At 71.2% G+C, this 57,531-nt stretch carries 53 protein-coding genes (2 of these 53 running past the window's edge); 21 read left to right on the top strand and 32 right to left on the bottom strand.

All coding sequences use genetic code 11. The annotated features are described in order from the left end of the window. From H5965_RS01425 to H5965_RS01395, 7 genes are all read right to left on the bottom strand, one after another. Positions 1-790, bottom strand: partial view of a trypsin-like peptidase domain-containing protein gene (locus tag H5965_RS01425; RefSeq protein ID WP_310967319.1) — the 5' portion only. The gene continues 551 nt to the left of window position 1, outside the view; 790 of the gene's 1,341 nt are visible here — the first part of the coding sequence; its start codon is at positions 788-790; its stop codon lies beyond the left edge, outside the window. A gap of 143 nt (positions 791-933) precedes the next feature. Continuing rightward, positions 934-3,360: an FAD-dependent oxidoreductase gene (locus H5965_RS01420; RefSeq protein WP_310967317.1), complete on the bottom strand. Its 2,427-nt coding sequence runs from the start codon at positions 3,358-3,360 to the stop codon at positions 934-936. Between the two features lie 13 nt (positions 3,361-3,373). After that, positions 3,374-4,216: a formyltetrahydrofolate deformylase gene (gene purU, locus H5965_RS01415; RefSeq protein WP_310967316.1), complete on the bottom strand. Its 843-nt coding sequence runs from the start codon at positions 4,214-4,216 to the stop codon at positions 3,374-3,376. Beyond that, entirely contained in the window at positions 4,213-4,680 is a 468-nt protein-coding gene (locus H5965_RS01410) for a sarcosine oxidase subunit gamma family protein (protein WP_310967315.1), read from the bottom strand. The genes purU and H5965_RS01410 overlap by 4 nt, the downstream gene beginning before the upstream one ends. Then, complete coding sequence (locus tag H5965_RS01405) at positions 4,670-7,201, bottom strand: 2Fe-2S iron-sulfur cluster-binding protein (RefSeq protein WP_310967314.1); 2,532 nt, start codon at positions 7,199-7,201, stop codon at positions 4,670-4,672. Before H5965_RS01405 ends, H5965_RS01410 begins: the two co-directional genes overlap by 11 nt. After that, positions 7,198-7,476 carry a sarcosine oxidase subunit delta gene (locus H5965_RS01400; RefSeq protein WP_310967313.1) on the bottom strand — a complete coding sequence of 93 codons (279 nt, stop codon included), beginning with the start codon at positions 7,474-7,476 and terminating at the stop codon, positions 7,198-7,200. Before H5965_RS01400 ends, H5965_RS01405 begins: the two co-directional genes overlap by 4 nt. A gap of 10 nt (positions 7,477-7,486) precedes the next feature. Continuing rightward, entirely contained in the window at positions 7,487-8,698 is a 1,212-nt protein-coding gene (locus H5965_RS01395) for a sarcosine oxidase subunit beta family protein (RefSeq protein ID WP_310967312.1), read from the bottom strand. 62 nt (positions 8,699-8,760) lie between these two features. Here H5965_RS01395 and H5965_RS01390 point away from each other — a divergent pair, with 62 nt between their 5' ends. Then, on the top strand, positions 8,761-9,408 hold the full coding sequence (locus tag H5965_RS01390) for a GntR family transcriptional regulator (protein WP_310967310.1): 648 nt from the start codon (positions 8,761-8,763) through the stop codon (positions 9,406-9,408). Here H5965_RS01390 and H5965_RS01385 read toward each other — a convergent pair. Further along, positions 9,405-10,523, bottom strand: coding sequence for an aromatic ring-hydroxylating dioxygenase subunit alpha (locus H5965_RS01385; RefSeq protein WP_310967308.1), 1,119 nt, complete (start codon positions 10,521-10,523; stop codon positions 9,405-9,407). The genes H5965_RS01390 and H5965_RS01385 overlap by 4 nt on opposite strands. A 106-nt stretch (positions 10,524-10,629) precedes the next feature. Next, complete coding sequence (locus tag H5965_RS01380) at positions 10,630-11,208, bottom strand: TetR family transcriptional regulator (protein WP_310967307.1); 579 nt, start codon at positions 11,206-11,208, stop codon at positions 10,630-10,632. Between the two features lie 40 nt (positions 11,209-11,248). Here H5965_RS01380 and H5965_RS01375 point away from each other — a divergent pair, with 40 nt between their 5' ends. The 6 genes from H5965_RS01375 to H5965_RS01350 all read left to right on the top strand — a co-directional run bounded on the left by H5965_RS01375 (position 11,249) and on the right by H5965_RS01350 (position 18,136). Then, positions 11,249-12,715 carry an aldehyde dehydrogenase family protein gene (locus H5965_RS01375; RefSeq protein ID WP_310967305.1) on the top strand — a complete coding sequence of 489 codons (1,467 nt, stop codon included), beginning with the start codon at positions 11,249-11,251 and terminating at the stop codon, positions 12,713-12,715. Positions 12,716-12,751: 36 nt separating this feature from the next. Then, a complete protein-coding gene (locus tag H5965_RS01370; RefSeq protein ID WP_310967303.1) occupies positions 12,752-14,320 on the top strand; it encodes an amino acid permease in 1,569 nt (522 codons plus the stop codon). A gap of 8 nt (positions 14,321-14,328) precedes the next feature. After that, on the top strand, positions 14,329-15,987 hold the full coding sequence (gene betA, locus H5965_RS01365) for a choline dehydrogenase (protein WP_310967301.1): 1,659 nt from the start codon (positions 14,329-14,331) through the stop codon (positions 15,985-15,987). A gap of 183 nt (positions 15,988-16,170) precedes the next feature. Beyond that, positions 16,171-16,491, top strand: coding sequence for a bifunctional 3-phenylpropionate/cinnamic acid dioxygenase ferredoxin subunit (locus H5965_RS01360; protein ID WP_310967300.1), 321 nt, complete (start codon positions 16,171-16,173; stop codon positions 16,489-16,491). Then, complete coding sequence (locus H5965_RS01355; protein WP_310967299.1) at positions 16,488-17,636, top strand: FAD-dependent oxidoreductase; 1,149 nt, start codon at positions 16,488-16,490, stop codon at positions 17,634-17,636. Before H5965_RS01360 ends, H5965_RS01355 begins: the two co-directional genes overlap by 4 nt. A gap of 11 nt (positions 17,637-17,647) precedes the next feature. Then, positions 17,648-18,136, top strand: coding sequence for a putative immunity protein (locus H5965_RS01350; RefSeq protein ID WP_310967297.1), 489 nt, complete (start codon positions 17,648-17,650; stop codon positions 18,134-18,136). A 5-nt stretch (positions 18,137-18,141) separates the two neighbouring features. Here H5965_RS01350 and H5965_RS01345 read toward each other — a convergent pair whose 3' ends face one another. From H5965_RS01345 to pdhA, 5 genes are read right to left on the bottom strand one after another with little or no spacing between them, the layout of a single operon-like run. Next, on the bottom strand, positions 18,142-19,143 hold the full coding sequence (locus H5965_RS01345; RefSeq protein ID WP_310967296.1) for a hypothetical protein: 1,002 nt from the start codon (positions 19,141-19,143) through the stop codon (positions 18,142-18,144). Then, on the bottom strand, positions 19,119-19,667 hold the full coding sequence (locus H5965_RS01340; protein ID WP_310967295.1) for a hypothetical protein: 549 nt from the start codon (positions 19,665-19,667) through the stop codon (positions 19,119-19,121). The genes H5965_RS01345 and H5965_RS01340 overlap by 25 nt, the downstream gene beginning before the upstream one ends. A 53-nt stretch (positions 19,668-19,720) precedes the next feature. Beyond that, positions 19,721-20,902, bottom strand: coding sequence for a dihydrolipoamide acetyltransferase family protein (locus tag H5965_RS01335; RefSeq protein ID WP_310967293.1), 1,182 nt, complete (start codon positions 20,900-20,902; stop codon positions 19,721-19,723). Further along, positions 20,895-21,890 (bottom strand): alpha-ketoacid dehydrogenase subunit beta, encoded by a 996-nt coding sequence (locus H5965_RS01330; protein ID WP_310967291.1) that lies wholly within the window; start codon positions 21,888-21,890, stop codon positions 20,895-20,897. Before H5965_RS01330 ends, H5965_RS01335 begins: the two co-directional genes overlap by 8 nt. After that, a complete protein-coding gene (pdhA, locus tag H5965_RS01325) occupies positions 21,890-22,966 on the bottom strand; it encodes a pyruvate dehydrogenase (acetyl-transferring) E1 component subunit alpha (RefSeq protein ID WP_310967290.1) in 1,077 nt (358 codons plus the stop codon). The genes H5965_RS01330 and pdhA overlap by 1 nt, the downstream gene beginning before the upstream one ends. Before the next feature lie 134 nt (positions 22,967-23,100). On the opposite strand from pdhA, the gene H5965_RS01320 reads away from it, so the two are divergent. The 5 genes from H5965_RS01320 to H5965_RS01300 all read left to right on the top strand — a co-directional run bounded on the left by H5965_RS01320 (position 23,101) and on the right by H5965_RS01300 (position 30,628). Further along, entirely contained in the window at positions 23,101-23,577 is a 477-nt protein-coding gene (locus H5965_RS01320) for an Lrp/AsnC family transcriptional regulator (RefSeq protein ID WP_026468482.1), read from the top strand. A 298-nt stretch (positions 23,578-23,875) separates the two neighbouring features. Further along, positions 23,876-26,467 (top strand): exo 1,3/1,4-beta-D-glucan glucohydrolase, encoded by a 2,592-nt coding sequence (locus H5965_RS01315; RefSeq protein WP_310967289.1) that lies wholly within the window; start codon positions 23,876-23,878, stop codon positions 26,465-26,467. A gap of 60 nt (positions 26,468-26,527) precedes the next feature. Continuing rightward, the gene (locus tag H5965_RS01310; RefSeq protein WP_310967287.1) at positions 26,528-28,126 is read left to right on the top strand and encodes a DUF885 domain-containing protein; all 1,599 of its coding nucleotides are present in this window, start codon (positions 26,528-26,530) and stop codon (positions 28,124-28,126) included. Between the two features lie 53 nt (positions 28,127-28,179). Continuing rightward, positions 28,180-28,875: a response regulator transcription factor gene (locus tag H5965_RS01305; protein WP_310967286.1), complete on the top strand. Its 696-nt coding sequence runs from the start codon at positions 28,180-28,182 to the stop codon at positions 28,873-28,875. Next, positions 28,865-30,628, top strand: coding sequence for a HAMP domain-containing sensor histidine kinase (locus tag H5965_RS01300; protein ID WP_310967284.1), 1,764 nt, complete (start codon positions 28,865-28,867; stop codon positions 30,626-30,628). The genes H5965_RS01305 and H5965_RS01300 overlap by 11 nt, the downstream gene beginning before the upstream one ends. Here the strand turns inward: H5965_RS01300 and H5965_RS01295 are convergent. The 4 genes from H5965_RS01295 to H5965_RS01280 all read right to left on the bottom strand — a co-directional run bounded on the left by H5965_RS01295 (position 30,607) and on the right by H5965_RS01280 (position 35,321). Then, complete coding sequence (locus tag H5965_RS01295; RefSeq protein WP_310967282.1) at positions 30,607-31,758, bottom strand: 4-hydroxybenzoate 3-monooxygenase; 1,152 nt, start codon at positions 31,756-31,758, stop codon at positions 30,607-30,609. The genes H5965_RS01300 and H5965_RS01295 overlap by 22 nt on opposite strands. A 73-nt stretch (positions 31,759-31,831) precedes the next feature. Next, positions 31,832-32,587 carry an IclR family transcriptional regulator gene (locus H5965_RS01290; RefSeq protein ID WP_310967280.1) on the bottom strand — a complete coding sequence of 252 codons (756 nt, stop codon included), beginning with the start codon at positions 32,585-32,587 and terminating at the stop codon, positions 31,832-31,834. Between the two features lie 45 nt (positions 32,588-32,632). After that, positions 32,633-34,396, bottom strand: a complete 1,764-nt coding sequence (locus H5965_RS01285; RefSeq protein ID WP_310967278.1) for a glycoside hydrolase family 18 protein — start codon at positions 34,394-34,396, stop codon at positions 32,633-32,635. 349 nt (positions 34,397-34,745) lie between these two features. Further along, the gene (locus tag H5965_RS01280; protein ID WP_310967277.1) at positions 34,746-35,321 is read right to left on the bottom strand and encodes an AAA family ATPase; all 576 of its coding nucleotides are present in this window, start codon (positions 35,319-35,321) and stop codon (positions 34,746-34,748) included. 233 nt (positions 35,322-35,554) lie between these two features. On the opposite strand from H5965_RS01280, the gene H5965_RS01275 reads away from it, so the two are divergent. Continuing rightward, the gene (locus H5965_RS01275; protein ID WP_310967276.1) at positions 35,555-35,977 is read left to right on the top strand and encodes a hypothetical protein; all 423 of its coding nucleotides are present in this window, start codon (positions 35,555-35,557) and stop codon (positions 35,975-35,977) included. Here H5965_RS01275 and H5965_RS01270 read toward each other — a convergent pair. The 3 genes from H5965_RS01270 to H5965_RS01260 all read right to left on the bottom strand — a co-directional run bounded on the left by H5965_RS01270 (position 35,955) and on the right by H5965_RS01260 (position 39,335). Next, a complete protein-coding gene (locus H5965_RS01270; protein WP_310967275.1) occupies positions 35,955-37,946 on the bottom strand; it encodes a serine/threonine-protein kinase in 1,992 nt (663 codons plus the stop codon). The two genes, H5965_RS01275 and H5965_RS01270, sit on opposite strands and share 23 nt — an antisense overlap. Next, positions 37,943-38,731 carry a hypothetical protein gene (locus tag H5965_RS01265; protein WP_310967274.1) on the bottom strand — a complete coding sequence of 263 codons (789 nt, stop codon included), beginning with the start codon at positions 38,729-38,731 and terminating at the stop codon, positions 37,943-37,945. The genes H5965_RS01270 and H5965_RS01265 overlap by 4 nt, the downstream gene beginning before the upstream one ends. A 349-nt stretch (positions 38,732-39,080) precedes the next feature. Then, positions 39,081-39,335, bottom strand: coding sequence for a hypothetical protein (locus H5965_RS01260; protein ID WP_310967273.1), 255 nt, complete (start codon positions 39,333-39,335; stop codon positions 39,081-39,083). Positions 39,336-39,357: 22 nt separating this feature from the next. On the opposite strand from H5965_RS01260, the gene H5965_RS01255 reads away from it, so the two are divergent. From H5965_RS01255 to H5965_RS01235, 5 genes are all read left to right on the top strand, one after another. Then, positions 39,358-39,678 (top strand): hypothetical protein, encoded by a 321-nt coding sequence (locus H5965_RS01255; protein WP_310967271.1) that lies wholly within the window; start codon positions 39,358-39,360, stop codon positions 39,676-39,678. Between the two features lie 78 nt (positions 39,679-39,756). Next, the gene (locus tag H5965_RS01250) at positions 39,757-40,533 is read left to right on the top strand and encodes a metalloregulator ArsR/SmtB family transcription factor (RefSeq protein WP_310967267.1); all 777 of its coding nucleotides are present in this window, start codon (positions 39,757-39,759) and stop codon (positions 40,531-40,533) included. 210 nt (positions 40,534-40,743) lie between these two features. Then, positions 40,744-41,901 (top strand): EfeM/EfeO family lipoprotein, encoded by a 1,158-nt coding sequence (locus H5965_RS01245; RefSeq protein ID WP_310968461.1) that lies wholly within the window; start codon positions 40,744-40,746, stop codon positions 41,899-41,901. Positions 41,902-42,266: 365 nt separating this feature from the next. Further along, positions 42,267-43,421 (top strand): Dyp-type peroxidase, encoded by a 1,155-nt coding sequence (locus H5965_RS01240; RefSeq protein WP_310968460.1) that lies wholly within the window; start codon positions 42,267-42,269, stop codon positions 43,419-43,421. 32 nt (positions 43,422-43,453) lie between these two features. Continuing rightward, the gene (locus H5965_RS01235) at positions 43,454-45,073 is read left to right on the top strand and encodes an alkaline phosphatase family protein (protein ID WP_310967265.1); all 1,620 of its coding nucleotides are present in this window, start codon (positions 43,454-43,456) and stop codon (positions 45,071-45,073) included. A 36-nt stretch (positions 45,074-45,109) separates the two neighbouring features. Here H5965_RS01235 and H5965_RS01230 read toward each other — a convergent pair whose 3' ends face one another. The 8 genes from H5965_RS01230 to H5965_RS01195 form a co-directional block, all read right to left on the bottom strand. Further along, complete coding sequence (locus H5965_RS01230; RefSeq protein WP_310967263.1) at positions 45,110-45,526, bottom strand: ATP-binding protein; 417 nt, start codon at positions 45,524-45,526, stop codon at positions 45,110-45,112. Continuing rightward, the gene (locus H5965_RS01225; protein WP_310967262.1) at positions 45,523-45,879 is read right to left on the bottom strand and encodes an STAS domain-containing protein; all 357 of its coding nucleotides are present in this window, start codon (positions 45,877-45,879) and stop codon (positions 45,523-45,525) included. Before H5965_RS01225 ends, H5965_RS01230 begins: the two co-directional genes overlap by 4 nt. Positions 45,880-45,913: 34 nt before the next feature. Beyond that, a complete protein-coding gene (locus H5965_RS01220; RefSeq protein WP_310967261.1) occupies positions 45,914-46,354 on the bottom strand; it encodes a response regulator in 441 nt (146 codons plus the stop codon). Further along, positions 46,351-47,916 carry an ATP-binding protein gene (locus tag H5965_RS01215; RefSeq protein WP_310967260.1) on the bottom strand — a complete coding sequence of 522 codons (1,566 nt, stop codon included), beginning with the start codon at positions 47,914-47,916 and terminating at the stop codon, positions 46,351-46,353. Before H5965_RS01215 ends, H5965_RS01220 begins: the two co-directional genes overlap by 4 nt. Further along, on the bottom strand, positions 47,906-49,108 hold the full coding sequence (locus H5965_RS01210) for a SpoIIE family protein phosphatase (RefSeq protein WP_310967258.1): 1,203 nt from the start codon (positions 49,106-49,108) through the stop codon (positions 47,906-47,908). The genes H5965_RS01215 and H5965_RS01210 overlap by 11 nt, the downstream gene beginning before the upstream one ends. Before the next feature lie 182 nt (positions 49,109-49,290). Then, on the bottom strand, positions 49,291-50,628 hold the full coding sequence (locus H5965_RS01205; protein ID WP_310967257.1) for a DUF2252 family protein: 1,338 nt from the start codon (positions 50,626-50,628) through the stop codon (positions 49,291-49,293). Between the two features lie 34 nt (positions 50,629-50,662). Continuing rightward, positions 50,663-51,709, bottom strand: a complete 1,047-nt coding sequence (locus H5965_RS01200; protein WP_310967256.1) for a DUF6801 domain-containing protein — start codon at positions 51,707-51,709, stop codon at positions 50,663-50,665. 86 nt (positions 51,710-51,795) lie between these two features. After that, entirely contained in the window at positions 51,796-53,028 is a 1,233-nt protein-coding gene (locus tag H5965_RS01195; protein ID WP_310967255.1) for a DUF6801 domain-containing protein, read from the bottom strand. Positions 53,029-53,346: 318 nt separating this feature from the next. On the opposite strand from H5965_RS01195, the gene H5965_RS01190 reads away from it, so the two are divergent. Together H5965_RS01190 and H5965_RS01185 are read left to right on the top strand one after the other, a co-directional pair. Beyond that, a complete protein-coding gene (locus H5965_RS01190) occupies positions 53,347-53,910 on the top strand; it encodes a hypothetical protein (RefSeq protein WP_310967254.1) in 564 nt (187 codons plus the stop codon). Next, positions 53,907-55,088 carry a lipase family protein gene (locus tag H5965_RS01185; RefSeq protein ID WP_310967253.1) on the top strand — a complete coding sequence of 394 codons (1,182 nt, stop codon included), beginning with the start codon at positions 53,907-53,909 and terminating at the stop codon, positions 55,086-55,088. Before H5965_RS01190 ends, H5965_RS01185 begins: the two co-directional genes overlap by 4 nt. On the opposite strand, the gene H5965_RS01180 is transcribed toward H5965_RS01185, so the two are convergent. Continuing rightward, positions 55,089-55,700: a hypothetical protein gene (locus H5965_RS01180; protein WP_310967251.1), complete on the bottom strand. Its 612-nt coding sequence runs from the start codon at positions 55,698-55,700 to the stop codon at positions 55,089-55,091. Between the two features lie 38 nt (positions 55,701-55,738). Between H5965_RS01180 and H5965_RS01175 the strand changes: the two genes are divergently transcribed. Beyond that, complete coding sequence (locus H5965_RS01175; protein ID WP_310967250.1) at positions 55,739-56,260, top strand: GtrA family protein; 522 nt, start codon at positions 55,739-55,741, stop codon at positions 56,258-56,260. On the opposite strand, the gene H5965_RS01170 is transcribed toward H5965_RS01175, so the two are convergent. Further along, positions 56,150-56,860: a GNAT family N-acetyltransferase gene (locus H5965_RS01170; RefSeq protein WP_310967249.1), complete on the bottom strand. Its 711-nt coding sequence runs from the start codon at positions 56,858-56,860 to the stop codon at positions 56,150-56,152. The two genes, H5965_RS01175 and H5965_RS01170, sit on opposite strands and share 111 nt — an antisense overlap. Before the next feature lie 186 nt (positions 56,861-57,046). Then, positions 57,047-57,531: the end of a helix-turn-helix domain-containing protein gene (locus H5965_RS01165; protein ID WP_310967248.1), read on the bottom strand. The gene runs 712 nt beyond the window's last position; only the last 485 of its 1,197 coding nucleotides appear in the window; the start codon falls outside the window, past its right edge — the gene reads right to left on this strand; the stop codon is at positions 57,047-57,049.

The raw sequence follows: 57,531 nt of genomic DNA, 5'->3' as shown, positions 1-57,531 counted from the left end.
CCAGGGCCGTCACCGTGCCCGGGGCCGGCACCGGGTCGCCGCCGCGGCCGCCCGCGTTGCCGAGGCCGAGGATCTGATCGCCCACCTGGGTCGTCGACGAGTCGCCGATCGACGCCGTCAGCAGGCCGGAGGCGTCCTGCAGCTGCAGGACCGCGACGTCCTCGGTGCGGTCGTAGCCGACGACCTCCGCCTGGTACGTGTCGCCGGTGCCGATGCTGGTCACCTTGATGCTGGTCGCGCCGGCCACGACGTGGTTGTTGGTCAGCACCTCGCCGTCGGCGGTGAGCACGATGCCGGTGCCCGCCGCGGCGGCGCCCTGCAGCCCGAGCTCGGTGTTGATGTTCACGATGGCCGGGTTGACCTTGGCCGAGACGGCGTCGACCTCCAGGACCGCCTTGGTCTCGCTCGGCTGCCCGGAGAAGCCGAAGTTCTGGTTGCCGCCCGCGGTGGGCGCGTTCGTCCCGGAGATCAGGTGCCCGATCCCGAGCCCGGCGACCACGGCCAGCGCGATGGCGACGATCGCGAAGCTCAGCGCGCGGAACGGGTGACGTTTGCGCGGCGGCGGCTGGTAGGCGGGCTGCGGGTAGGCGTAAGCCGGGTACGGGCGTCCCCACTGGTCACGCGGCTGCTCGTAGTAGCCCTGCTCCCCGGGCCGCCGGTACTGGGGCTGCTCATAGCCGTGGTCCTGCGGATACCCGTTCCGGCCGTAGAAGTCCGGCGAGTACCCGCCCTGGCCGTAGCCGTACGGGTACTCGCCGCCGCCCTGCGGTCCTCGGTCGTACTCGCTCATACACAGCTCCAGCTCTCGACAAGCCTCCGGCCCCACCAGGAAACGCCTCGATCCTGAGAATTTCCTGGTGCGCTTCCATGGACTTGCTGTGGATTACCCGTTCGAGAACCGAGCGTGACCCGACGTGATCGGCGTTACGCCACTCAGCGCCGGATCCGTTCCATGCCGGGGTCGACCAGTGGCTCGGCGGCCACGGTGGCCGCGACCCGGCGGCCGAAGTACTCGATCTCCACCCGGCTGCCGATGTCCGCCGACGCCGGGAGCCACGCGTAGGCGATCGGCCGCCCGACGGTGTACCCGTACGCCGCACTCGTGACGTACCCCGAGGCCACGCCGTCGACGAACACCGGTTCCTTGCCGAGCACGACCGTGCGGCCGTCGTCGATCGTCAAGCACCGCAGCCACCGCGACGGCGTCCGGCCCTCGATCGCCTCCCGGCCCACGAAGTCGTCCTTCGCCAGGCGCACGGCGAAGTCGACGCCCGCCTCGTACGGGTCGTGCTCGGTCGTCATGTCCGTGCCCCACAGCCGGTAGCCCTTCTCCAGCCGCAGGCTGTTGAACGCCGCCCGCCCGGCCGCGATGACGCCGAGGGGCTGCCCGGCCGCCCACAGCGCGTCCCACAGCCGCAGGCCGTTGTCCGCGCCGGTGTAGATCTCCCAGCCGAGTTCGCCCACATAGGACAGTCGCATCGCGACCACCGGCACCCCGGCGATCCGCGCCTTCCGGGCCCGGAAGTACTTCAGCCCGGTGTGCGAGAAGTCCTCGCGTGACAGCGGCTGCACGAGCTCCCGCGCCAGCGGCCCCCAGACGCCGACGCAGCACGTCCCGCCGGTGGTGTCCCGGACCCGCACCCCGGCCGGCGCGTGCTTGACGAAGTGGTCGACGTCGATGTTGCCGTTGATGCCGACCTGGAACACGTCGGGCTCGAGCCGCGCCACCGTGACGTCGCTGCGGATGCCACCGGCGTTGTCGAGCATCAGCGTGTACGTCACCGAGCCGACCGATTTGTCCAGCTGGTTGGTGGTCAGCGACTGCAGGAACTCCAGCGACCCCGGGCCGCTGATCTCCACGCGTTTGAGCGGCGTCATGTCGTAGAGCGCGACGCCGTTGCGCGTCTGCCACGCCTCGGCCGCCGCGATCGGCGAGTGGAACTGCGCCGACCACGCGTCCCGCGCCGGCGGGTGGGCCTCATGCGGCAGCTTCTTGAGCAGGGGCGCGTTCGCTTCGAACCAGTGCGGCCGCTCCCAGCCGCCCGCCTCCAGGAACACCGCGCCCAGCTCCCGCTGCCGGGCGTGGAACGGCGTCACCCGCAGGTCACGCGGGGACAGCTTGGGCTGCAACGGGTGCAGGATGTCGTAGACCTCGACGAAGTTCTGCTGCGCCGTCTCGCTGACGTACGACGGCGCGAGCTGCACCTCTTCGAAGCGGTGGACGTCGATGTCGTGGGTGTCCACTTCGGAATGCCCGTCGACGAGCAGTTCGGCGACCGCCTTGGCGATGCCGGCGGAGTGCGTCACCCAGATCGCCTCGGCGAGCCAGAACCCGCGGACGTCGGCCGACTCGCCGACCAGCGACTGGCCGTCCGGGGTGAAGGAGAAAATGCCGTTGAAGCCCTCTTCCACCTTGGTCTGACGCAGTGCGGGCAGGAGCAGCTGGCTCTGCTCCCACGAAGGCGCGAAGTCGTCCTCGGTGAAGGGCAGCATGGACGGCATGGCCGTCTCGGTCACCGCGGGATCCAAAGTGGACTCGTCGACCGGCATGGGCCGGTGGGCGTAGGAGCCGATGCCGAGCCGGTCGACGTGCTCGCGGAAGTACAGGTCCTGGTCCTGGTGCCGCAGGATCGGCAGGCTCGCTTCGACGTCTTCGGTGTTGCGCCCGGCGAGTTCCGCGACCTGCCCGGTCTTGACGTACTGGTGGGCCAGTGGCAGCAGCGGGACGTCCATGCCGGCCATCGCGCCGATCTCCCGGCCCCAGAACCCGGCGCACGAGACGACGACGTCGGCCGGGAAGCCGCCCTGATCGGTCCGGACGCCGGTGACGCGCCCACCCTCTTGGAGCACGTCGGTCACCCGCGTGGAACCGATGAACCGGGCCCCCCGCGAACTCGCGCGTGCGGCCAGCACTTCGACGGCCTTGGCGGCCCGCGCGAGCCCGTCGGTCGGGACGTGCAGCGCCCCGAAGATCCGCGAACCGTCCAGGAGCGGCCAGCGCCGGACGCATTCGTCGGCGTCGATCAGCGAGCCCGGCACACCCCACGACGTCGCCCAGCCGTGCTTGCGCTTGAGGTCCTCCCAGCGCGCCGGGGTGGTCGCCACCTCCATGCCGCCGACCTGGAGGAAGCAGTCCAGCTCCAGGAACTTCGACACGGTGTACTTCGCGAAGTCCGTCATCGCCTTGGACGCGTTGGTCTGGAACACCAGGCCGGGCGCGTGCGAGGTGGACCCGCCGGTGCGCGGCAGCGGGCCCCGGTCGAGCACGGTGACGTCGGTCCAGCCGCGGGCGGTCAGCTCGTCGGCCAGGTTCGCGCCGACGATGCCGGCGCCGATGATCACGACCTTCGGTGCACTCATGGCGGAACTCCTTCTACCGGAAGACGACGGTGCTGTTGCCGTTGAGCAGGACGCGGCGTTCGCAGTGCCAGCGGACCGCGCGCGAGAGGGCGAGCGCTTCGGCGTCGCGGCCGACGGTCACGAGCTCGCGCGGCGAGTACGTGTGGTCGACGCGCTGGACCTCCTGCTCGATGATCGGGCCCTCGTCGAGGTCGGGCGTGACGTAGTGCGCGGTCGCGCCGACGTACTTGACGCCGCGGTCGTAGGCCTGGTGGTAAGGCTTGGCGCCCTTGAACCCCGGCAGGAACGAGTGGTGGATGTTGATCGCGCGGCCTTCGAGCTTCTGGCACAGCTCGTTCGACAGCACCTGCATGTACCGGGCGAGCACGACGAGATCGGCGGAGTACGCCCCGACCAGGTCGAGCAGCCGCTGCTCGGCTTCCGGCTTCGTGTCCGGCGTGACCGGGACGTGCACGAACGGCACCCCGGCCGCCTCGGCCATCGGCCGGAGGTCCTCGTGGTTGGAGACGACCACCGCGATCTCGGCGCCGAGGCCGCCCGCGCGCCAGCGGAAGAGCAGGTCGTTGAGGCAGTGCCCGAACTTCGACACCATCACGAGGATCCGGGGCGGGGTGCCGTCGGAGAAGCCGAACTCCATGCCGAAGTCCCCGGCCACCGGGGCGAACGCGCGGGTCAGGTCGTCCACTGTGGCCGGTTCGGTGGAGGTGAAGGACGTGCGCAGGAAGAGCGAGCCGCGGACGTCGTCGTCGAACTGCTGGTGCTCGACGATGTCGCAGCCCTGCCCGACCAGGAACGTCGTGACGGCGTGGACGATGCCCGAGCGTTCCGGGCACTTGAGCGTCAGGGTGAAGGTCACGGGACGTACTCCAGGCTCGCGTCGGCCAGCCACACCCGGAAGTAGTCCGAAAAGGACTGGCGCACGAGGATCGTGTAGCAGTCTTCCCGGACCATCAGCACGATGCCGGTGCGCGCGAACAGCGTCTGGACGCAGGTGCCGGGCGGCGACACCTCCAGGTCGATCGAGCACCCGTGCGCCAGCACGTCGGCGGCGTGCGACCCGGTGAGCCGGTAGACGTTGCGCTGGGCCGAGACGTCCACCACGGCGTCGCATTCACGGGAGAGCGCCGCTTCCAGTTCGGCCTGGCGGCCGGGTTCGGCGAGGACGAGGTATTCGTCGGGGCCCATCCAGAGGATTTCGACGCCGTTGCCGCTGGTGAAGGTGCACGCACCGGGCAGCGGGACGCCGAGGAGCGACTCGCCTTCGCGGAGGCGGACGGTGAGCTGGGTGCGGAACTTCTCTTCGGTGAGGTCAACCGTCACGGCGGGCTCCTTCCTTGTCGAAGAGCACGGATTCGGTCACGGTCACCGGCACCACCTGGTCCCCGACCGGCACGTACAGCGTTTCGCCGATCCGCTCCCGGCCGGAGCGCACCAGGGCGAGCGCGAAGGTGCGGCCGAGGGCGGCGCTGTCGTAGCTGGAGGTGACGTGGCCGAGCATCCGCACCGGCGGCTCCGGCACCGTCTCGGATTCGATGATCTGCGAGCCTTCGGGCAGCAGCACCGCCGGATCGACCGGGAGCAATCCGACCAGCTGCTTGCGATCCGGCCGGTTGTTCTCCGCGCGGGCGAACGAGCGCTTGCCGATGAAATCGGCTTTCTTCTTCGACACCGCCCAGGACATGCCGAGGTCCTGCGGGGTGACCGTGCCGTCGGTGTCCTGGCCGATGATCGGGTAGCCCTTCTCGGCGCGCAGGACGTGCATGGTCTCGGTGCCGTACGGCGTCGCCCCTTGGTCCACGACGGCCTGCCAGAGGGCGGGCCCGTGCCAGGACGGGACGTTGATCTCGTAGGCCAGCTCGCCGGAGAAGCTGATCCGGCAGACACGCGCCCGCAGACCGGCGACCTCGGCGTCCTGCCAGGTCATGAACCCGAAGGCCTCGTTGGAGACGTCGAGGCCCGGTGCCAGGCGGCCGAGGACTTCCCGCGAGCGCGGGCCGACCAGCGGGATCGTGGTCCAGTGCTCGGTGACCGAGGTCGCGTCGACGCGCCGGTGCGGCCACTCCGTCTGGAGCCACTCCTCCATCCATTCGAGGACCTTCGCCGCGTTGCCGGTGGTCGTGGTGACCAGGAACCGCTCCTCGCCGACGCGGATCACGGTCCCGTCGTCGATCACCATGCCGTCGACGCCGCACATCACGCCGTAGCGGATGCGGCCGACCTTCAGGTTGCTCATCAGGTTCGTGTAAAGCATGTCGAGGAACCAGCCGGCGTCCGGGCCCTGGACGTCGATCTTGCCCAAAGTGGACCCGTCCATGCATGCGACGTCGTTGCGGGCCGCCCGGCACTCGCGTTTCACGGCGTCGGCCATCGGCTCGCCGGGCCGCGGGTAGTACCACGGCCGCTTCCACTGGCCGACGTTCTCGAACTCGGCGCCGTGCTCGACGTGCCACGGGTGGATCGTCGTGACGCGCACGGGATCGTGCAGGTCTCCGCGGTTCCGCCCGGCCAGCGCGGCGAACGGCACCGGCGTGTACGGCGGCCGGAACGTCGTCGGACGGCGGTGGGCGAGGTCGACGCCCAGCGCCTCGGCGGTGATGCCGGCGGCGAGCATGCCGGACGTCTTGCCCTGGTCGTGCGCGGTGCCGATGGTCGTGTACCGCTTGACGTGCTCCAGCGAGCGCAGACCGGCACCGGTGGCGCGCAGGACGTCGGACACCGTGGCGTCCCGTTGCTGGTCGACGAACCGCGTGTCCACTTCGGACTCGGGTGCCGGCACCTGCCAGAGCACCTTGGTCTCCGGCAGTCCTTCGCCCGCGGCCGCGCCCACGACGGTCACGTCCGGCAGGTCGCCGGCCGGGACGTAGGCACCGAGTTCCGGGGCGTACCGGAGGGTGCCGCGAGCCTGGCTGTAGAGGTGCACGGCCGGGTTCCAGCCGCCGGACACGAGCAGCAGGTCGCACTCGACGCGCTCACCCTGCAGCTCGCCCAGCCCGGCGACGTGGGCGGCCGTGATGTGGGTGTCGCCGTCGGTGCCGATGACGCCGTGGCCCTCGCGGGCGTCGACGATCCGCACGATCTCGGCTCCGGCCGCCGCCAGGTCGGAGGCGGCTTCGTAGGCGGAGTCGTTGGTGGTGAACACGACCACGCGCCGCCCGGCGAGAACGCCGTACCGGTTCAGGTACGTGCGCGCGGCCGAAGCGAGCATGATGCCGGGGCGGTCGTTGTCCGGGAAGACGATCGGCCGTTCGTGCGCACCGGTGGCGACGACGATCCGCTTCGCCCGGATCCGCCACACCCGCTGCCGCGAGATGCGCTCGGGAGGTTCGCCGCGGCGCTCGAGGGCGAGCACGAAACCGTCGTCGTAGACACCGAACGCCGTCGTGCGCGAAAGGAACCGGACACCCTCCGGAGCTTCGCCGTCGGGCTGGTCGTCGACGAGCAGGACCCGGCCTTCCGCCGCAGCGGCGGCGGCTCGCCCGGCGGGGCCGGCGCCGATGACCAGGACGTCGCAGTGGGCGTGCTTGGCGTCGTACCGCGCCGGGTCCGGCTCGGTGGCGAGCCGTCCCTGGCCGCGCAGGCCGCGGGCTTCCAGACCGTCGTACAGCTCGACCGTCGTGGCCGAAAGCATCGGCTCGGGGAACGGCTTTTCGATCTGCACCAAGGCGTTCGAGTCCTCGACACCGGCGCCGACGATGCCGCGCGGCCGGCCGTACTTGATGCTGGTCGCGACGTGGTGGACGCCGTTGGCCAGCAAGGCGGACGCCAGGGTGTCGCCGAGGTAGCCGGTCAGCTCCCGGCCGTCGAAGGTGAACTTGAGCGGGACGCCGGACAGTCGGGTCACGGGATCACCGGCCTGGGCTCGTCGAGGCGGTAGACCGCCAGGAGGTCGTGGGTGCGGGTGTCGCGGACGGCGTTGAACCACCGGCGGCAGCCCGCGGAGTGGCTCCACCGCTCGGCGAACGGCCCGCTCGGGTTCTCGCGGAAGAAGACGAACTTCGCCCACTCCTCGTCCGACAGCGCCGAGGGATCCGCCGGGTAGGCGACGTGCGCTTGGCCGCCGTAGTGGAACTCGGCTTCCTCACGGGGGCCGCACCAGGGGCAGGGAATCAATTGCATGGCAGTACTCCTAGTGCGCGACGGCGGCGGCGCCGTGCTCGTCGACGAGGGCACCGGTGGTGAACCGGTCCAAGCTGAACGGTTCGGCGTACTCGTGCGGCTTGCCGCGCGCGATGGTCGCGGCGAAGACGTCCCCGACGCCGGGGGTGGCCTTGAAGCCGCCGGTGCCCCAGCCGCAGTTGAGGAACAGGTTCTCCACCGGCGTCAGGCCGATGATCGGCGACGCGTCCGGGCTGGTGTCGACGATCCCGGCCCAGGTCCGCAGCAGGTGCGCCCGTGCGAACACCGGGAACAGCTCCAGTGCGGCCGCCATCTGCTGCTCGATGATGTGGAACGAACCGCGCTGGCCGTACCCGTGGTAGCTGTCGATGCCGGCGCCCATCACCAGTTCGCCCTTGTGCGCCTGGGAAACGTAGACGTGCACGGCGTTCGACATGACGACCGTCGGGTGGATCGGTTCGAGCAGCTCGGACACCAGCGCCTGCAACGGGTGCGACGTCAGCGGCAGGTCGAGACCCACCATGCGGGCCAGCACCGACGTGTGCCCGGCCGCGCACAGCCCCACCTTGCCCGCGGCGATCCGGCCCCTCGACGTCTCGACGCCGGTGACCCGCCCGCCGCTCGTGGTGATGCCGGTGACCTCGCAGTTCTGGATGAGGTCGACGCCCATCTCGTGCGCGGCGCGGGCGAACCCCCAGGCCACGTAGTCGTGCTTCGCGATGCCCGCGCGCGGCTGGAAGGTCGCGCCGAGCACCGGGTAGCGGACGTCCGGCGAGGTGTTGACGATCGGGCAGATCTCCTTGACGCCGTCGGCGTCCACCCACTCGGCGTCGATGCCGTTGAGCTTGTTGGCCTCGACCCGGCGGACGCTGTCGCGGACGTCCTGCAGGCTGTGCGCCAGGTTCAGCACCCCGCGCTGGCTGAACTGGATCGGGTAGCCGAGGTCCTCTTCGAGGCCTTCCCACAGCTTGAGGGAGTGCTCGTAGATGCCGGAGCTCTCGTCCCAGAGGTAGTTGGAGCGGATGATCGTGGTGTTGCGGGCCATGTTCCCGCCGGCCAGCCAGCCCTTCTCCAGCACGGCCACGTTCGTGATGCCCTGCTTGGCCAGGTAGTACGCGGTGGCGAGGCCGTGCCCGCCGCCACCGACGATGACCACGTCGTAGCTGTTGCGAGGCTCGGGGTTGTCCCAGAGGAAGTCCGGGTGCTCCGGCAGATCGGTCATCGAGCGTCCTCCGAGGACTGGTCGACTTCTGATATATCAATCGTCGATGTAGGCTAAGCGCCATGCATCCGCAGGTCAATCCCCCGTCGCTGGCCGAACAGGCGTACCTGTTCGTCCGTGATCGCCTGGTCATGCTGGACATCCCGCCGGGCTCCCCGCTCAACGAGGAGGAGCTCGGGACCGCACTCGGCATGGGCCGGACGCCGATCCGCGAGGCGCTGAAGCGGCTGGAGTCCGAACGCCTGGTCGTCGCCTACCCGCGGCGCGGGACGTTCGCCACCGACGTCAACATCTCCGACCTCGCGCACATCTCCGAGGTCCGGCGCACCCTCGAACCGATGGCGACGGCCGCCGCGGCCGAACGCGCGACCGACGCCGACCGGGCCGCGCTGACCGAGCTGCGCGCGCAGCTCGACGCGGGCGCCCCGGACCGGGGCAACGCCGAACTGCTGCGCACCGATCTCGCCCTGCACCGGGCCATTTACCGGTGCGTGCACAACCCGTTCCTCGAAGACACGCTGATCCGGTACGACAACCTGGCCACCCGGATCTGGTGCGTGTTCGTGCCCCGGCTGTCCGGGATGGCCGGCCACGTCGACGAGCACGTCCCGCTCCTCACCGCGATCATCGAGGGTGACGCCGAGAAGGCGGCCGCGCTGACCCATGCGCACGTCACCGGGTTCGAGGCCGCCATCCGGGCGCTGATCTAAGCCAGCCTCGCCCGGACCCAGTCGTGGAAGGCACCGATGTGGTGCTCACTGGGCACGAGCACACCCCCGTTGGCGTACGACCGCGAGTCCATCGCCAGCTGGCAGCGTTCGCACGCCTCGAAGTCCTGCAGGTTGACGCGGTGGAACAGCTCGACCGACCGGCTGAGGTCGCGGCCCGAGGAAACCACCTCGGGCAGGTAGAGCCAGTCGCAGCGGACCAGCGTCCGGTCCGGGGCCAGGGGGAACATCCGGTGCAGGATGACGTGGTCCGGGACGAGGTTGACGAAGACGCCCGGTTTGATGGTGATCGCGTAGTACTTGCGGTCCTGGGCTTCGGTGACGCCGGGGAGGCGATCGACGCCTTCGCTGCCGTCGACGGTGAAGCCCTTGATGTCGCCGCCGAATTCGGCGCCGTGGCCGACGTAGTACTGCGCGGCGTACCCGTCGGCGAACTCCGGGAGGACCTCGGTGAGCTCGGGGTGGATCGTCGCGCAGTGGTAGCACTCCATGAAGTTTTCGATGATCTGCTTCCAGTTCGCCTTCACGTCGTACTCGATGCGCTTGCCCAGCGCCAGGCCGTCGATGCCGTAGGCGTCGATCTCGGCCGGGCCGCCGAGCCGTTCGGTGACGGCACCGATCACGGTTTCGTCGAACGACGGCGGCTCGCCGGCCAGGCAGACCCAGGCGTAGCCGAGCCATTCCCGCAGGTGGACCTTGGTCAGCCCGAATTCGGTGCGGTCGACGTCCGGCATCCCGGTGAGGTTGGGCGCGGCGATCAGCTTGCCGTCGAGGCCGTACGTCCAGGCGTGGTACGGGCACTGGAAGGCGCGCTTGACGGTACCGGTTTCGGCCGTGCACAGCCGGGCGCCGCGGTGGCGGCAGACGTTGAGGAACGCGTTCAGCTTCCCGTCCCGGCCCCGCGAGACGAGCACGCTCTCCTTGCCGATCTGCACGGTCTCGAACGCCCCCGGCCCGGCGAGGTCGGCGCTGCGCACGGCGCAGAACCAGTCGGCCTCGAAGATCTTCGCCTGTTCGGCCGCGAAGATCGCCGGGTCGGTGTAGGCGGCGCCGGGCAGGGTGGCGAGCAGGCTCGGCGGGAGATCGATTGCGGTCACCGGCGTGGTCCTCTCCGCGGATCAGTTCGGGAGTAGTTGCGCAGAACGCGTCTTGTTGCTCACTCCGGAACAGAGTGACTGCCGCCACGCGCGGCTGTCAACAAGTTCAGGCCGCCGGTCCCTCGATCGCCCGCCGGAACAGTGTTTCGATCTCGTCGCGGGTGGGGCGCGGGTCGGCCAGGGCCGCCTGCATCAGCAGGCCGCAGAACAACCCGGCCAGCAGCCGCCCGGTGAGCGGGTCCGTCCGGGAGCCGAAGAACGCGATCAGGGCGTCGTCCCAGGCCGCGCTCGCCTTGCGCAGGGCCGGCCGGTGCAGGGCCGCGACGTACAGGTCGTACTCCACGACGGTGTCCCGGTACTGCTCGTTGATGTAGCCCATCACCAGGTCGGCGAGCGCGGCGGCGAAGTCGGCGTCCGGCGGGAGCGCGGACTCCCACTCCTTCAGCGCGTGCACGTTCTTCTCGGCCGCCTCGTGCAGGGCGACCTCCAGGAGGTCGTCCAAGGTCGCGAAGTGGTAGGTCGTCGAGCCGAGCGGGACGCCCGCCGCGGCCGCCACCGACCGGTGCGTGACGCCGTCGATCCCGCGCTTGGCGACCACCTCGATCGCCGCCTTGGCGATCCGCGCCCGCCGCTCGGGATCGTTCGGACCGCGGCGCCGCGTCGCGCCGGGTTCGCTCTTCGCCATCGAGCCCCCTTGTGGACATCTGTACACACTTCGCGTACAAATGTACGCACTCTTGACGCGAAGCAGCCACTACCGCTCCGGGAAGGGCCGCATGTTCGATGTGCTCAACCCCGCCACCGGCCAGGTCATCGAGACCCTCGCCGAGGCGGGCGACCAGGAGGTCGGCGCCGCGGTCGAAGCTGCCCGAACGGCCTTCGACCAGGGTCCCTGGCGCCGGACCACCGCCGGCGAACGCGCCCAGCTCCTCCGCAGGACCGCCGATCTGCTGGTCCGCGACCGCGAGGAGCTGGCCCGCACGGAGAGCCTCGACACGGGCAAGACGCTCGGCGAAGGCCGGATCGACATCGACGACGTGACGAACGTCTTCCGCTACTACGCCGACCTCGCCGACAAGGAGGCCGGACGCCTGGTCGACGCGGGCAGCGCGACCGTCGTCAGCCGGATCGTGCACGAACCGGTCGGCGTCTGCGCCCTCATCGCGCCCTGGAACTACCCGCTGCTCCAGATGTCCTGGAAGGTCGCGCCCGCCCTCGCCTCCGGCAACACCGTGGTGCTCAAACCCAGCGAAGTCACCCCGCTGACCACCATCAAGCTGGTCGCCCTGCTGGACGAGGCGGGCGTGCCGGACGGCGTGGTCAACCTCCTGCTCGGCGACGGCCGCGTCGGCGCGGCGATGGTCGAGCACCCGGGCGTCGACCTGGTCTCGTTCACCGGCGGCTACTCGACCGGCGAGAAGATCATGACGGCCGCCGCGAAGGGCGTCCGCCGGGTCGCCCTCGAGCTCGGCGGCAAGAACCCGAACGTCGTCTTCGACGACGCCGACTACGAAACCGCCCTCGACTACGCCCTGATGGCCGCCTTCGTCCACTCCGGACAGGTCTGCTCGGCGGGCGCCCGGCTGATCGTCCAGGAGGGAATCCACGACCGGTTCGTCGCGGACCTCGCCGCGCGCGCCGACCGCATCCGCGTCGGCGACGGGCTGGACCCGAAAACCGAGACGGGCCCGCTCGTCTCGGCGCAGCACCGCGCCAAGGTCGAGGGCTACATCGAAAGCGCTCTCGCCGAAGGTGCGACGCTCCGGGCGGGCGGCCGGCGACCCGAGGGACCGGAGTACGAAACCGGTTTCTTCCTGCGCCCCACGGTGTTCTCCGGCTGCACCCGGGACATGACGATCGTCCGGGAAGAGGTCTTCGGCCCGGTCGTCACCGTGGAACGCTTCACCGACGAGGCCGACGCGATCGCGCTGGCCAACGACACCGAGTACGGGCTCGCCGGAGCCGTGTGGACGTCGGACGCGTCCCGCGCCCAGCGGGTCGCCGGGGCCCTGCGCCACGGCACCGTGTGGATCAACGACTACCACCCCTACCTGCCGCAGGCGGAGTGGGGTGGTTTCGGCAGATCGGGCATCGGCCGCGAACTCGGGCCGTCCGGGCTGGCCGAGTACCAGGAGAGCAAGCACATCTACCAGAACATCGATCCCGCTCCGCAGCACTGGTTCAAGGGCTGAGACCACCCCTTCCCCCACCACGTGAGGACGCACGCGATGACCACTCAGGAAAAACCGGCGGGCGGGGGGCCTGCTCCGGACGACAGCTCCGAACTCGAGAAGTTCGGCTACCGCCAGGAGCTCGAGCGCTCGCTCGGCTCGTTCTCCAGCTTCGCCGCCGGGTTCAGCTACATCTCGATCCTGACCGGCGTGTTCCAGCTCTTCTTCTTCGGCTTCGGGTCGGGTGGCCCGGCCTTCATCTGGACCTGGCCGCTGGTCTTCATCGGCCAGTTCGCCGTCGCCCTGTGCTTCGCCGAGCTCGCCGGGCAGTACCCGCTCGCCGGCTCGGTGTACCAGTGGGCCAAGCAGATCGCGAAACCGGCGACGTCGTGGCTGGCCGGCTGGATCATGATCATCGGTGCGATCGTCACGGCGGCGGCCGTCGCGGTCGCCTACCAGATCATCCTGCCGCAGGTCTCGACCGCGTTCCAGATCGTCGGCAGCGACGAAGACGCCGGCCTGACGTCGACCCCGGGCGGCGCTCAGAACGCCATCATCCTGGCCCTGGTGCTGGTCGTGTTCGCCACGATCGTCAACATCATCGGCGTCAAGCTGATGGCGAAGATCAACAACTTCGGGGTCGCGGTGGAGCTCGGCGCGAGCATCCTGCTCGTGATCGCGCTGGCCATCCACATCAAGCGCGGCCCCGGCCTGGTCTTCGACACCGCCGGTACCGGTGAGGGTCACTCGTTCGGGTACCTCGGGGCGTTCCTGGTGGCCTCGCTGATGAGCGCGTACGTCTTCTACGGCTTCGACACCGCGGGCTCGCTGGCCGAGGAGACGACCCAGCCGCGGCGGCACGCGCCCCGCGCGATCCTGCGCGCCATCACCGCGGCGTTCATCGTCGGCGGGCTGATCATGCTGTTCGGCATGATGGCCGTCGGCGACCTGAGCGCCAAGGAGCTGAGCACGTCCGGCATGCCGTACCTGCTGAAGAGCACCCTCGGCGAAGGGCTCGGCGACGCCTTCCTGATCTGCTCGGCGATCGCGATCACCGTGTGCTGCCTGGCCGTGCAGACCGCGGCGATCCGGATGACCTGGGCGATGGCCCGCGACGGCCGCCTGCCGTTCAGCACCGCGATGGCGAAGGTGTCGCCGCGGTCCAAGACGCCGGTGCTGCCCGCGCTGCTGACCGGCGGCCTCACCGTCGTCGTGCTGCTGATCAACCTCGGCAACCAGCGGGCGTTCTTCATCCTGACCTCGACGGCGATCATCCTGTTCTACATCCCCTACCTGATGGTCACCGGCCCGATGCTGGTGCGCCGCCTGCGCGGCCACTGGCCGCGGCCGGAGCACGGGCCGTACTTCAAGCTGGGCCGCTGGGGCACGCTGGTGAACCTGGTCGCGGTGCTCTACGGCGCGGCCATGACGATCAACCTGATCTGGCCGCGCGCCGAGGTCTACGGCGACGACCACTGGTACTTCCAGTGGGGCGCGGTGATCGTCACCGCGCTGATCGTGATCATCGGTGCGATCATGCTCTACGTCCGGCGCCGCACCTGGGGTTCGTCGCACACGAGCCCCGAGCACATGCCCGACAACGCCCCGGACACCCTGCCCGGATAGGAGGCGCCATGAGTTCCGATACCTACGACTTCGTCATCGTCGGCGGTGGCTCGGCGGGCTGCGCGCTGGCGAACCGGCTCTCGGCCGACCCGTCGAACAAGGTCCTCGTCCTGGAAGCGGGCCGGTCGGACTACAAGTGGGACGTCTTCATCCACATGCCGGCCGCGCTGACCTTCCCGATCGGGTCGAAGTTCTACGACTGGGGCTACCGCAGCGAACCCGAGCCGTACATGAACCGCCGTCGCATCTACCACGCGCGCGGCAAGGTGCTCGGCGGGTCGTCCAGCATCAACGGGATGATCTTCCAGCGCGGCAACCCGATGGACTACGAGCGCTGGGCGAGCGATCCCGGGATGTCCACTTGGGACTACGCGCACTGCCTGCCGTACTTCAACCGGATGGAGAACTGCCTCGCCGACCCGCCGGACGGGCCGTGGCGCGGCCACGACGGCCCGCTCGAACTGGAGCGCGGCCCGGCGTCGAACCCGTTGTTCCAGGCCTTCTTCGACGCCGCCGAGCAGGCAGGCTACCCGCGCACCGACGACGTCAACGGCTACCGGCAGGAAGGGTTCGCCGCCTTCGACCGGAACGTCCGGAAAGGACGGCGGCTGTCGGCGGCGGGCGCGTACCTGCACCCGGTGCTGGACCGGCCCAACCTCACGGTGAAGACGCACGCGTTCGTGTCGCAGATCCTCTTCGACGGCACGCGCGCGGTCGGCGTCGAGTACGCGCAGGGCCGGGGCGTGCCGGGTGAGGTTTACGGCAAGGAGATCATCCTCTGCGGCGGCGCGATCAACAGCCCGCAGCTGCTGCAGCTGTCCGGCGTCGGGAACGCGGCGGAGCTGGAGAAGCTCGGCATCGACGTCGTGAAGGACCTGCCGGGCGTCGGCGAAAACCTCCAGGACCACCTGGAGGTGTACATCCAGTACGCCTGCAAGCAGCCGGTGTCGATGCAGCCGTCGCTGGCGAAGTGGAAGCGGCCGTACATCGGCGCCCAGTGGCTGTTCCTGCGGTCCGGGCCGGCCGCCACGAACCACTTCGAGGGCGGCGGGTTCGTCCGGTCCAACGACGAGGTGAAGTACCCGAACCTGATGTTCCACTTCCTGCCGGTGGCGATCCGCTACGACGGCTCGGCGCCCACCGAAGGGCACGGCTACCAGGTGCACGTCGGGCCGATGTACGCCGACACCCGCGGCTCGGTGAAGATCAAGTCCACCGACCCGCGGGAACACCCGGCGATCAGGTTCAACTACCTGTCGACCGAGACCGATCGCAAGGAATGGGTCGAAGCGGTGCGGGTGGCGCGGAAGATCCTCAACCAGTCCGCGCTCGACCCGTACAACGGCGGGGAGATCTCGCCGGGGCCGTCCGTGGAGACCGACGAAGAGATCCTCGACTGGGTGGCCAAGGACGCCGAAACGGCGTTGCACCCGTCGTGCACGACGAAGATGGGCGTGGACGACATGTCCGTCGTCGACCCGCAGAGCATGCGGGTGCACGGCACCGAGGGCCTGCGCGTGGTCGACGCGTCGGTGATGCCCTACATCACCAACGGCAACATCTACGCCCCGGTGATGATGACCGCCGAGAAGGCCGCCGACCTGATCCTCGGCAACACCCCGCTCGCCCCGATCAAGACGCCGTTCTACCGGCACGGGGAGAACTAGCCGCCAGCGCCGTCGCGCCCGTGCCACCATCCCCGGCACGGGCGTCTCGGCGTGCCCGGATACCCGTTATCCGGTAACGAAAACTACCGGGGCGTACCCCCTTGACGCACCCCGTCACCGGACTCAGACTTGTTGCGTATCGCAGTTGATGTTCCCCAATGCGCAACTTTTCCCGGAGGCGTCATGATTCGCGCGTGCACGGTGGACGAGCTGCCCCCCGGCGAGTCCGTCCGGATCCCCGGACCGCCCGCCATCGCGGTGTTCCGCACCGAGGAGGGCGAGCTGTACGCCATCGGCGACACGTGCACCCACCAGGACGCCTCCCTGGCCGACGGCTGGCTCGAAGGCTGTTTCGTCGAATGCCCGCTGCACGCGGCGCTGTTCGACCTGCGCACGGGCATGCCGACCTGCCTGCCGGCGAAGGACCCGGTGCCCACGTACGCCGTGGTCGTCGAGGACGGCGTCGTCTACGTCCGGGGTGTGGCCGGCGAGGACGCCGCGTGAAGCGGGTCGCGGTCGTCGGCGCGTCGCTCGCCGGGGTCCGCGCGGCGCAGGAGCTGCGCGCGCAGGGGTACGACGGCGGGATCGTGCTGATCGGCGACGAGGTACACCTGCCCTACGACCGGCCGCCGCTGTCCAAGGGCTTCCTGGCCGGGACGGCGTCGCGGGAGTCCCTCGACCTGCTCGACGCCGGTGACCTGGCGTCGCTGGCCCTGGACTTCCGGCTCGGCGTCCGGGCGACGGCGCTGGCGCCGGCCGACCGGCGCGTGCTGCTGTCGGACGGCACGTCGGTGCACGCGGACGGCGTCGTGATCGCCACCGGCGGCCGCGCACGCACGCTGCCGGGCTTCGAGGGCGCCTTTGTGTTGCGGACGCTCGACGACGCTCTCGCTCTGCGCGCCGCGCTGGTCCCGGGGGTCCGCGTGGCCATCGTCGGAGCCGGGTTCATCGGGGCCGAGGTGGCGTCGACCTGCCGTTCGCTGGGCCTCGACGTGGTCGTCCTGGAAGCGCTGGCCGCGCCGCTGGCGCCGGTGCTGGGCCCTTCGCTGGCCGAAGTCTGCGCCCGGCTGCACCTCGACCACGGCACGGACCTGCGCTGCGGCGTCCGGGTCACCGGGCTCTCCCCGGCCGGCGTCTCGCTGGCGTCCGGTGCGGTCGTCCCGGCCGACGTGGTGGTGACGGGCGTCGGGATGACGCCGTCGACCGAGTGGCTCGAGGGTTCGGGTTTGAAGGTCGGCAACGGCGTCCACACGGACGAAGGACTGGTCACTTCGCTCCCGCAGGTGGTGGCGGTCGGGGACGTGGCCCGGTACGGCGGGCGGCGGCACGAACACTGGACGAACGCCTCGGAGCAGGCCCCGGTCGCGGTGGCCAACCTGCTGGCCGGGCACACCACGCGGACGTACACGCCGAGCGGGTACGTCTGGTCGGACCAGTATTCGGGGACGTTGCAGCTGGCCGGCCACCCACGCCCGGACGACGAGCTCACGTTCGTGGCCGGCGACCCGGCGTCGGCCTCGTTCGTGGCCACGTTCTCCCGCGACGGCGCCACGGTGGGGGTGTTCGCGTTGAACGACGCGAAGCTGTTCAACCGCCTGCGCCGCCAGGCCCTGCGCCGCCCCGAGTTTCAACCGGCGGTTCAAGGATAAGCTTCAGGGGCATGGAGCTGGATCTCGACGAACTGCGGGCCTTGACGAGCTGGGCCGCCGCCTGCGCTGAACGCGTGCTGCCGCTGATCCCGGACGACCCCCGCCCGGCCGCGGCGATCACGGCGGCCCGGGAGTTCGCCGCGGGCGGTCCGCGCACCAAGGCCCTGCGCACGGCGGCGTGGGCCGCACTGGCGGCCGCGGGCTCGGCCGCCGACCCGGCGGCTTCGGCGGCGGCGCGGGCCGCGGTCGGCGCGGCGGGTGCGGCGTACCTGCATCCGCTGGAGTCGCCGCACCAGGTGAAGCACATCGTGGGCCCGGCCCAGCAGGCAGCGTTGGCGCGCGAACTGGCGGGCGGCTCCGCGGAGGCGGAGGTCGAGTGGGCGCTTTCGCAGGCCCCACCGGAGGTCCGCGTCCTCCTGCACAAGTTCCCGCCGGGCAAACCGGGCAAAACCCGCCTCGGCGAGCTGCACCACCGGCTGGAGTCGGCCCTCCGCGACTGAACCGCCTACAGCGAGAGGTCGTCCAAGTCGGACTCCAGCCTCGCCCGCCAGGTCCACCGCCGTTCCGTCGTGTCCGCGTCCTCGCCCGCGGGCGGGCCCAGCGGCAGGGCCGGGTCGGCGACCCCGAACGTCACCCGGTACGCCAGCACCGACGCGGCCGTCCGGATCCAGGCGTCACCCGATGTCCCCGACGGCGGCGCCACCCCCAGCGCGTGCCCGAACCACGTCGGCAGCAGCGCGTTCGAGCCCAGCGCGTCCGTGATCCGCGTCCGCAACCGGACCTGTAGGTCGTGCCACGCGCGCTCGGCCCGCTCCAGCTGCGGGACCACGCGCGCCTCGACCGCGTCCGCCTCGCGCAGCGCCAGCCGCGCCTTCTCGGCCGCCGCCGAGGCCGCCGGGATCTCCTCGTCCAGCAGCGTCCGGCGCCGCGTCGACAAGGCCCGCAACGACGACTCCGCGTCGCCCCGGGTCCGGGACGCTCGCTCCGTCGACGCCAGGACGCGCACCACCTCCAGCAGGTCGGTGTCGCACCGGGAAAGCGCCGATCGCAGCGAGCCGAGGTGCGCGATCTCCTCCTCGTACCGCGCGCGCTGCTCCTTCGTGACCAGCTCCTTGTGCAGGTCGTCCCAGCGCGCCGCCTCCGCCGCGAGGGCCCGCGTCTCCGGGCCGACGTCGTCGAGGTTCACCTGCGGGACGCCGTCGGACACGCGGACCGCGCGCTCCAGGACGCGGACCTGCTGCTGCAGCCGCTCCAGCTGCCGGCCGAGGCGGTCGATCCGGTCGTCCTGCCGGTCCGGGCCGCCGCTCTCGAGCCGCTCGGTCAGCTCGGCGACGTCCTGGCCCAGGCGGTCGCCGGCCTCGCGCAGCCCGTCGACCGCCGTGAACAGCTCGTCGAGGTCGCGCCGGGTGGGGTCGACGGCGTCCGGGTAGTCGTACTCCTGCGTGAACTCCGGGTCGTCGCCGTAAGTCGCGTAGCCGTGGCTCATGGCGTCCGGCTTTCCCGCCACAGCAGCGCGATCGTGCCCGCGGCGCCCAGCGCCGCCAGGACCGTGCATACCACCGCTCCGGACCACGGGACCAGGGCGAGCACCAGCACCGACGCCGTGGCGCTGCCCGCCCACGCCGCCCGGGTCCGCTCGCGGATCACCGCCCCGGCCCGGCGGACCGGCGCGAAGCCGACCCACAGGCCCGCGCCGAACAGCGGGACCAGGACCACCAGCCACACCGGCGAAAGCACTTCGAACAGCACCAGCGCCGCGGAAACCAGCGGCACCAGCACCGGCGCGGCCGCGAGCCAGACGACCGCACGCTGGGTCGCCGCGTGCCGGGATTCGAGTTCGGCGTCGGCGAGCCGCCGCTTGGCCTCGTCGAACGCCAGCTCGGCGTCGAGCAGCCGGTGGGCGCTCGCCACGAGCTCGTCCATCGCCTCGACGTCCCCGGGCGGGGTCGCGAGCCCGTCCCGCAGGTCCTGCTTGAGCCGGGCGACGCGCCCCTCCGCGAGGTCGCGGTCGTGCTGGGCCGGTGTCGTCACGCGACCACTGTAAGTGCCACGGCCGTCACGACCGGCCAATGCGCCCGGTGCGTCTACAAATCACCGAGGGCGGTGACCGGCGACTCCACGCAGTCGGCGACGAACCGCAGGAACCCGCCCGCCGTGCCGCCGTCGCAGACGCGGTGGTCGAACGCCAGGGTCAGCTCGCAGATCTTCCGCGCCACCAAGGCGCCGTCGACCACCCACGGCCGGTCGATGATCCGGCCGATGCCGAGGATCGCCGCCTCGGGGTGGTTGATGATCGCGGCCGAGCCGTCGACGCCGAACACGCCGTAGTTGTTGACGGTGAAGGTGCCGCCGGCGAGGTCCGCGGGCGCGAGTTTGCCCTCCCGCGCGGTGCGGGCGCGGTCGCCGATCGCCGCCGACAGGTCCCGCGTCGACAGCGCCCCGGCGTCCCGCACCACCGGCACGACCAGGCCGCGGTCGGTCTGCGCGGCGAAGCCGAGGTGGATCTCGTCCAGCAGGACGATCTCGTCGCCCTCGACGCGCGAGTTCAGCTCGGGGTACCGGCGCAGCCCCGCGACGGCGAACCGCGCGATCAGGCCGAGCAGGCTGACCGGCCGGTCGCTCTTGGCGTTCAGCGCGGCCCGCGCGGCGACCAGCCCGGTCGCGTCGACGTCCACCCAGACCGTGGCTTCCGGGATTTCGCGCCGGGACGTCGAAAGCTTGTCGGCGACGGCTTTGCGCACGCCGGTGAGCGGGATGCGCCGGCCCTTCGAGCCGGTCTTCTTCAGCGCCGCTTCGACGTCGGCGCGGCGGATGATGCCGTCCGGACCGCCCGGGGTGACCTTCGCGAGGTCGATCCCGTTGTCGGCGGCCAGTTTCCGGACGAACGGCGAGATCACGCCGGGCTGCTTCGGCCGCGTGGGCGCGGTGCCGCTCACCGGACGCCGGGCCCGCTTGCGCCGGGTCGTCGGCGCGGTGCCGTAGCCGATGAGGACGTTGCCGCTCCCGGAAGACGTCGTGACGCCTGGTTCCGCGAACCCACCGACGGTCAGCAGCGGCGCGCCGACCGGCAGCAGCTGCCCCGGCTCGCCGTGCAGCGCGGACACCACGCCGGCGAACGGCACCGGCACCTCGACGGCCGCCTTCGCCGTCTCGACCTCGACGACGACCTGGTCGACGGCGACGGTGTCGCCGACCTCGACCCGCCAGTCCACGATCGCCGCCTCGGTCAGGCCTTCGCCGAGGTCCGGCAGCAGGAAGTCAGGCACCGGCCACCACCGGCGTGTCGTCCCACTGCAGGCGCGCGATCGTGTCGAGGATCCGGTCGACGTCGGGCAGCTGGTGGCGCTCGAGCTTCGGCGCCGGGTACGGGATGTCGAGCCCGGTGACCCGCAGGACGGGCGCGTGCAGCTGGTGGAAGCACTGCTCGGTGACCCGCGCGACGACCTCGGCGCCGTACCCGCCGAACCCGGCGGCCTCGTGCACCACGACCGCCCGCCCGGTGCGGCGGACCGAAGCCGTGACGGTCTCGTCGTCGAACGGCGCCAGCGAGCGCAGGTCGACGACCTCGACGTCCCAGCCCTCGGCCTTCGCCGCTTCGGCGGTTTCCAGCGCGGTGGCGACCATCGGGCCGTAGGCGATGAGCGTGACGTCCTTGCCGTGGCGGCGGACCAGGGCCTGGTCCATGGCCGGGCCGGAGCGGGTGAAGGTGACCTCTTCGCTCGACCAGTAGCGGCACTTCGGCTCGAGGAAGATGACCGGGTCGGGTGACTCGATGGCGTCGCGGAGCAGGTCGTAGGCGTCCTGCGCGGTGCCCGGCGTGACGACGCGCAGGCCGGGGGTGTGCGTGTAGTAGGCCTCGCTGGAGTCGCAGTGGTGCTCGACGCCGCCGATGCCGCCGGCGTACGGGATCCGGATGACCATGGGCAGGTGCAGCGCACCCCGGGTGCGGTTGCGCAGCTTCGCGACGTGCGAGGTGATCTGCTCGAACGCGGGGTAGGCGAAGGCGTCGAACTGCATTTCGACGACCGGGCGGAAGCCGCCCATGGCCATCCCGACGGCGAACCCGACGATGCCGGACTCGGCCAGGGGGGTGTCGAAGCAGCGGTCCTCGCCGAAGTCGGCGGTGATGCCGTCGGTGACGCGGAAGACGCCGCCGAGGGTGCCGACGTCCTCGCCGAAGACGAGGACGCCGTCGTCGTCCTTGAGGGCGTCGCGCAGGGCGGCGTTGAGGGCCTGCGCCATGGTGGTCGTCATCAGGCCTCCAGTTCGGCTGCGAGGGTGGCGCGCTGGGCTTCGAGCTGGCGGGTCGGTTCGGCGTAGACGTGGTCGAACAGCGACAGCGGGTCGAGCTCGGGCTCGGCGTTGAGGGTGTCGCGGACGGACTGGGCGAACACCTCGGCGTCGGCCGCGAACCGCTCGATTTCGTCGTCCTGGAGGACGTTTCGGCTCTTGAGGTAGGTCTCGAGCCGCTTGAGCGGGTCCGCTTCGCGCCACTTCGCGACTTCGTCGGCGTCGCGGTAGCGGGTGGCGTCGTCGGCGTTGGTGTGGGCGTCGATGCGATAGGTGTGCGCCTCGACGAGGACGGGGCCGTGGCCTTCGCGCGCGTGCTTCACGGCGTCGTCGAGGACGGCCAGCACGGCGACGGCGTCGTTGCCGTCGACCTGCTCGGAGCGCATGCCGTAGCCGACACCCTTGTACGCCAGCGCTTCGGCGGCGCTCTGCTTCTCGAACGGCACCGAGATGGCGAAGCGGTTGTTCTGCACGAAGAAGACGACGGGCGCCTTGAAGACGGCCGCGAAGTTGAGCGCTTCGTGGAAGTCGCCTTCGCTGGTGGCGCCGTCTCCGATGAACGCCAGCGCGACGGCGTCTTCGCCGCGTCGCTGCATCGCGTGCGCGAGGCCGGCGGCGTGGAGCGTCTGCGTTGCGAGCGGAGTGCATTGAGGCGCTACGCGCGTCTCGACCGGGTTGTAGCCGCAGTGCGCGTCGCCGCGAAGGAGCGTCAGGACTTCGCCGGGCTCCAGGCCGCGGGCGACGAGGGCGACGGAGTCGCGGTAGGTCGGGAAGAGCCAGTCCTGGGTGTCGAGGGCCAGCGCGGCGGCGACCTGGCAGGCTTCCTGGCCGGCGCTGGAGGGGTACACGGCGAGGCGGCCCTGCTTGGTGAGCGCGGTCGCCTGCACGTCGAACCGGCGGCCCAGGACCATCAGCCGGTAGGCCTCCTTGAGCCGCTCTCCGGCCGGTTCGCCGTAGCCGCCGGCTTGGTCGGCACGGCTTCCGTCCTCGGCGACGAACCGCACCGGGGCAGCGGACGGCAGCAGGGTCTCCACAGCCATGACGCACACCACCTCTCCCAGACATATGATGCTGAAATGGTGGTTCGCGGCGGCGTTGTGTTCAAGGGTTGGCGGAAATGAGCGACAAAAGGTCTCCTTCACCGGCTTCCGGTGACCAAACGTCCACGGGTGTCCTGGCTCACGGGGGTCTCCCGGGACGAACGGTCCCGGCGCTGGACGACGTCGACCGGGCGATGCTGGCGGAGCTGTCGGCGGACGGCCGCCTGGCGGTGCGCGCGTTGGCGGAACGGCTCCACATCTCGCGGACGAACGCGTACGCGCGACTGGAGCGGCTGATGGCGGAGGGGGTGATCACGGGCTTCGGCGCGCGGATCGATCCCCGCCGGGCGGGTCTGGGGACGTCGGCGTACATCATGGTGACGGTGGAGCAGACGTCCTGGCGCACGATGGCGACGGACCTGCACGAGATCCCGTACGTGGACCACGTGGCCCTGGTGGGTGGCGACTTCGACATCCTGCTGCTGGTCCGGACGCCGGACAACTCGACGTTGCGGGACGTGGTCCTGGAGCGGCTGCAGGCACTGGAGGGGGTCCGGTCGACGCGGACGTGGCTGATCTTCGAGGAGCTGCCGGGCTCGGTGCTGAGCTGAGGCCCGCGCGGCCGAATTCGTCGATTTCACCACCGCACCTCCGCCGAACGGGCAAAACCCCTGCCCGCAAGCACCCTTGCCGCCGAAACCGCCGAGAGCTAGACAGGACAGCAAGTCACCAGGTCGCCGGACGACTCTTATTTTATGTCGAGAAATAACTACCCCGAAACCTATTGACTCCCTCCCCGTCGCCCGGTGAGGATCGGCCGGTCCGCCGTTCATCGCAGAATGGACCAGACCTATGGCCAGAAGATCCCGCGCGTGGTCCCGTGCGCGCCGAAGTTCGCTCGTCACACTGGTGAGCCTGAGCCTGCTGGGCGGGGTCGCCCAGGCGGCGCCCGTCCAGGCCGCCGAGCCGCCGCAGCCCGTCATCGGGCAGCCCGCCAAGGACAAGGACGGCTGCGCCCGGATCGAGAAGAGCCTGCCGACCCTCGCGGACTGGCCGAAGGTCGACAGCCGGTTCAAGGGGAAGGCCGGCGACGAGCAGCGGATCGCCGAAATCCTCAAGGGCATGACCCTGGAGGAAAAAGTCGGGCAGATGACGCAGCCCGAGATCGCCGCCATCACGCCCGACGAGGTCCGCCAGTACGCCATCGGCTCGGTCCTCAACGGCGGCGGCTCGTGGCCCGGCGGCAAGAAGAACGCCACCCAGCAGGACTGGCTGAACCTCGCCGACGCCTTCTGGAACGCCTCCAAGACCAGCCGCACGAAGATCCCCGTCATCTGGGGCATCGACGCCGTGCACGGCAACAACAACGTCTACGGCGCCACCGTCTTCCCGCACAACATCGGCCTCGGCGCCGCGCACGACCCGTGCCTGGTCCGGGACGTCGCCGGCGCCACCGCCCGGCAGATCCGCGCCACCGGCCAGGACTGGGCCTTCTCGCCCACCCTCGCCGTCGTCCAGGACGACCGCTGGGGCCGCACCTACGAGGGCTTCTCCGAGGACCCGCGCATCACGCGCTCCTACGGCTTCGAGGCCATCAACGGCCTCCAGGACGGCGCCACCAAGCGCATCGGCTACAACGGCGTCATCGCCACCGCCAAGCACTTCATCGGCGACGGCGGCACGCTGAAGGGCCAGGACCAGGGCGTCAACCCGTCGTCCGAAGCGGACATGATCAACATCCACGGCCAGGGCTACTACGGCGCGCTCGCCGCCGGCTCCCAGACCGTGATGGTGTCGTTCAACAGCTGGACCAACGCCGACCTCGGCATCAACGAGGGCAAGCTGCACGGCAGCGACAAGGCGCTGAACCAGATCCTCAAGGGCAAGATGGGCTTCGACGGCCTGGTCGTGTCCGACTGGAACGGCATCGGCCAGGTCACCGGCTGCACGAACTCCTCGTGCCCGCAGGCGATCAACGCCGGCATCGACATCGTGATGGTGCCGAACGACTGGAAGGCGTTCATCACCAACACCGTCGCCCAGGTGCAGAGCGGCCAGATCCCGATGTCCCGGATCGACGACGCCGTCACCCGCATCCTGCGCGTCAAGCTGCGTGACGGCCTGTTCGAGTCGCAGAAGCCGTCCGACCGGTCCTACGCGAACTCCGACGAGGCGCTGAAGGACAACTGGCTGGCGCGCGACGCCGTCCGCGAGTCGCAGACGCTGCTGAAGAACAACGGCAACGTGCTGCCGCTCAAGCCGGCGTCGAAGGTCCTGGTGGTCGGCAAGAGCGCCGACAACATCCAGAACCAGACCGGCGGCTGGACGCTCAGCTGGCAGGGCACCGGCAACACGAACGCCGACTTCCCGAACGCCACGTCGATCCTGACCGGCATCAAGCAGAACCTGGGCGACGCCAACGTCACCTTCGACGCCACCGGCAACGTCGACCCGAAGGGCTTCGACGCGGTCATCGCGGTCATCGGCGAGACGCCGTACGCCGAAGGTGTCGGCGACCTGACCCGCAAGTCGCTCGAAGCGGCGCGGCTCTACCCCGAGGACCTGGCCGTGCTGGACAAGGTCAGCGGCAAGGGCACCCCGGTCGTCACCGTGTACGTCGGCGGCCGCCCGCTGTACATGAACAAGGAGATCAACCGCTCCGACGCGTTCGTGGCGGCCTGGCTGCCCGGCACCGAGGGCGGCGGCGTCGCGGACATGCTGGTCAAGGGCAAGGACGGCACGGGCTACCAGGGCACGCTGTCGTACTCGTGGCCGAAGAGCGCCTGCCAGTCGCCGCTCAACCCGTGGTCGCCGGACTACGACCCGCTGTTCAAGCTGGGCTACGGCCTGAAGAGCGGCCAGCGCGTCACGGTCGGCCAGCTGGACGAGACGTCCGGCCCGGCGTCCTGCGGGGCGACCGGTGGCGGCGGGACCGCGACCGAGGACCTGTCGATCTACGACCGCACCGACGTGCCGCCGTACACGAGCCAGATCGGCTCGGCGGAGAACTGGGGCGGCACGGTGATCGGCCCGGACGGCACGGCGTCGCACACCGAGATCAACGTCGTCCCGACGGACGTCAACGTGCAGGGCGACGGCCTGAAGGCCACCTGGACGGGGGCGGGAGCGGCCCAGCTGTACATGCAGAACACGGCGGGCACCAACGACCTGCGCGGCTACCTCAACGCGAACGCGGCGCTGGAGTTCGACACGACCGTGCAGCAGGCCCCGGCCAATAGGACGGTGATCAGCATGCACTGCGTGTACCCGTGCTTCAGCGAGGTGAACGCGACCAAGCTGTTCACCGACCTGGCGGGCGGCCCGAAGACGACGGTGAAGATCCCGGTGTCCTGCTTCGACAACGGGCTGGACTTCGAGCACATCAACACCCCGTTCCTGGTGTACACGGACGGCCCGTTCCAGGCGTCGTTCGCGAACGTGCGATGGGTGCCGCAAGGGGCGAAGGATCCTGATGCGAGACCTTGTTCGAGCTTGACCTGACGGCGACCGGGCCGGGAGCGATCCGCTCCCGGCCCGGTTCGTTTCCGGCACGATGAAGAAGTGACCCTCGCCGACGAGCTCCTCCACGTCCTGGCCACCTGGTCCCCCCTCGAAGCGACCTACGCCGGTATCCCCGGGTACGACCACGAACTCCCCGACCCCAGCGAACCCGGCCACGCCCGCCTGCGCGCGGAAGCCGCCGGCATCCTCGACCGGGCCCGGGCCGCCACCGACCCCGATCGCGTGACGCTGGGCGTCGTCGTGCAGCAGGCCGAAGCGCTCATCACCCGGATCGACACCCGCCTCGTCGAGTGCACCCTCGCCGATCCCCTGTACGCCGCCGGCATGTCGCACCTGGCCTTCCTGCCGCAGCTCGAGCCCGCCGGCGCGCAGGCAGAGGAGGACTTCCTGACCCGGCTCGCCGCCTTCCCCGCCTTCTACGGCGCCCTCGCCGAACGGCAACGCGGCGGGCGGCCGCCCGTCGACCGCATGGCGCGGAACGCGATCGGCTTCCTCGACCGGTTCCTCGCGCTGGACACGCCCTTCCCCCAGGAGCTCGGTGCGCGCCGCGACGAACTGGTCGACGGCGCGGTGCGGCCGTCGCTGGCCCGCTACCGCGAGTTCCTCGCCACCGAGGTCGCCGGCCGCGGCCGGTCCGACGAGGAGTCCGGCCTCTGCTGGCTCGAAGACGGCGAAGCGGACTACGCCGCCCTGGTGCGCATGCACACGACGACCGGCCACACCCCCGCCGAACTGCACCAGCTGGGCCGGGACGTGCTGGCGGAGCTCGATGCCGAGTACGCCGAGCTCGGCGGCCGGGTGTTCGGGCTGACCGACCCGGCCGAGGTGCGCCGCCGGCTGCGCAGCGACGAGAGCCTCCGCTGGCGCGACGCCGAGGAGATGCTCGAAACCGCGCGGAACGCCGTCGCCCGCGCGACCGCCGCCGCGCCCGGCTGGTTCCCGCGCGTGCCGAAGGCCGAGTGCGTCGTGAAGAAGGTGCCGGACGCCGAAGCCCCGGTCGCCGCGGCCGCGTACTACATGCCGCCCGCACCCGACGGTTCCCGCCCGGGCGTCTACTTCACCAACACCCACGACGTGCACACGCGCGACCGGTTCATCGCCGAGACCGTCGCGTTCCACGAAGCCGTGCCCGGCCACCACTTCGCGGAGTCGCTGGCGCTCGAGCTGCCCGGGCTCCCGCGGCTGCGGCGGATCGCGCTGGTCACCGCCTACGACGAAGGCTGGGCGCTCTACACCGAGCGGCTCGCCGCCGAAATGGGCCTGTTCTCCAGCGATCTGATGCGGCTCGGCATGGTCGCCGAGGAGTCGGTCCGCGCGGCCCGGCTGGTGGCCGACACCGGCCTGAACGCCCTGCGCTGGACGCGGGAGCAGTGCACCGCGTTCCTGCGCGCGCACACCGTGCTCAGCGAGGTCGAAGTGCAGTCCGAGGCGGACCGGTACGTCGAAGAGCCCGGCCAGGCCCTGGCCTACCTGACCGGCCGGCGCGAGATCCAGCGCCTGCGCCGGTTCGCCGAAGAAACCCTCGGCGACGGCTTCGACCTCAAGGAGTTCCACGGCGTCGTGCTCGGCAGCGGGAAGCTGCCGCTCACCGTGCTGGACGACGTCGTCCGCGGCTGGGTCGGCCGCGCCAAGGTGTGAAGATCCGGTCAGGATGCGGTGGCCGCGGTGTCAAGACGCCTACCCTCGACGCCGTGTGCGCACGTGTACTGGTCGCGGAGGACGACGAGAAGCAGGCCGAGGTCCTCCGGCTCTACCTCGAAAGCGAAGGCCACACCGTGGTGCTGGCCCCCGACGGCCGGGCGGCGCTCGACGAGGCCCGCCGCGACCGGCCCGACCTGCTGGTCCTCGACGTGATGATGCCGAAGGTCGACGGCCTCGACGTCTGCCGGATCCTGCGGCAGGAGTCCGACGTCGCCGTGCTGATGCTCACCGCCCGCGCCACCGAGGACGACCTGCTGCTAGGCCTCGACCTCGGCGCCGACGACTACCTGACCAAGCCGTACAGCCCGCGCGAGCTGATGGCCCGGGTCCGGACGCTGCTGCGGCGCACCGCCGGCCGCCGCGAACCGCCCGACACGGCGTTGCGCGCCGGCGGCCTGCGGCTCGACCCGGTGCGGCACGAGGTGTCGGTCGGCGGCCGCCCGGTCGAGACGACCCCCGGCGAGTTCCAGCTGCTGGAGACGCTGATCCGGCAGCCGGGCCGGGTGTTCACCCGCCGCCAGCTGCTCGAGCTGACCCGCGGCGACGACCGGTTCGTCAGCACCCGGATCATCGACGTCCACGTGCTCAACCTGCGCAAGAAGCTCGAACCGGACCCGCAGAAGCCGGTGTACCTGCGGACCGTCTTCGGCGTCGGCTACAAGCTGACGGCGGAAAATGACACGTAGCTTCCCCCGCCGGCGCAGTCTCGTCGTCCGGCTCACCGCCGTCTCGCTGCTCATCGCGCTCGCCTCCATCGCGGCGACCGCGTGGCTCGCCGTGCAGACGACCACCCGGGCGATCCAGCAGGAGCAGGGCCAGGCGCTCTCCGGCGACGCGACGATCTACACCGAGCTGCTCGGCTTCGCCGCGGTGAACCACACGTGGGACCAGGTCGGCCCCCGGCTGCGGGCGCTGTCGGAGCAGACCGGCCGCCGGGTCGTGCTGACCACCCTCGACCGGCACGTCCTCGGCGACTCCGGCGGCGCGCCGGTCACCCTGCCGGTCAAGGCGACCGCGTCGGTCGACCCGCTGCACGTCGACCCGGTGCTGCTGCCCCAGGCCGGGACGAGCGGCATCGACCCGCGCGCGGTCGGCCCGTTCAAGCTGCCGCCGTCCGAACGCGAGGAACTGACCGCGCTGGCCAGGAAGGCCACCGCCTGCCTCGCCTCGCTCGGCCTCCCCGGCCAGGTGCAGGACTCACCGAGCGGGCGGCCGCAGCTGGCCGGGCTCGACCCGCTGTCCGCCCGCTACTACGCGGCCAAGTGCGGGCTGTTCGAGCTGGCCTTCCCCACCCCGACCGAGCAGGCCGCGCTCACGAGCCTGAACGAGGCCGTCAACCGCTGCCTGCAGAACCAGGGCGGCGGAGAGGTGAAACTGGACCTCGACCTGCAGGCTCGCGACGTCCCCGACCAGCGGCCCACTCAGGGCTGCCTCGACTCGGCCCGGCGCGATCAGCTCACGCCGTACGTCGCGCCGCCGGCGCTGCTGTTCACGCTCGGCCCGGGCGGGTCGCCGCTGCCGACGTTCACGCTGTCGAAGGAGAACCTGACCCGGATCCTCGCGGTGACCGGGGGCGTGCTGGCGCTGGCCGTCGCGCTCACCGCGCTGGTCGCGCTCCGGCTGTCCCGCCCGCTGCGGGCCCTGACCGAGGCCGCGAAGCAGGACCGGCCGGCGCCGGTGAAGTCCCGCGACGAGGTCGGCTACCTCGCCGCCGCGTTCAACGACCTCACCGCGCGACGTGAACGCATCGAGGAGCAGCGCAAGGCGATGGTCAGCGACATCGCCCACGAGCTGCGCAACCCGCTCAACGTCATCCGCGGCCGGCTGGAGGCCGCCGAAGACGGGCACCTGCCGTTCGATCGGGCCCTGACCGCGTCGCTGCTCGAAGAGACCGTGCTGCTGCAGCACATCGTCGACGACCTGCAGGACCTCGCGGCGGCCGACGCCGGGCAGCTGCGCCTGCACCCCGAGCCCGTCGACGCGGCGGAGCTCGCGGGCCACGTCGCCGCGGCCCTCGCCGACCGCGCCGCCGCGGCCGGGGTCACCCTCACCGTGTCCGCCACCGGCGACTGCGCGCTGGAGGCCGACCCGGTGCGGCTGCGGCAGGTCGTCGGCAACCTGGTGACGAACGCGATCCGGCACACGCCGTCCGGCGGCCGGGTGACGATCCGGGTTTCGTCCACTGTGGACGATGTGACGCTCGCCGTGGCGGACACCGGGACCGGCATCGCCGCCGAGGACCTGCCGCACGTGTTCGACCGGTTCTGGCGGGCCGAGAAGTCCCGCAGCCGCCAGACCGGCGGCAGCGGGCTCGGCCTCGCCATCGTGCGCCACCTGGTGCAGGCCCACGCCGGGACGGTGACCGCGGAGTCCGAAGTGGATGCCGGATCGACGTTCACCGTCCGGCTGCCGGTGTCCTACAGGGGCAGGCCGGCGTAGTTCTCGGCCAGCTCGGTCTTCGCGGCCGCCGAGGTCACCGTGCGGTGCAGCTGCGAGAGCTGGAGCTGGGCGTCGAAGTCGTCGCCGTGGCGGTGCAGCATCGAGGTCATCCACCAGGAGAAGTGCGTGCAGCGCCAGACCCGCCGCAAGGCCGTCTCCGAATAGGCGGCCACGAGTTCGTCGTTCCCGCGGAAGGACGCCGTCAGCGCCTTGGCCAGCAGGGCGACGTCCGCGACCGCCAGGTTCAGCCCCTTCGCCCCGGTCGGCGGCACGATGTGCGCCGCGTCCCCGGCCAGGTAGAGGTTCCCGTGCCGCATCGGGGTGGTCACGAAGCTGCGCATCGGCAGGACGCTCTTCTCCGTGATCGGCCCGGTTTCCAGGGTCCACCCCGGGACGCCGAGCCGTTCGGACAGCGCCGTCCAGATCCGGTCGTCGCTCCACTCGGCGATGTCTTCGTCCGGGGCGACCTGCAGGTAGAACCGGCTCACCCGCGGCGAACGCATGCTGTGCATCGCGAACCCGTCCGGGTGCCAGGCGTAGATCAGCTCGTCGGTCGACGGGGCGACGTCGGCCAGCACGCCCAGCCACGCGAACGGGTAGGCCCGCTCCCAGACCCGCGGCTCGGGGATCGATGCGCGGCTCGGCCCGTGGAAGCCGTCGCAGCCGACGACGACGTCGGCGTCGATCCGCCGCGCCCGGCCGTCACTGTCCACAAAGGTCACGTGCGGTTCGCCGGTGACGTCGTGGAGCGTGACGTCGGCGGCCGAGTAGTACGCCGGGCGGCCGGCCTTTTCCCGCGCCGCCATCAAGTCCTTGGTGACCTCGGTCTGCCCGTAGACGGTCACCGACCGGCCGATGAGGTCGGTGAAGTCGACGTGGTGCCGGTTTCCCGGCCACTGGAGGTGGATGCCGCGGTGTTCCATGCCCTCGACGTCGAGCCGGGCGCCGAGGCCGACCTGCCGCAGCAGTTCGACCGTGCCGGCCTCGAGGATGCCGGCGCGGATGCGCGCCTGGACGTACTCGGCGGTCTGCCGCTCGAGCAGCACCGAGTCGATGCCTTCGAGCCCGAGCAGGTGGGACAGCAGCAGCCCGGCCGGGCCGGCGCCGACGATGACGACCTGGGTGCGCACTGGAGGAGGTCCTTTCCCGCGGGAGAGCCCGAGCATGGATCGGCGGCCCCGCCCGACACTACGGCATTCTCATTCAGTGAGAGAAATTCCCCATCGCCCGTGAAATGCCCCGCGCGGCGGCCTGCAGGGCGGGGATCGGCGCCCGCGCGTTCCGGTCGTTGGGCACGATCACCGACAGCGCGGCGACGACGTCCCCGCCGGGCCCCCGCAGCGGGACGGCGATGCCCGTGGTTTCTTCGTCGATGAAGCCGGCGCAGAACGCGTAGCCGGTTCGCCGGACGTCGGCGAGGAACCGGCGCAGCCGCGCGGGCTCGGTCAGCGTCGTCCGCCGGAAGGCTTCCAACGGGCCGGCCAGCACCTGTTCCTGCAGGTCGGCGGACGCATGGGCGAGCAGCACGAGCCCGGACGAGGAGGCGTGCAGCGGCAGCCGCCCGGCCACCCGCGTCACGTTGAGCGTCGCCCCGGGCGCGGAGAGCCGCTCGACGAACAGCACCTCCCGGTCTTCCAGCACGGCGAGCTGGGTGTGGTGCCCGACGACGGCGTGCAGGTCCTCCATGAACGGCATCGCGGCCTCGCGCAGCCCGAGGGTCGGTGAGGCGCGGGAGGCCAGCTCCCACAGCCGCAGGCCGACGCGCACCCGCCGGTCGGGATCGCGCCGCAGCCAGCCGTGCCCGACGAGCTCTTCGACCAGCCGCGACGCCGTGGCGACGGGCAGGCCGGCCCGCCGGGCGATGTCGGTGACGCGCAGGGCGGGCGTGTCCGGCCCGAAGGTCTCGAAGATCCGGACGACGCGGCTCAGCACGGATTCGCCCTGCGCCGGCTTGACCACGTCGGACAGTGTGCCCCACCCGGGCGGCGGGGCACACTGCCCGCGTCAGGGAAGCGCGTTCAGGAACGGTTCGTGGCTGTTCTGGAACTCCCAGCCGTAGTACTTGTCCCAGTTGATCGACCACGTCATCAGCCCGCGCAGGGCGGGCGAGGTGCCCCCGCGCAGCGTGTACGAGCCGCAGCCACTGCCCTTGACCAGGCAGTTCACCGCCGTCTGGACATCGCCGGGCGAGGTGTAGCCGTTGCCGGCACTGACGGCGGCGGGCAGCCCGATGGCGATCTGATCGGGTCGCAGCCCGGGGAAGAACTGCCCGGTGTTGGCCACCGTGAAGCCGGCCTTGAGCATGTCGGTCATGGCGATGTGGAACTCGGCGCCGCCCATGTTGTGGTACTGGTTGTCGAGCCCCATGACGGGGCCGGAGTTGTAGTCCTGGACGTGCAGGACGGTGAGCGAGTCCCGCAGGGCGTGGATGACGGGCAGGTAGGCGCCGGTGCGCGCGTCACCGGCGCCCGAGCCGCCGTAGAACTGGTAGCCGACCTGCACGAAGAAGGTTTCCGGCGCCATGGTGAGCACGAAACCGGAGCCGTACTTGGCCTTGAGCGTCTTCAGCGCGGAGATCAGGTTGACGATGACGGGCGTGGTCGGGTTCCGGAAGTCGGTGTCCCCGGCGTTGAGCGACAGCGAGTGCCCCTCGAAGTCGACGTCGAGGCCGTTGAGGCCGTACTTGTCGATGATGGCGGAGACGGAGCTGACGAACTTGTCCCGCGCGGCGGTGGTCGTCAGCTGCACCTGGCCGTTCTGCCCGCCGATGGAGATGAGCACCTTCTTGCCCTGGGCCTGCTTGGCCTTGATGGCGGCGATGAAGTCGGCGTCGCTCTCGACGTTCGGGCATTCGCCGGCGGGGCACCGGGTGAACCGGATGTCCCCGGAGGTGACGGAGGTCGGTTCCCCGAAGGCGAGATCGATGATGTCCCAGGCCGAGGGGACATCGGCCATCCGGACGTAGCCGGAGCCGTTGGCGAAGCTGGCGTGCAGGTAGCCGACGAGGGCGTGCTTGGGCAGGCCGGTATCGACGCAGCCGGCGGTACTCCCGGTGGCGGCGGGGCTGCGAGGTGATTCACCGGCACTGTTGTAGGCGGCGACGGTGTAGGTGTGGGTGGTGCAGGGGGTGAGTCCGCCGACGGTGGCGCTGGTACCGGTGACCGTGGCGACGGCGGTGGAGCCTTCGTAGACGCGGTACCCGCTGACGGTCCCGGTGCTTGCCGCCCAGCTCAGGGCGATGGAACTGGTCGTGACGCCGGTGACTTGCGGCGCGCCGGGTGAGGAGGGGGTCCCGGGAGTGTTGCCACCGGGGCCGTCGAAGACGACGTCGTCGGCGTAGTAGGTACCGGCGCCGTACCAGCCGTGGAGGTAGAGCTGGGCGGAGGTCTGGTTACCGGTGGTGAAGGTGAGCTGGAGCTGGTTGTAGCCGGAGTTGCCCGACCAGGTCGAGGGGCCGCCGGTGACACCGAGGTAGACGGGATTCCCCCGAACCCAGGCGGAGACGGAGTAGCTGGTGTTGGGCTGAACGGCAACGGTCTGCGAGCACTGAGCGTAATCGGCCCCGACGGGGGTCCCAGCGAGGGCATAGCTGCCGGAGTGGACGGGCGTGCTCACGGCGGTGGCGTTGGCGCAGGTCCAGCCGGAGAGAGAGCCGCCTTCGAACCCGGGGTTGGCGAGAAGGTTGGCGGCCTCGGCCGGGACGGCGAGAAGCCCGGAGAGGGCAAGCAGCAAGGCGGCGAGGATGGCGGAAAGTCGGGAACGCCTCATCGGTCCTCCAGTCGAGGGGAGGCCCTAATTGTCTGGACCAATACGCAAGTTGTCCAGACCAAAAGGAAGGGTTCGCCGCAGGACCGACCCCCAGCCCGACGCACCAGCCGCCGCCAGGCGGCCGCACAAACCCGCCGCCAGGCGCCTCACCAACCCGCCGCTCGGCGGCCCCACGACCAGGCGCCACCGCCACCCCGGCACCCCTCCGACCACACTCCCCTGCCGACCCGATACGCAGCCGCCTCAGCGGCCGGCACGCCGTGTCAAGGCACGCTTTTCCCGCCTTGACACGGCGTGCCGGCCGCTGAACAATCCGGCGTCCGGGTCGGCGGAGGACCCCCAGGCGACCTTACGACGGCTTTTCACATGCCCAGCAAGGAATCACCCCCGCAACCACCAACCGAGCCCGCGAAGCCCGAGCCCGGTCGATGACCTGAACACTCCGCCACCCAGCGGGAACCTGATCAGCCAGCAACCCCGCCCGCCACTTCCCCACCCGCCGGACGTGCCGGGCAAAGGACCGAGCCCGGACAACCCGCCCCCGACTCACCTGGCCGGCGAGCGCCACCTCCGCGGGCACGTCCAGGAACAACAACCGCACCGGCCGTCGGCTGACCGCCCCGACCAGCGCGAGCAACGCCCGAGTAGAAGCCCGCGTCGACGGTTCGTGGACCACGACCGGCCCGTCCTCACCGAGCGCCCGCGCGACGATCCGCGCCCGGTGCCACGCGTGCACCACCGGCCGGTACCAGCGGTACGGCAGAGCCGGAACCAGCGCCCCCAATCTCTCCCGCACCTGGTCGGAGTCCAGCACCGGCAGCCCGGCGGCGGCGTGGCGGAGCATGGTCGTCTTCCCCGCTCCCGGCAACCCCGCCACGACGAGCAGGTCGCGCCGGCCGAGCTCGATGACAGTGGGCTCGCTCATGCCTCGTCAACGTCCCGGCGAAGGTAATGGTTCCTTTACCTTACGCAGAGTGATCGGCACGCCGGAGACCACCCGGCCGCGCCTTTAGTCACTCCATCGCCTGAAAACCCATGCGCGCCAAGGCATCCGACGCCGGAACCGCTTCGGGTGAAGATCGCCCGAAGACCTTCCCGGCGTCCGGAAAATCCCTATCTTCTGGAAGGGACGCTCAGTGAGAACAGGGGAAACTCGTCATGACCCAGTCGCTGGAACTCCCGGTCCAGGAATACTGTCTCGATTGGACGCTCACGGGCGACGAAGGCGCCCGGGTCGGGATCACCCTCTCCGGGCAGGTGTCCCTGCTGGACAACAACCGGTTCTACAAGATCGACGGCGTCGTCTACGTCTCCGAGGGCGACGCCGATATCCGCGCGGTCGGGAACCCGCGGATCTCCGTGCGCCGCAACGGCGTCGAGAAGACCGGACGCCAGTGGGGCTGGGAGATGTGCTCGGCGCGCAAGAGCCTCGGCGCGCTGAACACGATGGAGGGCTACTTCGTCCGCACCGGCTACTGGGCGCCCGCGGACCGCGCCATCCAGCTGAGTCTGTGCGCCGAGCTGGGGTGGAGCCGGCGCAAGAGCTACAGCCCGCACGTCACCGTCCGGATGGTCGACTGACCACTGTGGACGCCCGGCGCCGCGCCGCCGCGACGACCAGCCCGGCCGCCACCGCGCCGGCCACCGCACACCCGGCCCCGAACCCCGGCGACGGCTCGTGCACCCGCAGCACGGACACGCACAGCCACACCGCGGCGCCGAACAGCAGGCCCAGCACGGGGCCGCCGACTGCCGCGCCCCGCCAGCGGTGGCCGTTGCGGATCGTCCGCAACCCCGATTCGAGGTAGGCGAGGGCGAACAGCGCCAGGATGAGACTGCCCGCGCCCATCGCGCTGGCCAGGGGGTGCTGGCTGGTGAGCAGGGTGAAGGTCTGCGTGGCCGAGTCGGTCCGCACCTCGGCGGTGACAGCGCCCCCGACGATCCACCGGGCAACCCCCGGAAGGGTGAGTTCGGCGCTGAAGCCGTTGCCCTCGGGCTTCGCCTCGGCGGACGCGGACCCGAGCGGAATCCCGGCGGCGGAAAGCGCCAGCGCAACGCGGCCCGGCTGGCCGGGCCCGGTCAGCACGACAGGCTTGCTGAGATCGACCTCGACGGGCGCGGCGGCGGAGTCACCCCCGAGCGTCACGGTGGACACCTGGTGCGGCAGCCGTGCGGGGTTGAGCAGGGCAAGCACGACGAGAACGACCGCGGCCGCCGCAGCCGCCAGCCGCAGCCACACCACGGCGGCTTGGGAAGCGGACTCGTCCGGCGCGGAACCGGTCGCACCGCCGGACCACCCGGCGCCGGCGTCGGCACCGGCCCGCCCGGAACCACCCGGTCCAGCGCCGGCCACCCCAGCACCCGAACCGGCGCCACCCGGCCACTCGCCGCCGGCCACCCCAGCACCCGATCCGGCGCCACCCGGCCACTCGCCGCCGGCCACCCCGGCACCCGAACCGGCGCCACCCGGCCACTCGCCGCCGGCCACCCCGGCACCCGATCCGGCGCCACCCGGCCGCCCGGCGCCCGGCGCGTCGGCGCCCGGCCACCCCGGCTCACCCACCTCGGCGGGCGCTCCGACCAGCGTCGCCCCGGGCCGGGACACCGGGCGCGTCCGGGCCTCCGCCGGATGCGCCGGTGCGGTCGCCGAGTTCAGGCCCGCGATCACCCGGGGCGTCAGGTGCAGCACCGGCACCCCGGACCGCTCCAGCCAGCCCGGCCCGTACGCCACCGTCGCCGCCGCCGCGAGGTCCGCCGCGAACGACTCCGCCTCCCGGTACCGCGCGTCCAGCTCGCGGGCCAGGCTGCGCATCACCACCGCCGCGATCGGCGACGGTACCCCGGCGATCGGCTGCGGGTCGGTGAACATGTGCTGGCGCATCATGCTGATCGCGCCGCGGGTGTTGTCGAACGGCAGGCGGCCTGACAGCAGCTCGTACAGCACCGTCCCCGCCGCGTAGACGTCGGCCGCCGGGCTGAGCGCGTTGCCCATCGCCTGTTCGGGGGCGATGTACGCCGGGGTTCCGAGGATCTCGCCACCGTGCGTCACCAGCGTGGCGCCCTCGCTGATCACCCGGGCGATGCCGAAGTCCGCCACCTTCACCACGCCCTGCGTGCTGAACAGCAGGTTCCGCGGCTTGACGTCGAGGTGCAGCACCCCCGCCCGGTGCGCCGCGTGCAGCCCGGCCAGCATCGCCAGCCCGATCGCGCACGCCTGCTCGCCGCTCACGCCACCACCGTGGAAGCGGCTGTGCACCGTCCCGCCGTCGAGCCGCTCCATCACCAGCAGGTGCTCGCGGCCGGTCCGGACGTAGTCGTACACGGGCACGATGTGCGGGTGGTCCAGGCTCGCCAGCACCCGCGCCTCGCGGTCGAAGAGCTCGCTGCTCGCCGCGTGGTTGAGCACGTCCCACGGCAGCTGCTTGATCGCGACGCTGCGGCCCAGCGTCCGGTGCACTCCGGCGAACACGACCCCCATGCCGCCTTCGCCGATCGACTCCCCGATGTCGTACTGCGGCAGGGCGGCGACCAGCTCGGCCGGTGCGCTCATCGGGTGAATTCCTGCGTCGACGGGAGCGGAAGCCGGACCGTCTTGTCACTCTCGGTCTCCGCGGGCGGGGCCGCCGGGTGCGGGGTCAGGTAGCCGAGCAGGAACGCGATCGCCGCCATGCCGAGCACCACCGGGATCTCGATCGCCGGCTCGGGCGGGACCAGGCGCAGCACCGACAGGCTGATCACCGCGACCAGGCCGGTGCCGAACCCGGCGGGCAGGAACCGCACGCCGCGGCGCCAGCGGTTGGGCGCCAGCCGGTGCCGGGCCAGCGCGAGCAGCGCGGTCACCCAGGCGAGGATCGTCAGCACGAGCATCGCCAGGCCGAAGACGCCGTAGACCGACCAGAAGGACCCGCGGACGTCGGCGACCGTCGTCGCCTCACCCAGCGTGACGCGCCCGGCGTCGAGCAGCTCGACCGAGGACGGCAGCAGCCCGGTCGCCTGCCCGGCCAGGTCACCGAGGTCGAGGACGAACGTCCGCGACACCGACCCGCGCGCCGGCACCTCGAAGGGCGCGGTGGTGTCGTAGGCGAAGAAGGTCAGCGCGAGCGCGACGCCGGAGAGCCGCACGCTGCGGACCTTCACCGGCGCGACACCGGGGTTGGTCGCCACGACCTGCAACTCGACCTGGCTCGCCGGATCGATCGGGACGGTCGCGTCCTCGATCGGCCGCTGGTCGATCGACACCTGCAGCCGCAGTGACCCGGAGTCGGCCGACGCGGGCGGCGCACCCACGAGCAAGCACAAACCCAACGCAACCCCCGCCGCGATGACACGTCCCATTGGGCATCCCCTACTTGCGTTATCCGACTGGTCCGGAATGCTACAGCGAGCACACACCGGGGAGGGACGTCCCAATGCGATTCGTGGTTCGGCTGTTTTTCGGCGCCGTGGCCGGAACGTTGCTTCTGCTCACGGCGGCGGGCACGGGTAACGCACAAGTTCCGCCGTCGGTTGGTTTGAAACCGTCGACCGGCCCGGCGGGCAGTTCCTTCACCATTTCCTGGAACGGTTTCCCGACCTGCCGGATCATCAATTTCTTCTGGGCAGGCTCGACGCTCGGCCAGAAAGTGGCCCCGGCGACCAGCGGGCAGTTCGCCACCGCCGTCCCGTCCGACGCGAAGCCGGGCTCCTACACGGTGACCGCGACCTGCACGAGCCAGAAGCAGACCGCCAGCGGCACCTTCGTCGTCACCGGGGTCACCACCACCACGCCCCCGCCGCCGGTGACGACCACGCCGCCCCCGCCGGTCACCACGCGGCCGACGCGGCCCGGCACCACCACGACCCCGGCCACCCCCGCCACCACCACGCCGCCGACCACCACGACCACCCCGCCGACCACCACCCCGCCGGTCACGCCCGGCACCCCCACGACGTCCAGCACCGCTCCGAAGCCCGGTGAACTCGTGCTCGACCGGCCGAGCATCAAGGCCGGCGAGCCGCTCTCGGCGTCCGGGAAGGGCTGCCGGCCGAGCCGGATGGTGACCCTCGTGTCGGACGGCACCGAGGTCGGCACCGCCTTCACCGACGGCTCCGGCGCCTTCACCGCGCCGGTCGAGTTCACCCGCATCGAGGCCGGGCGGCACACCGTGATCGCGGAGTGCGGGGTGCGGCTGACCGGCGCCGTCGACCAGGTGGTGACCCGCTCGTCCGGCGGGCAGACCGGCACGCTGGTCGTCCTCGTCTTCTTCGTCCTCGCGAGCATCACGGTGATCCGCTTCCGCTGACCCCCGGTTGACATGCACCCGTCCGGCTGCCTATCGTCGAAAGGCAGCCGAATGGCTGCATGTCACCGGGAAGGTGCGATGGACGAGGTCTTCAAGGCGCTGGCCGACCCCAGCCGCCGCCAGCTGCTGGACGTGCTCAATGAGCGCAACGGCCAGACCCTGCGCGAGCTGTGCGCGGGGCTGGACATGGCCCGCCAGTCGGTGAGCAAGCACCTGGCCGTGCTCGAAGCGGCCGGGCTGATCACCACCACCTGGCGCGGCCGCGAAAAGCTGCACCACCTCGACGCCGCGCCGATCAACGCGATCGCCGAGCGCTGGATGACCCGCTACGACCGGCGGCGGGCCGGCGCGCTGGCCGATCTCAAACGAGCACTGGAGTCCGCACCGATGAACGATTTCGCGTACACCACCTACATCAACACGACGCCGGAGAAGCTCTGGCAAGCGCTTACCGATCCGGCGTTCACGAGCCAGTACTGGGGCGTCTCCTTCGAAACCGACTGGAAAACGGGCTCGTCGATGACGTGGTCCGAGCGCGGCGCGAAAACCAGCGACGCCGAACAGGTCGTCCTCGAATCGGAACCCCATCGACGGCTGTCCTACACCTGGCACACGTTCACGGCGGATTGGGCGAAAGCGAACGGCGTCGACGAAGAAACGCTCGCGAAATTGCAGCGGGAAAGCCGGTCCAAAGTCACGTTCACCTTGGAACCGCACGGGGAAATGGTGAAGCTGACCGTGCTCCACGACGGTTTCGACGACGGCAGCACGACGTTGGAGATGTGCAGCCAGGGCTGGCCCGCGCTGCTGTCCAGCTTGAAGACACTGTTGGAGACCGGCTCTCCGCTTCCGTGACCTGGCCAAACCGGTCGAACATCGCGAACAAGACAGATCTGGCACAGCAATACGTCTGAATCCTCCCTCTTTTGTGTTCGGCCGGCTGAAGTCCGGGTGAACTTCCCTCTTTCGATCGGATCCGGTTCGGTTTTCCGGGCGTTAGGCTCGCATAATCCGTGACCGGTGATGGTCCGATCGAGTGACGGGAGAGTGCGCGTGCCGGGGTCAGTGCGTACCCGCTGGATCGTGGTGGCCGTGGTCGTGGCCGCCGCGGCGGGCGCCGTCGTGGCGTTCTGGCCGGACAGCGCGGCCGCCGTCGATCCCGAGATCGCCGTCTCGCGCTCGTCGTGCGGCACCGGCTGGACGGATCCGAAGCCGGGGCCGCAGACGTTCCGCCTGCACAACACCGGGTCGGTGACCGCCGAGGTCGACCTGATCGACCCGGCGACCGGCGTGATCTACGGCGAGGTCGAGGGCCTCGGCGCGGCGACGACCCGGCCGTTGCAGGTGAACCTGGGCAACGGCAGCTACGCGTTCCGCTGCCTGCCCGAGGACGCGGGCGCGATCGTCGGGCCGGCCGTGTGGATCACCGGCGGCGCCGAGCGGACCGGGCCGGGCGTCGCGCCGGTGACGCACGACGACCTGCTCGGGCCGCTCAAGGCCTACCAGCAGCACGTCCGGACGGGTTTGGGCGAGCTGGTCGCGAACACGGGCGCGCTGAAGAACACCGTGCACGGCGGCGACCGCGCGGCGAGCCGGGCGGCGTGGCTGACGGCCCACCTGACGTACGAGCGGCTGGGCGCGGCCTACGACGCGTTCGGCGACTCCGACGGCGCTCTCAACGGCACGGCCGACGGCCTGCCGAACGGCCCGGCCGACCCGGGTTTCACCGGCTTCCACCGCCTGGAGCAGGGCCTTTGGCACGGCGAGGACCTGGGCGCGCTCGGCGCCGTCGCCGACCAGCTCGACACCGACGCCCACGCGTTGCAGACGTCCTTCGCCGACAGCCAGGTCGACGGGAACGACCTCGGGCTGCGCGCGCACGAGATCATGGAGAACACGCTGCAGTTCGAACTGACCGGCCGCACCGACTACGGCAGCGGCACGAACCTGGCCACGGCCCGCGCGAACCTCGACGGCACCCGCGCGGTCCTCGACGTCCTGCGGCCGCTGCTCGCGCCGAGGTACCCGGAACTGTCCAAGGTGGACAGCTGGCTGGACCGCACGCAGAAGGCACTGGACGCGGCCCGCCGCCCGGACGGCACCTGGCTCCGCCCGGCCGACCTGGGCCGGGAGCAGCGGCAGAAGCTCAACGCGGACGTGAGCGAGCTGACGGAACTACTGGCCCCGATCGCGGCGATCGCCGAGCCGAGGAGGGTCTCGTGACGAACTCGCCGCACCACACCACCGCGACCGGCTCCGCTCACCGAACCCCCTCCGCTACACCACGATCGCCGAGCCCAGGAGGGTCTCGTGACGAACTCGCCGCACCACACCACCGCGACCGGCTCCGCTCACCGAACCCCCCCTCCACCGCACCACGATCGCCGAGCCGAGGAGGGTCTCGTGACGAACTCGCCGCACCACACCACCGCAACCGGCACCGCTCACCGAACCCCCCTCCGCCACACCACGATCGCCGAGCCCAGGAGGGTCTCGTGACCGACCTGCCTCGCGAAAACCGGACCGCGGGCACGCCTCACGGCCCCGGAACCGGCCTCCCCCGCCGGTCCTTCCTGCGCCGGGCCGCCATGGGCGCGGGCCTCACCGTGGCCGCCGGGGCCGGGCTGGGCGCCTCCTCCGCGACCGTCACCGAGGGCAGCTCGCCCGTGCCCTTCCACGGGCCCCACCAGGCCGCCATCCTCCGCAAGCCGCCGGCCCAGACCGTCGTCGCCTCGTTCGATGCCGTTGCCGAGTCCAAGGCCGAACTCACCGATCTGTTCCGCGCCATCACCGAGCGGGCGCGGTTCCTCACCGCCGGCGGGGCGCCCGCCGCGCTCGGGATCACCGCTCCGCCCGCCGATTCCGGCGTGCTCGGGCCCGTGGTGCCCGGCAGCGATCTCGGCGTCGTCCTCGGCGTCGGCGCGAGCCTCTTCGACGACCGGTACGGCCTGGCGAACCTCAAGCCCGCCAAGCTGAAGCCGATGACGACGTTCCCGAACGACGCCCTCGATCCCGCCCAGTGCCACGGCGACCTCAGCCTCGTCCTGTCCGCGAACGACACCGACACCGTCCTGCACGCGCTGCGGGACATCGCCCGCGCCACCCGCGGTGGCATGCAGCTGCGCTGGAAGCTCAACGGCTTCACCTCGCCGCCGCGCCCGGACGGCACGCCCCGCAACCTGATGGGCTTCAAGGACGGCACGGCCAATCCCACCGAGTCCGAAATAGACGGTCTGGTGTGGACACAAGGCGAGCCCGCGTGGACCGCCGGCGGCAGCTACCAGGTCGTCCGGCTGATCCGGATGCTCGTCGAATTCTGGGACCGGGTCTCCCTGGCCGAGCAGGAGAACATGTTCGGCCGCCGCCGTGACACCGGTGCCCCGCTCGACGGCACGCAGGAGACCGAGGTCCCCCGGTACTCCGACGACCCCGTCGGCACCGTCATCCCGCTGACCAGCCACATCCGGAAGGCGAACCCGCGCACGCCGGAGACCGACCGCAGCCGGATCCTGCGCCGCGCGGTGAACTACGACCGCGGCGTCGACAGCAACGGCAACCTGGACATGGGCCTCCTCTTCGTCTGCTACCAGCAGGACCTCGAGCGCCAGTTCGAGGCGGTCCAGACGCGGCTGGCCGACGAACCCCTGACCGACTACATCTCCCCGTTCGGCGGCGGCTACTTCTTCGCGCTGCCGGGCGTCACCGGCCCGGACGACCACTTCGGGCGTTCCCTGCTCACCTGACGAGCCCAACCCCACCACGAAAGGAATCCCCTGTGGACAGAAAGACCCGACGGCGACGACGCGGCCTGCTCGGTGCCGGGGCCCTCGCCTCGGTGGCCGCGCTGGCCGTCGTCACCGGCTCCGCGGCGACCACCGCGGACGCCCAGCCGCTGAACCTGTTCCCCGCGCACTGGATCCCGACGTCGACGCCGATCAAGCACGTCGTCGTCATCTTCGGCGAGAACATCTCGTTCGACCACTACTTCGGCACCTACCCGGACGCGGCCAACACGGACGGCACCCCGTTCACCGCCGCGCACGGCACCCCGAAGGTCAACGGCCTCGACAAGAAGCTGCTGACCGACAACCCGAACGCCTACAACCCGAAGCGGCTCACGCCCCAGCAGGCGCTGACCTGCGACCAGAACCACAACTACGGCGCCGAGCAGGCCGCCTTCAACGGCGGCAAGATGGACAAGTTCGTCGAGAAGACCGAGACCGACAAGTGCACCGGGCAGCCGATCCTGTTCGGTGAACCCGGCCTGGTCATGGACTACTACGACGGCAACACCGTCACCGGCATGTGGAACTACGCCCAGCACTACGCGCTGAACGACAACTCGTTCAACACGGTGTTCGGCCCGTCCAGCCCGGGCGCGATCGACCTGATCTCCGGCAACACCCACGGTGTCCAGGCCGTCGACCCGGTGACGCACGAGCCGGTCAGCGACGCCTACGCCGTGCAGTCGCCGGACTCCAGCGGCATCGGCACGATGATCAACGACCCGGACCCGGCGTGGGACGACTGCTCGGGCAAGAACCACACGAGCAAGGACAACCTGGCCACCATGCACGGCCGCAACATCGGTGACCTGCTCAACCAGCGCCACGTCACGTGGGGCTGGTTCCAGGGCGGCTTCCGCCCGACCGGCACGGCCAACGGGTACGCGGTGTGCGGCCAGACCCACACGAACATCGGCGGCAACGCGGTCGTCGACTACAGCCCGCACCACGAGCCGTTCCAGTACTACCCGTCGACGGCGAACCCGAAGCACCTCCCGCCGTCCTCGGTGCAGGCGATCGGCCAGACCGACCGCGCGAACCACCAGTACGACATCTCCGACTTCAACGACTCGCTCAAGGCCGGTTCGATGCCCGCGGTGAGCTTCCTGAAGGCCCCGCAGTACCAGGACGGCCACGCGGGCTACTCGGACCCGCTGGACGAGCAGCAGTTCGTGGTGAGCGAGATCAACAAGATCCAGCAGTCCCCGGACTGGAAGTCGACGGCGATCGTGCTGGCCTACGACGACTCCGACGGCTGGTACGACCACCAGAAGTCGCCGATCCTCAACGGCTCGCACGACGCATCGCAGGACCAGGCGGTCTGCACGGGCAAGGCGACGACGGTGGGCAAGTACGCCGACCGCTGCGGCTACGGCCCGCGCCTGCCGCTGCTGGTGGTTTCGCCGTACAGCAAGGTGAACCACGTCGACCACACGCTGACCGACCAGACCTCGGTGCTGAAGTTCATCGAGGACAACTGGTTCACCGGCCGGATCGGTGACGCGTCGTTCGACACGCGCGCGAATCCGCTCAACGGGATGTTCGACTTCTGGTGGCCGCAGGCCCGGAAGGTGACGCTCGACCCGAAGACCGGAGCCGTCGTCAAGTAGCCGCTGAAGGCCACCCCGGAAACCCCGGGGTGGCCTTCAGCCCACGTCGGGCACCGCGTCGAGGTCCCAGGTCAGGGTGACGACCGTGCCGGAATCGCCGGACGTGATGTCCGCGCGGTCGGCGCTCGCCCGCAGCAGCAGCAATCCCCGGCCGCGCAGCGAAACCTGGCGGGTGTCCGGCACCGGGGTCCGCCACTGCCCGTGGTCGGTGATCACCACCTCGAGCCGGCCGGGCAGCAGCGTGGCGTCGACGTCCACGAGCCCGTCGCCCGAACCGTCGTAGGCGTGGTCGGCCACGTTCGCCAGTGCCTCGTAACTGGCCAGCACGATGTCGCCGGCCCGGGCCTCGTCGACGCCCGCCGCCAGCACCCACGCCATCAGGTCGTGCCGCAGGCTGCGGAGGGCACCGGGCGCCGCCGGGACGTCGTGGCAGCGGAACGGTTGCGGGGTCATGCGAGTGCTTCGTCGACGGTCGGGTGGACGCCGATCCACGTGTCGAGCCCGGTCGTCTTCAACGGGCCCGACGTCACCGGGGAATCGCTCACCACGCACAACGCGCGCTCGGCCAGCCTGCGGTGGGCCGCCGCGAGCACCTGCAGCCCCGCCGAGCAGAAGAACGTCACTTCACGCAGATCGACCACCAGCTTCTCCGGCCCGCGGGCCAGCACCACGTCGACGACTTCCCCGAACTCCGGCGCGCTGACCAGGTCGATCTCCCCCGCCACGGCCAGCACCGCGGCTCGGCCCCGCCAGTCGAGCGTCACCGCCAGCTCGGTGGCGGGCAGGTCCGGCGTCGAAGGGGTCACGGCCTCCCATCGTGCCGCACTCCCCGCCAAACGGCTACCGGTGCGGGAGCTTCACCACGGTGACCCAGAAATCGTCGATCTTCCGGACCACTTCGACGAACTTCTCGAAGTCGACCGGCTTGGTGACGTAGGCGTTGGCGTGCAGCTCGTAGCTGCGCAGGATGTCCTCCTCCGCTTCGGACGTGGTCAGCACGACCACCGGGATCGTGCGCAGGCCCGGGTCCTGCTTGATGTCGCCGAGCAGCTCCCGGCCGTCCTTGCGGGGCAGGTTGAGGTCGAGCAGGATCAGCCCCGGCCGCGGCGCCTCGCCGAACGGCCCTTCGCGCTTGAGGAACCGCAGCGCTTCGACGCCGTCCTCGGCGACGTGCAGCGGGTTGCGGATCTTGTGGTGCGCGAAGGCTTCCCTGGTCATCAGGACGTCACCCGGGTCGTCCTCGACGAGCAGGATGTCGATCGGGGCGGGCTGCTGCGTCACGCGGTGCCCCCTTCCTCGGCGGCGGCGGGCAGGGTGAAGCGGAAGGTGGTGTCCGCGGCTTCGGTGTCGAGCCAGATCCGGCCGCCGTGGTACTCGACGATCCGGCGGCACAGGGCCAGGCCGATCCCGGTACCCGGGTACGCCGACCGCGTGTGCAGCCGCTGGAACAGCGCGAACACTCGTTCGGCGTACTCGGGGTCGATGCCGATCCCGTTGTCCGACACCGAAAACACCCAGTCGTCGCCGTCGCGCTCGGCGCTGACCCGGACCTCCGGCGGCGTCTCGCCCTTGAACTTCAGCGCGTTGCCGATGAGGTTCTGGAACACCGCCGTCATCAGCGCCGGCTCGACGCGCACCTCGGGCAGCTCGCCGCGGCTGACCTTGCCGCCGCTCAGCGACAACGCCACCTCGAGGTTGGCGATCGCGTCGTCGGCCAGCGCACCCGCGTCGGCCACGACGTGCTCGCCCGGTTTGCGGCCGACTCGCGAGAAGGCCAGCAGGTCGTTGATCAGCACCTGCATCCGCTTCGCGCCGTCGACGGCGTACTCGATGTACTGCTCGCCGCGCTCGTCGAGCAGGCCCTGGTAGCGCCGCTGGAGCAGCTGGCAGAAGCTCGCCACCTTCCGCAGCGGTTCCTGCAGGTCGTGCGAAGCGACGTAGGCGAACTGCTCGAGGTCGGCGTTGGACCGCTCCAGCTCGCGGGTGCGCCGGTCCAGCATGGCGTTGGACTCTTCCGCCTCGCGCGTGCGCCGGTCCAGCAGCGCGTGCGCCTGCTCGAGCTCGGCCACCTCGTCGAGGATGCGCTGCCGCATCGCCTCGACGTCCGCGCCGAGCTGGGCGATCTCCCGCGGTCCGCTCCCCCGCACCGGGCTGTGGACGTCGGCGTCGGCGACCCGGCGGACCTGCCCGGCCAGCCGGAGGATCGGCCGGGTGACGACCTGCCGCAGGCCGAAGAACAGGAACGCGAACAGCAGCAGGACGAGCACGGCGACGGCCACGAACATCGCGTTCAGGAAGTTCGCCGCCGCGTCGAGGTCGCCGCGGCCGGTGTCGCGGAGCGCGGCCAGGTGGTCGAGCTGGGTGTCGAGGGCCGTGCGGACCTCGATGAACAGCGTCCGGCCGCGCTCGACCTGGTCCACGGTGACCGGCGGCGCGGTGGGCGCGATGGTCGGCGCGGCCGCGTCCTGCCAGGCGGTGGCCGCCCGCAGCACGGCGTCGAGGTCGTCGCCGATCTGCGTGCCCGGGGTCGCGCCGAGCTGCCGCAGCTGCCTCACCGCGTCGGCCTGCGACCGCATCCCGTCCGTGTAGGGCACCAGGAAGGCCGGCTGCCGGCCGAGCTGGTAGCCGCGGACCCCGCTTTCCTGGTTCAGCAGGGCGGTCGACAGCTGGGTCGCGGCGAGGCGCTGTGGCGCGATCACGTCGAGCAGGCGGGTCCGGGCCTCGGTCAGGTTGTGCAACGCGATCCCGGCCGCGATCAGCGCGGCCACCAGCAGCACGGTCTCGGCGGCGGCGAGCACCGCCAGCCGGCGGCGGATGGGCCAGCCGCGTACGTCAGCGCTCATCGGCCTCGGCTTCCGGGTCGTGGCTGAGCAGGGCAAGAGCGACGTCGTCGTCGAGCGGGCCGGAGTTGAGCCGTTCGGCGCGGGCGATCAGCTCGTCGAGCAGCGCGTGACTGTCCAGCCCGGTGCCGCGCTTGATGTCGAGCACCAGCGCGGCCATCCGCTCGTGGCCCAGCCGTTCGGACCCGGCGCCGACGCGGCCCTCGAACACGCCGTCGGTGTACAGCATCAGGGACCACCCGGGCTCCAGGGGCACTTCCAGCGCGTCCCACTTGGCGCCCTCGACGACGCCGAGCGGGACGCCGAGGCGCTCGCCGGAGAGCAGGTGCCCGTCGCCGGGGGTGAGCAGCAGCGGCGGCAGGTGCCCGGCCAGCGACAGGCGCAGGGATCTTCGGTCCGGCGCGACGACGACCATGCAGACGGTGGCGAACAGCGGCTCGATCCGCTCGTGCACCAGGACCCGCTCGACCATGCTCAGCACGTCGGGCATCGGCAGGCCGGCCATCACCAGCGAGCGCCACGCGATCCGCAGGGCGACGCCGAGCGCGGCCTCGTCCGGGCCGTGGCCGCAGACGTCGCCGATCATCATGTGCACGGTGCCGTCGTCGAGCTCGATGGCGTCGTAGAAGTCGCCGCCCAGCAGGGACCCGTTGCGGCCGGGCCGGTAGCGGGCGGCCAGGTCGAGGTGGGGATCGCGCAGCAGCGGGCTGGGCAGCAGGCCGCGTTCGAGCCGCGCGTTCTCCCGCGCGAGCAGCTGCTGCTGGAGGAACTGCTGCTCGACCTGCTCGGCGCGCTTGCGTTCGCGGGCGAACCGCAGTGCCTTGACCAGCAGCGGACCGTCGACCTGGTCCTTGACGAGGTAGTCCTGCGCGCCGGCGGCGACCGCGGCGACGCCGGTGGCCTGGTCGTGCTGCCCGGTCAGGACGACCACCGCGACCCCGGGGGCGTGCTGCCCGAGCTTGGTCAGCCCGCTCAGGCCCATCGCGTCGGGCAGCTGGAGGTCGAGCACGACGCAGTCGGCGGTGAGCGGGCCGTTGAGCGCGGCGGAGAGCGTCTCGACGCGTTCGAGCACGTACGGCACGTTCGTGTCCGCCAGCATCTCTTCGACCAGCAGGGCGTCGCCGTCGTCGTCCTCGATCAGGAGCACCCGCAGGCGCGTGCGGGGATCCCACGATGAGTCGAGCGCGGCGGTCACCGGCGTCTCCCGTTCGGCTGCTCTTGAGCCAGCACATCCAGACGATCAACCCTAGCGGCACCGGCGGCGGCCGCCTACGGCCGCGAAACCGGTCCCACCGGGGTAGCGTTTTATAGCACCTCCGTGTGACACCTGGTGGATAACGGTTCGGGTGACAGCCGGACACCGCCTCGCGGGACGCCTCAGAAGAGCGGCCGCCCGCTGTTCTTCGCGGTCACGTACGCCTGCCAGTCGCGGGTGACCTGGTCGGCGTAGCTCGTCGCGAAGGCCCGCGTCTCGGCCTGCAGCCCGGAGACGGACGTGATCGCGCCGTCGATCGCCGCGTCGGCCGAGTACGTCACCCCGGTGCCGGCGATGTCCTGGTCGGCGCGCGAGTGCGCCGCGGCGAGCAGGCGGGCGACGTCGCGGACGGTGTCGTCCCAGATCGCCGACGTCGTCAGGTCGCCGATCTCCAGGTCTTCGGCGAACGGGGACTTCTCCTTGACCAGCACCGGCGTGCCGCCGACGCTCGCCCAGCCGGCCAGCGGGTCCGACTGGCCGGCGAGCCAGCGCAGGGCCAGCGCCGGCCGCTGCCCGCCGGTGAGGGTGGTGGCGTTCGGCGCGAGCTGCCGGGGCGCCGGGTCGACCTCCTGCTTGACCTCCAGGATCCGGTCGTCGGAATTCGCCGTCGTGTCGCCCTCGACGAGCACGTACCAGCGGAAGCGGCCGAGGCTGCCGGTGCCCGCGCCGGTCCGCCGCCGCACGTCCTTGACGACGGCTTCGGATGCCTTGAGCGGCCGCCCCGCGGTCGTCCGGTAGGCCGCGATCGCGTTGACGACCTGGGTGCGGGTCGCCGCGGACACCGCCGGCAGCTGCGGATCGCTCTTGAAGTGGCCGCCGGTGGTCCACTTCGCGATCAGGTCGGCCCGCTTGTCCCCCGCGGCCTCGTCGATCAGGTCCCCGACGAGGTCGGAGGTGTTGCCCGAGGTCAGCCGCCAGCTCGCCTCGTCACCGGTCCCGTGGAACTTGGCGATCCACTGCGCGTACTCGGCGACGAAGGTGTCGACGTCGGTGGCGATCTGGCTCGCACCGCGGCCGTCCGCCCGGCCGGCGAGGACGATCGACACGGCTTCGCGGCGCAGCTCCCACGTCCACGAACCGCGCCAGGCGTCGTCGGTGTCGTTCAGCGCGAACTGCTCTTCGTTGTCGGCCCCGCGGTCGGCGCCGGTGTTCTCCAGGTGCGCGTCACCGGTCAGCCACACGTCCCCGCCCGCGGTGGCGTAGGCCGACGGCGGCAGTTCCCCCAGGTCGCGGTAGTAGAGCGGCGAAGTGCCCCGGAAGAACGCCCACGCGCTCGACGCCAGCGCCTGCGTCCGCAGCGTCAGCTCGTCGTCGGTCGCGCCGGCGTTGAGGACGTGCAACGCGTGGTCCCGGTCGTAGAGCACCGCCACCGGGTCCCGGCTCAGGCCGGCCGCCTCCCCGGGCGCGGCGGTGGCGAGCAGCGTGACAACGACCAGGATACCCACAGTGGTTCGGCGCATTCCCCCAGGTATACGCGCGGAAGGTGAGCGGCAGTCAGCGCGCGGTCAACGTGACGGCGAACGTGTTGCTGTCACTTCGGACCAGCGAGCTGAGGTACTCCGTGAACGTGCCGCAGCCGGTCAGCGGCGGGATGGCGTACTGCCCGCTCACCGGCCCGCCCGACGCGAGCGCGAACCCGGTGCCCGTCTTCAGGTCGACCGGGATCGGAGCGCTCGCCCGGCACCCGGCGTCCGCGACCGGCAGCCCGAACAACGTCACGCGGGGCAACGCCAGCGCCAGCTTCGCGTGCGCGACGAAGCCGTCACCGGTGATCTCGCCGGTTTGCGGGCCGTCCGGGCTGAACTGGAGGTCGGCTGTCCCGGGCACGAACCCGAACACCTTGAACTCCGCCCGGGTCCGGTCGAACGCCGGGCTGAACGCCGGTACCGCGAACGACCCGGTGAGCGGCGCGGTCGCCCCGAGGGCCGGCAGCGTCGTCGAGCCGGTCACGCGGTATTCGCGCGAAGACCCCAGGTCGAAGCCGAGCAGCACCGGGTCCTGGCCTGGGTCGAGCGTGCAGTCGGAGGTGAACGAACCCAGCCCGGTGTAGGAGCCGTCCGCCTTCTTCGGCGTCAGCCGGGCGCTGAAGCCGCCGATCGTCAGCGTCGTCCTGCCCGCGTTCGGCAGCTGGACCGGCGGGACCGAACCGGACGCCTGCGTGGTGAACGCCCCCGACGGCGGCACCGCGGTCTTCGCCACCGTCAGCGGGAGGCTCAGCGGCAGCGTCAGCGGGCCGTTGGTCAGCGTCACCCCTGCGGACGCCGTCCCTTCGATGCTCGCCGCGCCGACCAGGGCCAGCCCGCGGGCGGACTTGTCGGGCACGGTCACCGAGACCGCGAGGTCGCTCGTCGTGAACGTGCCACCCGGTGCGGTCGGCACTTCGAACGCGGCCTTGACCTCCACCGCCAGCTGCTGCAGGCCGATCAGCGGGAACGGGCAGGTGAAGTTCAGCTTCTTGTCGATCGGCGTCGACGCCGAAGCGGGCGTGGCGACGGCGCAGGCGATCACGCAGGCGGCGAGCAACGACCGGGCGATCCGCACGGGCGATCCCTTCCTCGAGTGTTCCGGGTGTGGCACCGGCCCCCGCCGCGGCACGGTCGGCGCGCGGCGAGGGCCGGCAGATCAGGTCACTTCTTGGCGAGGGTGAGGTTCAGCGAGTTGCCGTCGCTCTTGGCGAAGGCGCTGATGATGTCGTTGAACGCCCCGCAGTTCTGCAGCGCGGACAGCGAGTACGTGCCCGACAGCTTGCCGCCCTTGAGCAGGTCGAAGTCGGGACCGGTGGTCATCTCGCTGGTCGAGGAGCTGACCGTGCCGCACTTCGGGTCGGTGCTGATCGGGATGCCGAACAGGTTGACCGTGGTGAGGAAGGTGTCGAACTTGATGTGCGCCTTGAAGCCGGTGCCCACCAGCTCGCCGGTCTGCGGGCCGTTCTGCACGACCTTGACGTCCGAGCTGCCCTGCAGGAAGCCGAACAGCTTGAAGTCGGTGTGCGTCGGGTTCAGCTGCAGGCTGCCGGTGAACGTCTTGGCCGACAGGTTGACGTCGGCGTCGAACGAACCGGTGATCGGCGCGGTGCTGCCGAGCGACTTCAGCGCGGTCTGGCCGGTGATGCCGAACGAGTACTTGATGCCCCCGCCCGGCGGCGTGGTGGTGGGCGGGGTCGTCACCGGCGGCGTGGTCGTCGGCGGCGTGGTGACCGGCGGGGTCGTGGTGGGCGGGGTCGTGGTCGGCCCGCCACCGCCGTTGATGGTGATCGTGGCCAGGGTGTTGTTCTGGCCGCTGTCCTGCGTGCAGGGCGCGTCGATCGTGCCGTCCGGCGTGATGCCGGTGACCGACCCGTCGGCCTTGCGCGGGGTGACCTTGAGGTTCAGGTCGCCCACGGTGATCTTCGCCTGGCCGGCCTGGGTGAACGTCAGCGACGGCGTCTTGCCGGCCGCGTTGATGTTCATCTCACCGGACGCCGGGATGTTCGTCTTGTCCAGCGTGATCGGCACGCTGACCGGCAGGTTGAGGCTCGGCGCGGCGACGGTCGCGCTGGCCGTGGCGGTGCCTTCCAGCGTGGTGGCGCCGATCAGGCTCAGGCCGCTGACGGTGTCCGCGTTGATGGTGGACACGGCCTTGATGTCGAACGCGCCGGTCGGCTGCCCGGTGTTCACCGTGGTCGGCAGGTCGGTGTTGATCACCACCTTCAGCGACTGGGAACCCACCAGCGGGAAGGTGCAGTGGTAGTTCAGCGTCAGCGAAATCGGGTCGGCGGCGCTGGCCTGGGCACCGACCACGAGCGCGGTGGCGATGAGCCCGACCGCACCCGCGGCCGCGGCGGCCGCGACCGTCTTCTTCTTGCCTCTTGGGTGACTCACGATGGTCCTTCCGTGTATCAACAGTGATACGAAACGGCGGCGCGTTTCACGTAATCGCGGCCGGACCGTAAGCTAACGAGCGCCTGCGGCGCCGATCAAGGGTTTTCGGTAAAAAGGCCACACGGACACCGCAAATTGTCACACCGGCACGTCAGACCACCCGGTTTCCTAGCAGGCCAGGGAAGGTTTACCCAGCCCAGCGGCACCTTCGAATCGCTGACGCGGGTGACAAATCCGGGCTCCGGAATGTTGACGCACGTGCCAACCACCCATTCTCTTCTTGCCCGCCCAGTTCCGCGACGCGTAGCTTCGAAACCCATGAAAAGAATGCACAGCGCGGTGCTCGTGATGTCGGCGGCCGCGGTTCTGTCGTGCGCCGCGTGCGCTTCGGACACCCCGCCCGACCCGGGCCGGCACGCCGACCCCGCGGCGCTCGCCTGGGTCGACAAGGTGTGCACCGGCGTGGCCGCGGGCTCGGCGAAGCTCTCCCAGCCGCCCGCTGTCGACGAAGCCGACCCGGTGAAGACCCGGGACGCGATGGTGGACTTCCTGGGGCGCCTGGGCTCGGCCCTCGACGACATGGCGGGCGGCCTGCGCGGCGCCGGTGTTCCGCCCGTCCCGGATGGACAGTCCGTTGTGGACAAGGCCACCGGCAACCTCACCGAGACGAAGACCAAGCTCGCCGAGACGAAGACCAAGATGGCGCAGGCGAAGGTGACCGACCAGCCCAGCCTGCGCAAGGTCATCGCCGAGGCGGACTCGACCATGGGGCAGCTGGCCGACCCGGAGGGCCCGATCAAGGACCTCAAGGCGAACCCCGAGCTGAACCTGGCCTTCAGCGAGTCCGGGACCTGCAAGCGCGTCTACGGGACCGGCGCGTGACCGCCCGCCGCGTGCTCGCCACGCTGGTGGCACTGGTGCTGGCCACGGTCTCCGCACCGGCGGTGGCCGCCGCCGCGCCCGCCCCGGCCGACGACGCGTTCTACGTGCCGCCGTCCCCGTTGCCGGCGGGCAAACCGGGGGACGTCATCCGGTGGCGGCCGTCGAACGCCGGCCCCCGGCACGCGTCGGTCGACGCCTGGCAGGTGATGTACCTGTCGACGAACGCGCTCGGGCAGCCCGACGCCGTCACCGGCACGGTCCTGGTGCCGAAGACCGCCGACCGCGCGACGGCGCCGATCGTCGCGTTCGCCCCGGGCACGCACGGCCCGGCGTTCGCCTGCACGCCGTCGAAGATGATCGACATCGGCGCCTTCTACGAGCAGCCCGGCCTCGACGACCTGCTCGACGCGGGGTACGCCGTCGCCGTCCCGGACTACGAGGGCTACCAGCCGGCCCCGAAGACGACGTACGTCGTGGGCCGGTCCGAGGGGCCCGCGGTGATCGACGCGGTCCGCGCGGCCCAGCGGCTCGGCGCGGCCGGGCTGTCGGCGTCGGCGAAGGTCGTCTTCCGCGGATATTCGCAGGGTGGCGGGGCCGCGGCGTGGGCGGGCGAGCTGCAGCCGACGTACGCGCCGGAGCTGAACCTCGTCGGCATCGCGGCCGGTGGGGTGCCGGCCGAGCTGGTCCAGGTGACGCTGCAGCTCGACGGCAAGTTCGGCTTCGGCGTCTTCGCCTACGCGCTGCTCGGCCTCGACCAGGCGTATCCCGAGCTGCAGCTCGACTCGTTCCTCAGCGACAACGGCCGGGCGAAGCTGGCCGAGATGAAGCAGAGCGCGTGCACGTTCGAGCTGCTCACGACGTACGCGAACCAGAAGATCGCGGACTACACGACCGGCCCGGGCTACATCAAGCCCGCGTGGGTGGCGCGGCTGAACGAGAACAAGCTGGGCGGGACCCCGCCGCGGGTGCCGGTGTTCCTCTACCACGCGACCGGCGACCAGCTGGTGCAGTTCGCGCAGGCCGACAGCCTGCACAAGGCGTACTGCGCGGCCGGCGTCCATGAGACCTGGAAGACCTACGACACCGACCACATCACGCTGGTCTACACCGGCAACGCCGACGTCCTGGCCTTCGTGAAGGACCGGATCGCCGGGAAGCCGGCCCCGGCGAGCTGCTGATCAGCGGTTCCGGCCGCCGCGGGGGTGCTGCTGCTGCCACGAGCTCATCACCGAGCTGACGTACTCGCGCCACTGGTCTTCCGGCGACCCCGAGGTCGGCGTCGGCGCGTCGGCGCGTGCGGGCTTGCGCCCGGCACCGGCCGGCGCGCTGGTGGTCTCGGCCGTGCTGTGCCGGACCTCGGCGGTGAGCGGCGGCGGCGCGGCCGAGGCGCTCATCGTCTCGACGGCTTCGCTGGAGGTCGGCGGCGGCACGACCGGGGCGGGCGCGCCGGGCGGCGGCACGGCGGTCCCGCCCACCTGGTGCGGCTGGAGCAGCACGACGGCGGCCAGCCCGAGCCCGACGGCCGCGCCCGCGGCGAGGACGTACGGCTTCGCGCGGCGGGTCCGGTCGGCGGGCGGCGCCTCCTGCGGGCGGCTGTCTTCGGCGTCGTCCGCGGCCAGCTCGGCGTCGAGGATGGCCAGCGGATCCGGGGTGGGATCGGGTTCGGTGGCCGCCGCTTCTTCGGCGAGCTTCGCGTCGAGTTCACCGCGGATCATCAGCGGCTTCGTCTGCGAAAGGTTCACCAGCTCGGCGACCGAGGGGAGCTCGCCCTCACCGCCTGTGCGTGCCATCGAAAACCTCCACCCGTTCGGCGTCACCTGGAGGAACCATGCAAGCGCTGTTCCGCTTCGCGGTCGTCGGCTTGGCCGCGTACGCGGTCACCCTACTGGGCGACTACAGCCTGAAGCTCACCGTGTGCCGTGAGAAGCCGGTGACGGCCCTCGCGATCGCCACGATCGTCTCGACGGCGTTCGCGTACCTGCTGTCCCGCCGCTGGTCGTTCGCCTCCCGCGGCGGCCACGGGCGGCTGCGGGAGGCGACCCTGTTCTTCGCGGTCAACGCGGGCGCGGTGGCGGTGAACCTGGTGCCGGCGCTGGTGTCGCGGTACGTGCTGCACCTGTCGGTGCCGCACGTCGGCTACTGGACGCAGGAGGTCGCGGACTTCGTCGCCGGGATGCTGCTCGGCACCCTGGCGGGGACGGCGTTCCGCTGGTTCGGCTACCGGCGGTGGGTGTTCCCGTCAGCGCCACCAGTTCGCGTCACCGAGGTCGGTGAAGCCCAGCTTCTCGTAGAGGGGCCGCCCGGACCGCGAGGCGGTCAGCGTGACGGGCAGGCCCTCGAAGTGCCGTAGGACGGCGTGCACCAGCGCGCGCCCGACCCCCTGGGAGCGGTGTTCGGGCAGGGTGGTCACCCAGTAGACGCCGCCGACGCCGCCGTGGGCCATGGTGAGGCAGGCGCCCTGGCCGTCCTTGCGGAAGAAGGCGGTGGCCTGTTGCAGAAGAACGGCCGGGAAGACGCTGCCGGGGCGGTGGGGCTGGTATTCCTCCAGCGGGAACCCGCGGACGATCAGGTCTTCGGCTCCGACCAGGTCGGAGGCGGTCCGGATGCGCTCGACGCCGTCGGTTTCCAGGGCGGACCCGGGCTCGCGGGCCATCACGGGCAGGTGCCCGGCGGTCATCCCGAGAGGGGTCAGGTCAAGGGTCCGGAAGGGATCTTCGACGACGACGGCCCGCCCCTCGGCCCGCCTCGCCTCGGCGAGCGCGCTCAGCTCCTCGACGGCGGCGTCGCCGGGCGTCGCGGTCCGCAGCATGATCCGGAACCGGCGCCCGTCGACGACGGTGAAACCGGCGTGGTCTTCGACGCGGTCCCCCCGCGCGCGGGCCAGAGTGCTCCACATGGCGACGGCGTTCTCGGAGGCTTGGCGCAGCCGCTCGGTAAGCAATCCGGTCATACCGGCCACCCTAAAGCGACCCCGGCCCCCAGCCACGAGCCAATCCGGCCCAGCCGAACCAGGCCATTCCCGTGTCGACCCCCCAATCACGCGTGTCGACCCCCCAATCACGCGTGTCGACCCCCCAATCACGCGTGTCGTCCGCCCAGGTACGCGTGTCGTCCGGCCAGGTACGAGGCCGGCCCGTCAGCCGAGGTCCGGCAGGGCCCGTTCCGCCAGCAACGCCAGCTCCAGCCGCAGGCGCTCGGCCGGGTCGTCCAGGCGCTCGCCGAACAGCTCGCCCAGCTTCTTCAGCCGGGCGCGGACCGTCTGCGGGTGCAGGTCGAGCAGCCGGCCCAGCTCGGGCGCGCTCCCGCGGGTCCGGACCAGCGCCAGCAGCGTCTCCGCCAGCTGCTCACGCCGCCGCTCGGGCAGTCCCGCCAGGGGCTCGAGCGTCGTCGACGCCAGCTGGCCGACCAGGAACTCGTCCGCGAGCAACAACAGCGTCGTCACGTGGTCGCGGCACCAGATCACCGGGCCCGGCGCGTCCAGCAACCCCCGGGCGGCCAGGTCCACCGCCCGGCGGGCGATGCGGAACGACTCGGGCGCGTCCGACGGCGGGACCAGGGGGCCGACCGCCGCCGTCCAGCCCGGGGGCAGGGCCGTCAAGCCGATCAGGTCGACGTCCGGGG

It is taken from the genome of Amycolatopsis sp. 505, assembly GCF_031625235.1.
Classification (GTDB): Bacteria; Actinomycetota; Actinomycetes; order Mycobacteriales; family Pseudonocardiaceae; genus Amycolatopsis.
This window is presented reverse-complemented; position numbering and strand designations above follow the sequence as displayed.

What these genes read in the sequence shown, in the direction of transcription:
- H5965_RS01420 (WP_310967317.1), bottom strand. Translation starts at nt 3,360, where the DNA reads ATGAGTGCACCGAAGGTCGTGATCATCGGCGCCGGCATCGTCGGCGCG.
- H5965_RS01400 (WP_310967313.1), bottom strand. Translation starts at nt 7,476, where the DNA reads ATGCAATTGATTCCCTGCCCCTGGTGCGGCCCCCGTGAGGAAGCCGAG.
- H5965_RS01395 (WP_310967312.1), bottom strand. Translation starts at nt 8,698, where the DNA reads ATGACCGATCTGCCGGAGCACCCGGACTTCCTCTGGGACAACCCCGAG.
- H5965_RS01390 (WP_310967310.1), top strand. Translation starts at nt 8,761, where the DNA reads ATGCATCCGCAGGTCAATCCCCCGTCGCTGGCCGAACAGGCGTACCTG.
- H5965_RS01380 (WP_310967307.1), bottom strand. Translation starts at nt 11,208, where the DNA reads ATGGCGAAGAGCGAACCCGGCGCGACGCGGCGCCGCGGTCCGAACGAT.
- H5965_RS01375 (WP_310967305.1), top strand. Translation starts at nt 11,249, where the DNA reads ATGTACGCACTCTTGACGCGAAGCAGCCACTACCGCTCCGGGAAGGGC.
- H5965_RS01370 (WP_310967303.1), top strand. Translation starts at nt 12,752, where the DNA reads ATGACCACTCAGGAAAAACCGGCGGGCGGGGGGCCTGCTCCGGACGAC.
- betA (WP_310967301.1), top strand. Translation starts at nt 14,329, where the DNA reads ATGAGTTCCGATACCTACGACTTCGTCATCGTCGGCGGTGGCTCGGCG.
- H5965_RS01360 (WP_310967300.1), top strand. Translation starts at nt 16,171, where the DNA reads ATGATTCGCGCGTGCACGGTGGACGAGCTGCCCCCCGGCGAGTCCGTC.
- H5965_RS01350 (WP_310967297.1), top strand. Translation starts at nt 17,648, where the DNA reads ATGGAGCTGGATCTCGACGAACTGCGGGCCTTGACGAGCTGGGCCGCC.
- H5965_RS01330 (WP_310967291.1), bottom strand. Translation starts at nt 21,890, where the DNA reads ATGACGACCACCATGGCGCAGGCCCTCAACGCCGCCCTGCGCGACGCC.
- pdhA (WP_310967290.1), bottom strand. Translation starts at nt 22,966, where the DNA reads ATGGCTGTGGAGACCCTGCTGCCGTCCGCTGCCCCGGTGCGGTTCGTC.
- H5965_RS01300 (WP_310967284.1), top strand. Translation starts at nt 28,865, where the DNA reads ATGACACGTAGCTTCCCCCGCCGGCGCAGTCTCGTCGTCCGGCTCACC.
- H5965_RS01285 (WP_310967278.1), bottom strand. Translation starts at nt 34,396, where the DNA reads ATGAGGCGTTCCCGACTTTCCGCCATCCTCGCCGCCTTGCTGCTTGCC.
- H5965_RS01280 (WP_310967277.1), bottom strand. Translation starts at nt 35,321, where the DNA reads ATGAGCGAGCCCACTGTCATCGAGCTCGGCCGGCGCGACCTGCTCGTC.
- H5965_RS01275 (WP_310967276.1), top strand. Translation starts at nt 35,555, where the DNA reads ATGACCCAGTCGCTGGAACTCCCGGTCCAGGAATACTGTCTCGATTGG.
- H5965_RS01270 (WP_310967275.1), bottom strand. Translation starts at nt 37,946, where the DNA reads ATGAGCGCACCGGCCGAGCTGGTCGCCGCCCTGCCGCAGTACGACATC.
- H5965_RS01265 (WP_310967274.1), bottom strand. Translation starts at nt 38,731, where the DNA reads ATGGGACGTGTCATCGCGGCGGGGGTTGCGTTGGGTTTGTGCTTGCTC.
- H5965_RS01250 (WP_310967267.1), top strand. Translation starts at nt 39,757, where the DNA reads ATGGACGAGGTCTTCAAGGCGCTGGCCGACCCCAGCCGCCGCCAGCTG.
- H5965_RS01240 (WP_310968460.1), top strand. Translation starts at nt 42,267, where the DNA reads ATGGGCGCGGGCCTCACCGTGGCCGCCGGGGCCGGGCTGGGCGCCTCC.
- H5965_RS01230 (WP_310967263.1), bottom strand. Translation starts at nt 45,526, where the DNA reads ATGACCCCGCAACCGTTCCGCTGCCACGACGTCCCGGCGGCGCCCGGT.
- H5965_RS01215 (WP_310967260.1), bottom strand. Translation starts at nt 47,916, where the DNA reads ATGAGCGCTGACGTACGCGGCTGGCCCATCCGCCGCCGGCTGGCGGTG.
- H5965_RS01205 (WP_310967257.1), bottom strand. Translation starts at nt 50,628, where the DNA reads ATGCGCCGAACCACTGTGGGTATCCTGGTCGTTGTCACGCTGCTCGCC.
- H5965_RS01190 (WP_310967254.1), top strand. Translation starts at nt 53,347, where the DNA reads ATGAAAAGAATGCACAGCGCGGTGCTCGTGATGTCGGCGGCCGCGGTT.
- H5965_RS01180 (WP_310967251.1), bottom strand. Translation starts at nt 55,700, where the DNA reads ATGGCACGCACAGGCGGTGAGGGCGAGCTCCCCTCGGTCGCCGAGCTG.
- H5965_RS01175 (WP_310967250.1), top strand. Translation starts at nt 55,739, where the DNA reads ATGCAAGCGCTGTTCCGCTTCGCGGTCGTCGGCTTGGCCGCGTACGCG.
- H5965_RS01170 (WP_310967249.1), bottom strand. Translation starts at nt 56,860, where the DNA reads ATGACCGGATTGCTTACCGAGCGGCTGCGCCAAGCCTCCGAGAACGCC.